This window comes from Maritimimonas sp. 2304DJ26-3 (assembly GCF_056591635.1).
The window spans coordinates 519,045-576,715 of record NZ_JBWQOK010000002.1 but is presented as its reverse complement, the minus strand read 5'-3'; the positions used below and the strand labels follow the sequence as shown (position 1 = coordinate 576,715).

General features: G+C 31.9%; 52 protein-coding genes (2 of these 52 cut by a window edge). 28 read left to right on the top strand and 24 right to left on the bottom strand.

The window, feature by feature from the left end:
• The 3 genes in view from AC1EUV_RS07620 to AC1EUV_RS07610 are tightly spaced (at most 41 nt apart) and all read left to right on the top strand, a layout consistent with a single transcriptional unit that may run on beyond the window.
• Positions 1–782: the 3' portion of an ABC transporter permease gene (locus AC1EUV_RS07620; RefSeq protein WP_480198083.1), read on the top strand. The gene continues 535 nt to the left of window position 1, outside the view; only the last 782 of its 1,317 coding nucleotides appear in the window; its start codon lies beyond the left edge, outside the window; its stop codon occupies positions 780–782.
• A gap of 41 nt (positions 783–823) precedes the next feature.
• Positions 824–1,690: a DUF6268 family outer membrane beta-barrel protein gene (locus tag AC1EUV_RS07615; RefSeq protein WP_480198082.1), complete on the top strand. Its 867-nt coding sequence runs from the start codon at positions 824–826 to the stop codon at positions 1,688–1,690.
• A gap of 13 nt (positions 1,691–1,703) precedes the next feature.
• Positions 1,704–2,867: a sigma-54-dependent transcriptional regulator gene (locus AC1EUV_RS07610; RefSeq protein WP_480198081.1), complete on the top strand. Its 1,164-nt coding sequence runs from the start codon at positions 1,704–1,706 to the stop codon at positions 2,865–2,867.
• A gap of 13 nt (positions 2,868–2,880) precedes the next feature.
• Here the strand turns inward: AC1EUV_RS07610 and AC1EUV_RS07605 are convergent, their stop codons facing one another.
• The 5 genes from AC1EUV_RS07605 to AC1EUV_RS07585 all read right to left on the bottom strand — a co-directional run bounded on the left by AC1EUV_RS07605 (position 2,881) and on the right by AC1EUV_RS07585 (position 9,722).
• Positions 2,881–3,375, bottom strand: a complete 495-nt coding sequence (locus tag AC1EUV_RS07605; protein ID WP_480198080.1) for a hypothetical protein — start codon at positions 3,373–3,375, stop codon at positions 2,881–2,883.
• A 6-nt stretch (positions 3,376–3,381) separates the two neighbouring features.
• Positions 3,382–4,548 carry an acyl-CoA dehydrogenase family protein gene (locus AC1EUV_RS07600; protein WP_480198079.1) on the bottom strand — a complete coding sequence of 389 codons (1,167 nt, stop codon included), beginning with the start codon at positions 4,546–4,548 and terminating at the stop codon, positions 3,382–3,384.
• Between the two features lie 7 nt (positions 4,549–4,555).
• A complete protein-coding gene (locus AC1EUV_RS07595; RefSeq protein WP_480198078.1) occupies positions 4,556–5,437 on the bottom strand; it encodes a ComEA family DNA-binding protein in 882 nt (293 codons plus the stop codon).
• Between the two features lie 10 nt (positions 5,438–5,447).
• Complete coding sequence (locus AC1EUV_RS07590; RefSeq protein WP_480198077.1) at positions 5,448–7,052, bottom strand: alanine/glycine:cation symporter family protein; 1,605 nt, start codon at positions 7,050–7,052, stop codon at positions 5,448–5,450.
• Between the two features lie 171 nt (positions 7,053–7,223).
• A complete protein-coding gene (locus AC1EUV_RS07585) occupies positions 7,224–9,722 on the bottom strand; it encodes a TonB-dependent receptor (RefSeq protein WP_480198076.1) in 2,499 nt (832 codons plus the stop codon).
• Between the two features lie 147 nt (positions 9,723–9,869).
• On the opposite strand from AC1EUV_RS07585, the gene AC1EUV_RS07580 reads away from it, so the two are divergent.
• A complete protein-coding gene (locus AC1EUV_RS07580) occupies positions 9,870–10,232 on the top strand; it encodes a CoA-binding protein (RefSeq protein ID WP_480198075.1) in 363 nt (120 codons plus the stop codon).
• Here AC1EUV_RS07580 and AC1EUV_RS07575 read toward each other — a convergent pair.
• From AC1EUV_RS07575 to pyrR, 5 genes are read right to left on the bottom strand one after another with little or no spacing between them, the layout of a single operon-like run.
• The gene (locus tag AC1EUV_RS07575; RefSeq protein WP_480198074.1) at positions 10,229–11,185 is read right to left on the bottom strand and encodes a ribonuclease Z; all 957 of its coding nucleotides are present in this window, start codon (positions 11,183–11,185) and stop codon (positions 10,229–10,231) included. The two genes, AC1EUV_RS07580 and AC1EUV_RS07575, sit on opposite strands and share 4 nt — an antisense overlap.
• Positions 11,182–11,535, bottom strand: coding sequence for a T9SS type A sorting domain-containing protein (locus AC1EUV_RS07570; protein ID WP_480198073.1), 354 nt, complete (start codon positions 11,533–11,535; stop codon positions 11,182–11,184). The genes AC1EUV_RS07575 and AC1EUV_RS07570 overlap by 4 nt, the downstream gene beginning before the upstream one ends.
• A gap of 12 nt (positions 11,536–11,547) precedes the next feature.
• A complete protein-coding gene (locus AC1EUV_RS07565) occupies positions 11,548–11,880 on the bottom strand; it encodes a ribonuclease Z (protein ID WP_480198072.1) in 333 nt (110 codons plus the stop codon).
• 4 nt (positions 11,881–11,884) lie between these two features.
• The gene (locus tag AC1EUV_RS07560) at positions 11,885–12,814 is read right to left on the bottom strand and encodes an aspartate carbamoyltransferase catalytic subunit (protein ID WP_480198071.1); all 930 of its coding nucleotides are present in this window, start codon (positions 12,812–12,814) and stop codon (positions 11,885–11,887) included.
• On the bottom strand, positions 12,815–13,357 hold the full coding sequence (gene pyrR, locus AC1EUV_RS07555; protein ID WP_480198291.1) for a bifunctional pyr operon transcriptional regulator/uracil phosphoribosyltransferase PyrR: 543 nt from the start codon (positions 13,355–13,357) through the stop codon (positions 12,815–12,817).
• Positions 13,358–13,572: 215 nt separating this feature from the next.
• Between pyrR and AC1EUV_RS07550 the strand changes: the two genes are divergently transcribed.
• The 5 genes from AC1EUV_RS07550 (at position 13,573) to AC1EUV_RS07530 (ending at position 19,720) form a co-directional block, all read left to right on the top strand.
• Positions 13,573–14,910 (top strand): tetratricopeptide repeat protein, encoded by a 1,338-nt coding sequence (locus tag AC1EUV_RS07550; RefSeq protein ID WP_480198070.1) that lies wholly within the window; start codon positions 13,573–13,575, stop codon positions 14,908–14,910.
• Positions 14,911–15,006: 96 nt separating this feature from the next.
• The gene (locus AC1EUV_RS07545) at positions 15,007–15,924 is read left to right on the top strand and encodes a polyprenyl-phosphate transporter (protein ID WP_480198069.1); all 918 of its coding nucleotides are present in this window, start codon (positions 15,007–15,009) and stop codon (positions 15,922–15,924) included.
• A gap of 6 nt (positions 15,925–15,930) precedes the next feature.
• Positions 15,931–16,953 carry a DUF368 domain-containing protein gene (locus AC1EUV_RS07540; protein WP_480198068.1) on the top strand — a complete coding sequence of 341 codons (1,023 nt, stop codon included), beginning with the start codon at positions 15,931–15,933 and terminating at the stop codon, positions 16,951–16,953.
• Positions 16,925–17,683, top strand: a complete 759-nt coding sequence (locus tag AC1EUV_RS07535) for a shikimate dehydrogenase family protein (protein WP_480198067.1) — start codon at positions 16,925–16,927, stop codon at positions 17,681–17,683. The genes AC1EUV_RS07540 and AC1EUV_RS07535 overlap by 29 nt, the downstream gene beginning before the upstream one ends.
• A gap of 135 nt (positions 17,684–17,818) precedes the next feature.
• Positions 17,819–19,720, top strand: a complete 1,902-nt coding sequence (locus AC1EUV_RS07530) for a DUF349 domain-containing protein (RefSeq protein WP_480198066.1) — start codon at positions 17,819–17,821, stop codon at positions 19,718–19,720.
• 49 nt (positions 19,721–19,769) lie between these two features.
• Here AC1EUV_RS07530 and AC1EUV_RS07525 read toward each other — a convergent pair whose 3' ends face one another.
• Positions 19,770–20,777, bottom strand: coding sequence for a 3-oxoacyl-ACP synthase III family protein (locus AC1EUV_RS07525; RefSeq protein WP_480198065.1), 1,008 nt, complete (start codon positions 20,775–20,777; stop codon positions 19,770–19,772).
• 163 nt (positions 20,778–20,940) lie between these two features.
• Here AC1EUV_RS07525 and AC1EUV_RS07520 point away from each other — a divergent pair, with 163 nt between their 5' ends.
• The 3 genes from AC1EUV_RS07520 (at position 20,941) to AC1EUV_RS07510 (ending at position 26,074) form a co-directional block, all read left to right on the top strand.
• Positions 20,941–23,376, top strand: a complete 2,436-nt coding sequence (locus AC1EUV_RS07520) for a S9 family peptidase (protein ID WP_480198064.1) — start codon at positions 20,941–20,943, stop codon at positions 23,374–23,376.
• Positions 23,377–23,476: 100 nt separating this feature from the next.
• On the top strand, positions 23,477–25,405 hold the full coding sequence (htpG, locus tag AC1EUV_RS07515) for a molecular chaperone HtpG (RefSeq protein WP_480198063.1): 1,929 nt from the start codon (positions 23,477–23,479) through the stop codon (positions 25,403–25,405).
• A 126-nt stretch (positions 25,406–25,531) separates the two neighbouring features.
• Complete coding sequence (locus AC1EUV_RS07510; protein WP_480198062.1) at positions 25,532–26,074, top strand: hypothetical protein; 543 nt, start codon at positions 25,532–25,534, stop codon at positions 26,072–26,074.
• Positions 26,075–26,173: 99 nt separating this feature from the next.
• Here AC1EUV_RS07510 and AC1EUV_RS07505 read toward each other — a convergent pair whose 3' ends face one another.
• Positions 26,174–26,929: a hypothetical protein gene (locus AC1EUV_RS07505; RefSeq protein WP_480198061.1), complete on the bottom strand. Its 756-nt coding sequence runs from the start codon at positions 26,927–26,929 to the stop codon at positions 26,174–26,176.
• 136 nt (positions 26,930–27,065) lie between these two features.
• Between AC1EUV_RS07505 and AC1EUV_RS07500 the strand changes: the two genes are divergently transcribed.
• A complete protein-coding gene (locus tag AC1EUV_RS07500) occupies positions 27,066–28,718 on the top strand; it encodes a serine hydrolase (protein WP_480198060.1) in 1,653 nt (550 codons plus the stop codon).
• Between the two features lie 38 nt (positions 28,719–28,756).
• Here AC1EUV_RS07500 and AC1EUV_RS07495 read toward each other — a convergent pair whose 3' ends face one another.
• A complete protein-coding gene (locus tag AC1EUV_RS07495) occupies positions 28,757–29,455 on the bottom strand; it encodes a M15 family metallopeptidase (RefSeq protein ID WP_480198059.1) in 699 nt (232 codons plus the stop codon).
• A 300-nt stretch (positions 29,456–29,755) separates the two neighbouring features.
• On the opposite strand from AC1EUV_RS07495, the gene AC1EUV_RS07490 reads away from it, so the two are divergent.
• On the top strand, positions 29,756–30,817 hold the full coding sequence (locus AC1EUV_RS07490; RefSeq protein WP_480198058.1) for a hypothetical protein: 1,062 nt from the start codon (positions 29,756–29,758) through the stop codon (positions 30,815–30,817).
• Between the two features lie 23 nt (positions 30,818–30,840).
• Complete coding sequence (locus tag AC1EUV_RS07485; RefSeq protein ID WP_480198057.1) at positions 30,841–34,293, top strand: pyruvate carboxylase; 3,453 nt, start codon at positions 30,841–30,843, stop codon at positions 34,291–34,293.
• Positions 34,294–34,297: 4 nt separating this feature from the next.
• Here the strand turns inward: AC1EUV_RS07485 and AC1EUV_RS07480 are convergent, their stop codons facing one another.
• Positions 34,298–35,080 (bottom strand): S1/P1 nuclease, encoded by a 783-nt coding sequence (locus tag AC1EUV_RS07480; RefSeq protein ID WP_480198056.1) that lies wholly within the window; start codon positions 35,078–35,080, stop codon positions 34,298–34,300.
• 114 nt (positions 35,081–35,194) lie between these two features.
• Between AC1EUV_RS07480 and AC1EUV_RS07475 the strand changes: the two genes are divergently transcribed.
• From AC1EUV_RS07475 to AC1EUV_RS07450, 6 genes are all read left to right on the top strand, one after another.
• Entirely contained in the window at positions 35,195–36,055 is an 861-nt protein-coding gene (locus tag AC1EUV_RS07475) for an SPFH domain-containing protein (RefSeq protein WP_480198055.1), read from the top strand.
• A gap of 110 nt (positions 36,056–36,165) precedes the next feature.
• Positions 36,166–36,336 (top strand): type II toxin-antitoxin system antitoxin, encoded by a 171-nt coding sequence (locus AC1EUV_RS07470; RefSeq protein WP_480198054.1) that lies wholly within the window; start codon positions 36,166–36,168, stop codon positions 36,334–36,336.
• Positions 36,337–36,387: 51 nt separating this feature from the next.
• Positions 36,388–38,610 carry a DUF5916 domain-containing protein gene (locus AC1EUV_RS07465; RefSeq protein WP_480198053.1) on the top strand — a complete coding sequence of 741 codons (2,223 nt, stop codon included), beginning with the start codon at positions 36,388–36,390 and terminating at the stop codon, positions 38,608–38,610.
• A gap of 34 nt (positions 38,611–38,644) precedes the next feature.
• Positions 38,645–41,176, top strand: a complete 2,532-nt coding sequence (locus tag AC1EUV_RS07460) for a M14 family metallopeptidase (RefSeq protein ID WP_480198052.1) — start codon at positions 38,645–38,647, stop codon at positions 41,174–41,176.
• A gap of 9 nt (positions 41,177–41,185) precedes the next feature.
• Positions 41,186–42,496 (top strand): DUF819 family protein, encoded by a 1,311-nt coding sequence (locus AC1EUV_RS07455; RefSeq protein ID WP_480198051.1) that lies wholly within the window; start codon positions 41,186–41,188, stop codon positions 42,494–42,496.
• A gap of 77 nt (positions 42,497–42,573) precedes the next feature.
• Positions 42,574–43,263 carry a DUF4369 domain-containing protein gene (locus AC1EUV_RS07450; protein WP_480198050.1) on the top strand — a complete coding sequence of 230 codons (690 nt, stop codon included), beginning with the start codon at positions 42,574–42,576 and terminating at the stop codon, positions 43,261–43,263.
• Positions 43,264–43,291: 28 nt separating this feature from the next.
• On the opposite strand, the gene AC1EUV_RS07445 is transcribed toward AC1EUV_RS07450, so the two are convergent.
• The 5 genes from AC1EUV_RS07445 to AC1EUV_RS07425 all read right to left on the bottom strand — a co-directional run bounded on the left by AC1EUV_RS07445 (position 43,292) and on the right by AC1EUV_RS07425 (position 47,601).
• Positions 43,292–44,092 (bottom strand): TIGR00266 family protein, encoded by an 801-nt coding sequence (locus AC1EUV_RS07445; protein ID WP_480198049.1) that lies wholly within the window; start codon positions 44,090–44,092, stop codon positions 43,292–43,294.
• Between the two features lie 33 nt (positions 44,093–44,125).
• Positions 44,126–44,251: a hypothetical protein gene (locus tag AC1EUV_RS07440; RefSeq protein ID WP_480198048.1), complete on the bottom strand. Its 126-nt coding sequence runs from the start codon at positions 44,249–44,251 to the stop codon at positions 44,126–44,128.
• Between the two features lie 3 nt (positions 44,252–44,254).
• Positions 44,255–44,566, bottom strand: coding sequence for a YbjQ family protein (locus tag AC1EUV_RS07435; RefSeq protein WP_480198047.1), 312 nt, complete (start codon positions 44,564–44,566; stop codon positions 44,255–44,257).
• A gap of 65 nt (positions 44,567–44,631) precedes the next feature.
• On the bottom strand, positions 44,632–45,324 hold the full coding sequence (locus AC1EUV_RS07430) for a cyclase family protein (protein WP_480198046.1): 693 nt from the start codon (positions 45,322–45,324) through the stop codon (positions 44,632–44,634).
• Positions 45,325–45,330: 6 nt separating this feature from the next.
• The gene (locus tag AC1EUV_RS07425; RefSeq protein WP_480198045.1) at positions 45,331–47,601 is read right to left on the bottom strand and encodes an aminotransferase class III-fold pyridoxal phosphate-dependent enzyme; all 2,271 of its coding nucleotides are present in this window, start codon (positions 47,599–47,601) and stop codon (positions 45,331–45,333) included.
• A gap of 248 nt (positions 47,602–47,849) precedes the next feature.
• Between AC1EUV_RS07425 and AC1EUV_RS07420 the strand changes: the two genes are divergently transcribed.
• Positions 47,850–48,164, top strand: coding sequence for a hypothetical protein (locus tag AC1EUV_RS07420; protein ID WP_480198044.1), 315 nt, complete (start codon positions 47,850–47,852; stop codon positions 48,162–48,164).
• 120 nt (positions 48,165–48,284) lie between these two features.
• Here the strand turns inward: AC1EUV_RS07420 and AC1EUV_RS07415 are convergent, their stop codons facing one another.
• Entirely contained in the window at positions 48,285–48,827 is a 543-nt protein-coding gene (locus tag AC1EUV_RS07415) for a 3'-5' exonuclease (RefSeq protein WP_480198043.1), read from the bottom strand.
• 115 nt (positions 48,828–48,942) lie between these two features.
• The gene (locus tag AC1EUV_RS07410; RefSeq protein ID WP_480198042.1) at positions 48,943–49,401 is read right to left on the bottom strand and encodes a DUF4442 domain-containing protein; all 459 of its coding nucleotides are present in this window, start codon (positions 49,399–49,401) and stop codon (positions 48,943–48,945) included.
• Positions 49,402–49,664: 263 nt separating this feature from the next.
• On the opposite strand from AC1EUV_RS07410, the gene AC1EUV_RS07405 reads away from it, so the two are divergent.
• The 5 genes from AC1EUV_RS07405 (at position 49,665) to AC1EUV_RS07385 (ending at position 54,030) form a co-directional block, all read left to right on the top strand.
• Complete coding sequence (locus tag AC1EUV_RS07405) at positions 49,665–50,105, top strand: DUF4870 domain-containing protein (protein WP_480198041.1); 441 nt, start codon at positions 49,665–49,667, stop codon at positions 50,103–50,105.
• 105 nt (positions 50,106–50,210) lie between these two features.
• Complete coding sequence (locus AC1EUV_RS07400; RefSeq protein ID WP_480198040.1) at positions 50,211–50,552, top strand: PadR family transcriptional regulator; 342 nt, start codon at positions 50,211–50,213, stop codon at positions 50,550–50,552.
• Complete coding sequence (locus tag AC1EUV_RS07395; RefSeq protein WP_480198039.1) at positions 50,549–52,342, top strand: PspC domain-containing protein; 1,794 nt, start codon at positions 50,549–50,551, stop codon at positions 52,340–52,342. The genes AC1EUV_RS07400 and AC1EUV_RS07395 overlap by 4 nt, the downstream gene beginning before the upstream one ends.
• Positions 52,343–52,495: 153 nt before the next feature.
• Positions 52,496–53,209 (top strand): head GIN domain-containing protein, encoded by a 714-nt coding sequence (locus tag AC1EUV_RS07390; protein ID WP_480198038.1) that lies wholly within the window; start codon positions 52,496–52,498, stop codon positions 53,207–53,209.
• 146 nt (positions 53,210–53,355) lie between these two features.
• The gene (locus AC1EUV_RS07385; protein ID WP_480198037.1) at positions 53,356–54,030 is read left to right on the top strand and encodes a hypothetical protein; all 675 of its coding nucleotides are present in this window, start codon (positions 53,356–53,358) and stop codon (positions 54,028–54,030) included.
• Between the two features lie 51 nt (positions 54,031–54,081).
• On the opposite strand, the gene trxB is transcribed toward AC1EUV_RS07385, so the two are convergent.
• Positions 54,082–55,032, bottom strand: a complete 951-nt coding sequence (gene trxB, locus AC1EUV_RS07380) for a thioredoxin-disulfide reductase (protein WP_480198036.1) — start codon at positions 55,030–55,032, stop codon at positions 54,082–54,084.
• Positions 55,033–55,260: 228 nt separating this feature from the next.
• Here trxB and AC1EUV_RS07375 point away from each other — a divergent pair, with 228 nt between their 5' ends.
• Positions 55,261–55,746, top strand: coding sequence for a hypothetical protein (locus AC1EUV_RS07375; protein WP_480198035.1), 486 nt, complete (start codon positions 55,261–55,263; stop codon positions 55,744–55,746).
• 344 nt (positions 55,747–56,090) lie between these two features.
• Here the strand turns inward: AC1EUV_RS07375 and AC1EUV_RS07370 are convergent, their stop codons facing one another.
• The gene (locus tag AC1EUV_RS07370; RefSeq protein ID WP_480198034.1) at positions 56,091–57,587 is read right to left on the bottom strand and encodes an aminotransferase class V-fold PLP-dependent enzyme; all 1,497 of its coding nucleotides are present in this window, start codon (positions 57,585–57,587) and stop codon (positions 56,091–56,093) included.
• Positions 57,588–57,641: 54 nt separating this feature from the next.
• On the bottom strand, positions 57,642–57,671 hold the 3' end of the coding sequence (locus AC1EUV_RS07365; protein WP_480198033.1) for a protein-disulfide reductase DsbD family protein. It continues 2,010 nt past the right edge of the window; only the last 30 of its 2,040 coding nucleotides appear in the window; the start codon falls outside the window, past its right edge; it ends in the stop codon at positions 57,642–57,644.

The window sequence follows — 57,671 nt, the reverse complement described above, 5'->3', positions numbered from 1 at the left end:
AGTTAGCTTTTGGTGGAGCTGCTGGGTACTTGCTTTTCATGTTTATCATTATTTATGGTAATATGATTATGCGCAGCGTAATCGAAGAAAAGACTAGTAGAATTATTGAAGTAATTATTTCTTCCGTAAAACCAATTCAATTGTTATTGGGTAAAATTTTTGGTACTTCTTTAGCTGGTATCGCTCAATTTTTAGTTTGGGTAATTTTAGGTGGCGTTTTAATGACAATTGTTTCTGCAGTATTTGGTATAAGTATGGGAGGGGCTCAGTTAGAACAAAATCAAGAAGTTTTAAATCAGGTTGCTAATAGTACCGAAGCTCAAAATGAGATCAAATTGGTTATGCAAGAGATATTAAACCTTCCGTTAGCCAATCTTGTTATCATGTTTATTTTCTTCTTTATAGGAGGTTATCTTTTATATAGTTCTTTATATGCTGCAATTGGAGCTGCAGTAGATAACGAAACTGATACTCAGCAATTTATGATGCCTATTTTAATGCCGTTAATATTAGGTATATATGTAGGCTTTTTTACGGTTATTGAGAATCCTCACGGCACGGTATCACAAGTATTCTCATACATACCATTTACGTCTCCTGTAGTAATGTTAATGCGTATACCATTTGGAGTACCAATTTGGCAACAATTAATATCACTTTCTTTACTCTTTGGAACTTTTCTCATTTTGGTTAAAGTGGCAGCTAAAATTTATCGAGTAGGTATTTTAATGTATGGTAAAAAGCCAACCTATAAAGAATTGGCCAAATGGTTAAAATATTAATGCTTAAATTACGTTATTACTTTTAGTCATTTTCCCCAAAATTGAAACGAGTCAACCTATTTGCATTTTTAATTTTATACTCTGTTTATTCTTTTGCGCAAATAAAGGATATTGGAGGTGTTGATTATACTTATATTTTTGGTAATAATTCAGAGCCTACTTTTAGTAGGTCTCGTGTTTGGTTAAACTTTCCAATCAAGTTAAAAAAGAAAGATCACATTTTAGTAAATGGGCTAAAATATAGCAATGTTAAGCTAGATTTTGACGATACATATAATTTTGATATACAAAAGCTTCATGAAATTCATGTACTTGAATATACGTTGGGTTATACTTTTTTAATGAAAAATAAAGAATGGAGATTTACAGCTCAAATTTCACCAACAATATCCTCTAATTTAGACAATAAAATCACGGGTGATGATTTTCAATGGAGTGGTGGTATTCTATTTATCAGAACACGTAATAAACCCAAAAAGACAAGACTTACTTTAGGTGCGGTATATAGTCAACGAGCTGGTTTACCCATTCCATTGCCTTTCGCTACTTATTTTAGAGAGGTGAACGATCATTTAACATATACTTTAGGAGTTCCAATCAGTAAGGTTAAATATTTCTTTAGTGAAAAAACGAGTTTAGAAGGCTTTATCACACTTGATGGATATTATGCCAATCTAAGTAATAATTTAGAAGTAAATAATAAAGTTGCTGAAAATGTCTCAATGTCTGCAATTATTACTGGTATAGGTTTTGATAAGTACTATGGTAAGCGATTGAATTTATATATTAAAGCAGGATATACACTGACAAATTCGTTGCGTTTGGTAGAAAATAGAAATGATGAGGTTTATAATTTTGATATGTCAAAAGCTTTTACCTTAAGAGGAGGATTAAAATTTAATTTTTAAACAGAAAATATAGATGTCTAAAATACTAATCATAGAAGATGAAGCTGCGATTCGCAGAGTCTTAAAAAAAATCATTACAGAAGAGAATGATAAATATCAAGTAGAAGAAGCAGAAGATGGCCTTTCTGGTATTGAAATGATCAAAAATAACGACTATGATCTAGTATTATGTGATATTAAAATGCCAAAGATGGATGGTGTAGAGGTGTTGGAAAAAACACAAAAAATAAAGCCTGAAATTCCAATGCTGATGATCTCTGGTCATGGAGATTTAGACACGGCAGTTCAAACTATGCGCATGGGTGCTTTCGATTATATATCTAAGCCACCAGATTTAAATCGCTTATTAAATGCTGTACGTAATGCTTTAGATAAAAAGAACCTAGTAGTAGAAAATAAGCAACTTAAAAAGAAGGTTAGCAAGAATTATGAGATGATTGGCGAAAGTAACGCCATTGCTCATATTAAAGATATTATTGAAAAGGTAGCAGCAACAGATGCAAGGGTTTTAATTACTGGTCCGAATGGAACTGGTAAAGAATTAGTGGCGCATTGGTTACACGAAAAAAGTGAACGTTCTAAAGCGCCAATGGTAGAAGTAAACTGTGCAGCAATACCTTCTGAATTGATTGAAAGTGAGTTGTTCGGTCACGTAAAAGGATCATTTACAGGAGCTAATAAAGATCGCGCGGGTAAGTTTGAAGCTGCTAATGGCGGTACCATTTTCTTAGATGAAATTGGTGATATGAGTTTGTCTGCTCAGGCGAAAGTATTACGTGCCTTGCAGGAAAATAAAGTAAGTAGAGTAGGTAGTGATAAAGACATTAAAGTAGATGTACGTGTAGTTGCAGCAACCAATAAAAACTTAAAGAAAGAAATTGAAGAAGGTCGATTTAGAGAAGATCTGTATCATAGACTAGCTGTTATTTTAATTAAAGTGCCAGCGTTAAATGATCGACGAGATGATATACCATTGTTAGTAAATCATTTTTCTAAACAAATAGCTTCTGAACAAGGTACTGCTGTTAAATCATTTTCTGATAAAGCCATTAAAAAATTACAAGAATATGACTGGACAGGGAATATTAGAGAACTTCGCAATGTAATTGAACGCCTAATTATTCTTGGTGGTTCTGAGGTTTCAGAAGACGATGTGAAATTATTTGCGAGTAAATAACCTTATTGATTTTTCACTCTTTTGTAAAATTATATTTTATATAAGATTTTATTTCAATTTGGGTACTTCCAGATTCAAATAACGATATTATAGGGATTGATTCTAAAACCATTTCTTCATGATCTATTTTCAAAATCTTATTTTTTGGAAAAAAATAAATTGTATTATAACCCGAAGCCGGGGGTAATTCAACATTTAAATCTGTAATTAATTCTCTTTGTCCTTCTATTTCTTTTAATTCCCAACTACCTTCTATTAGAGAAAAATTAGGCATGTAATATTTAACAATATTATTCTGATTAAAATCTAACTTATTAGAATCAGTTTCGTTCATAGAAATTTCTGAACGATCAAAAATGTCATTGTGAAAATAAAATCTTTCACTACTCTCTAGTTTCCATATACCATCAACCAAAAAGTCTTTGGTTGTATTTTCAGAATGATCATCAGTAGAACAGGAAATAAAGAGTATTAATATGATAACAAATAATCGAATTATTTTGGTCATTTAATTTTAAGTTGCTGGTTTATACTCTTTCTTGTCAATAATCATTTTAGCAATGATTTCTCGTAAGATTTCTGAAGTACCACCACCGATAGGTCCTAATCGGCTATCACGAAGTAAACGAGCCATTGGGTAATCTTCCATATAACCATAACCACCTAATAGTTGTAAGCAACCATGAGCAACTTCATCCGCTACTTTGGTAGAAACCAATTTAGACATCGTAGCTTCCTTTACAACATATTCGCCATCATTTAAACGTTTTGCAACTGAGTAATTAAATACTTTGCAGACTTCTACTTCACTTGCCATATCGGCTACTTTATGTCTTAGAGCTTGATATTTATCTATGGTCTTTCCAAACGTGGTACGTTCACTCATATACTGTAGAACATATTCTAAAGCATATTCAGAGCGCGCATGTGCATTAATACCCATTACGAGTCTTTCTAAAGCAAAATGCTGCATAATATACGGGAAGCCTTTTCCTTCTTCACCCATTAAATTTTCAGCAGGTACTTTTACATTGTCAAAAGCAATCTCTGCTGTATCAGAGGCACGCCAACCTAGTTTATCAAGCTTACTGGTTGAAACCCCAGGTGTATCACTATCTATAACAAACATGCTAATACCTTTATTACCGAGTTCGGGCTGTGTTTTAGCGGCAACTACCATATAATCTCCATAAACACCATTGGTAATAAAAGTTTTTGATCCGTTTAAAATATAATGATCTCCATTTTTTATAGCGGTAGAACGCATTCCAGCTACGTCAGACCCGCCAAATGGTTCAGTTACACATAGGCAACCTATTTTATCTCCTTCGACGCTAGGAGTGAGGTAAGTTTTTTTAATTCGGTCATCACCTTCTTTATTAAGATGCGTCATGGCCAAATATGCATGTGCCCACATGGCTGCGGCAAATCCACCTGAGTTTATTTTTTGTAATTCTTCTAGAAAAATTACGGTATAGAATAGGTCTAAGCCTAAACCTCCATATGCTTCAGGACTATTTAAGCCGAAGTAGCCCATTTCACCCATTTTTTTCCAAATAAATCGCTCTATTTTACCATCTTTCTCCCATTTTTCAATATGAGGAACCACCTCTCTTTGCAAAAATTCTTTTAAGCTTTGTCTAAAAAAATCGTGCTCTTCGGTAAAATATAAACTATTCATGTGCAACTTATTTGGCTTCCAAATATAGGGCTATTCTATCAAATTTTTCTACTGGAAACCCATCAATTTGTTTTAGTTCTTGTAGTGATTGTATCTCAGCAACTTCATCACGATAATTGAAAATTTTCTTAGTTAATTCATAGTCTATATAAACAATAGCAAGTACCTCTTTAAAGGATGCTTCATTTACGTTAATCTTTGTTGTCTGTGGTATATGTAAAACCTGAAAACGCTCTAAAACTTTATCTGCAACTTCTTTATCTAAATAATAAACTTCATAAAGCTGTTCATTAATTAAAAAACCACCTAATTTATCTCTGTAGTTTATGATTCGTTTTGATAGTCTGTCTCCAATACCATTTATAATTTTCAGTTCCTGCGCAGTAACTGAATTGATATCCTTAACGGGAAGATTTACAAAAGATTCGTGGTGTACTTTTGAGGCAGAATTTTTATTTTCTTGTTGCTTTTTGATTACCCAATCTGGAAATTTAAAATATGGGGAAATAGTATTTAATAAACTATCTGAAACACCTGTGATCTGTTGAAATTCTTCTTTAGAATTAATGTATTTTCCTTTTGCACGATGTTCTAATAATCGATCGATTTCTTCGGTAGACATACCTAATTGATAACCTTTAAAATCAGTTATAAAACTTGGATTAAAAGGGAAAATTTTTGATTTTCTTTTTTCTAACTCTGACTGTTTTAATGAATCTAGTTCTTTTTGAAATAGAATAATTTCTGGAGTATTCAAATCAATTGTTTCTTTTGATCTAAAATCAACAAAAAAGTAAATTAATTGAAGTATAATTATTAAAAGTGCTAAAAAAAAAACCCCATTTCTTTGGCGGCTATTATACCAGAAATGGGATTTTTTTATGTTCATTTGAATTAGACTATTCTTTAGCTTCTCTTATGGCTGTCAAATATCTATTTAATTGTTTTTTAACAACTGGGAATAAGAAATATAATCCTACCATATTTGGGAATACCATTGCAAAAATCATTGCGTCTGAGAATGCCCAAATTGAGTTCATACTTGCAGCTGCTCCAATTACTATAAACAATAAGAATAATAGTTTATAAACTAAATCTGCAGTTTTTCCTCGACCAAATAAAAATTTCCAAGATTGTAATCCATAATATGACCAAGAAATCATTGTTGAGATTGCAAATAAGAATACCGCAATAGTAAGGAATACGTTAGAATAAGGAATATATTGAGCAAATGCTTGCGACGTAATACCAGCACCTTCATAAGCAATGCCATCAATTAGTACTGCGCCTGTTCCATCACCACCGTATTCAAAATATCCTCCAAAGTTGAATATAATAATCACTAAAGCAGTCATAGTACAAATCACTACAGTATCAATAAATGGCTCTAGTAAGGCCACTAACCCTTCTGATGCTGAATATTTTGTTTTCACTGCAGAGTGTGCAATAGACGCAGAACCTGCCCCTGCTTCGTTTGAGAAAGCGGCTCGTTGAAAACCAACAAGTAGAACACCAATAACACCACCGACACCAAAAGCTCTTGGGTTAAATGCTTCGGTGAAAATCAAGCTAAGAGCATCATCAATAAAACTAAAGTTACTAAAGATTATATATAAACATGCTATTATATATAACACTGCCATAAATGGTACTACTTTTTCTGTAACCGAGGCAATTCTTTTTATTCCTCCTATAATAATTACACCTACAATAACGGCGATTATTAAACCTATAATAGCTCCTGCACTTGTGCTCTCTAAACCAAGTAGTTCTTTTAATACAATAGTAGCTTGGTTTGATTGTGCGGCATTACCGCCACCAAAAGAACCACCAATACAGAAAATTGCAAATAATACTGCTGCAATTTTACCAAACCATTCAAAGCCTCGTTCTTTTAATCCTTTGCTTATATAATACATAGGCCCTCCATAGACAGTTCCATCTTCACCTACATCACGGTATTGAACACCTAATGTACATTCAACAAATTTGGTAGACATACCTAAAAGACCACAAACAATCATCCAAAATGTAGCACCTGGTCCACCAAGAGCAATTGCTAAGGCAACACCTGCTATATTGCCGTTACCAACTGTACCAGAAACGGCAGTTGCTAAGGCTTGAAAATGAGTTACCTCACCTTCTTTACTCTCATCTCTAATGGTTTCGATAGCATCACCACCAGGTGTAGAGTCACCATATGCTGGCTCTGCTACTGCATGATCTATATCGTCATATTTACCTCTCACAACATTAATTGCTGTAAAAAAGTGCCTAACATTTGGAAAGGAAAAATAGATAGTAAAAAACGCTGCACTACCTACTAATAGTAGTAATACAAATGGAATATTCGGATCCTTCCACACAAGGAAAAAAATGACATTGCTAAAGAAATCTGATATTGGTTGAAAAGCTTCATCAATTTTTTGATCTAGACCTTTTTCTTGGGCAAATGTTAGAAGTGGAGCTACTATAAATAGTAGTGAGAGAAGTTTTTTCTTCATAATTATGTTGAGTTAGAATTTTGTTCTAATGCGCAATATCACAAAAAAAATGCCTTACCACAAATTTTAGTGGTTAAATATTGAGAATTGCAAGTGCTATAAAAAGCATAAACCCCTAAGCCAATTAGATTGAACTTAAGGGTTTAATTAACCAAAATTGAAAAAATGTTTTTAAAAGAATCCTGAACTTTGGGTTTCGTTATTATCTCTATTTCTACGCCTCTTTGCTTTATTCTTGCCTCCACCAAATCTATAGTTGAAACCTATATAAGAAGTTCTGCTTTCCCATTGAAAGCGACCATTTTGAATAAATGGGTTCACAGAATCGAATTGAAATTTCATACCTTGAAATATATCATTTACTCTAAAAGTAACAGTACCTTTTCCTTCAAGTACATTTAAGTTAGCTCCAGCATTTACCATCCACATTTCGCCTACTTGCCATTGGATATCTTCACGAGGGCTTCGGTACATAGTAAATAATTGGAATCTTAAGTTTTTTGAAGCTCTAAAACTATTACTTATGCGTGCATTAAATACCTCGTTTGTTACCTCTACTACTGGAGCGTTTTCGCTAGATAAATCAACAGTGCCTAGTTGCTTTTGAGAATAAAAATCCATGCTTGCATTAACATTCCACCATTTTGCTAACTTAAACCTTGAAGAAAATTCTATTCCATATGAATCGGTATCATCAAAATTTTGAAATGTCAAGATTTGACGTGTGTCACTAGCATCAGCAGGATCTTTATAAGTAATTCTAGAGATAGCATCATTAATCTTTCTGTAAAATGTGCCAAAAGATATAGACCCTCCTTTAATTTTTCTTGTATAGTTTAATTCTACCGAATTAGTAAATTGTGGTAAAAGATTTTCATTACCAATAGATGTTATAAGTGGAGTACTCCATTCTCTAATAGGATTTACTTGTTGTATAGATGGTCTATCAACTCTTCTACTATAACTTAATTGATATTGATTTTTCTCACTAGCATTATATGTTAAAAATGCCGAAGGATATACACTAAATATGTCATCTGTAACTTGAGCATCGTCCTGACCTTCTTGTGTAAAGTTTCCTTCGATTTCATATTGTTCAAAACGCGCACCAATTTGCATGTTTAATTTACCAAATTTGTGATTATAATTTACATATGCAGAATAGATATTCCTATCATATTCAAACGAAGAATTACCAATTTCTTCAGTTCCCGAAATAATGGGATCATTTTTTTCATCCAACTTTAAGTTGCCTTGACCGTCTAATTCAAAAGTATAGCGCTCTTGGTCAGTAATGTTCAAGTTGTCAGTATTATTTATTCTATACTCTAAACCTAATTCTAATTTACTATTCTTTGAAAGTGGGTTTGTATAATCTAGATTAACAAGTGTATTATTGCGTTCGTTTTCAATATTGTTAAAATAGTTTAGTAGTTTATAATCAAAGTCTACTCCTTGAATTAATAATGCATCGGTATTTAATGCATTTTCAGGAGCGTCTGTGTGCGAATAATTAGCTTCTATCTCGATATTGTGTCCTTCTTTTTCAAAATCACGCGTATAATTAATATTATATGTTTGCGTATGATTATCATTAAATTGAAAGTTTTCGGCATCACTTGCTAGTTCTTGAGCTACTTGATCTGTAATGAGCACATCCCCTTGTCCTGTCCTTTCAGATAAATTTTGAGTTGTGTAAAATGATAAGGTGTTTTTATCATTTAAATATACATCAGCACCAGCTTTTATTAGATGTGAATCACGTCCATTTATAAATGTAAAATCCTGATAATTAACTTCATCTCTTTGTACAAAACCAAAATTGTAATTATCACCTCCATTATAACCGTAGTTACCAAAGAAGTTGACTTTACCAGTTTTGTAATTCATGTTTGTTGACATGTTATAACGAACATAATGACCCGCTGTAGCGCCAGAATTTACCGAGCCATTAAATCCTTGGTTAGCATTCTTATGTAATACAATATTGATGATGCCAGACATACCCTCTGGGTTATATTTTGCTGACGGATTTGTAATGAGTTCTACACTTTTAATTGATGTAGATGGTATTTGTTGTAATAATTGTGCTGCATCTATGTTAGTTGGCTTACCGTCAACTAAAACACGTACATTTTCATTACCACGCAAGCTAATATTACCCGTTTGAGAATCTACACTAACAGACTGTACATTATTTAATAATTCTGAAGCAGTAGTGCCTGCTGAAGTTAGGTCCTTACCAACATTGATTACTTTTCTATCAACTTTTTGAGTAACGGTAGAGGTTTCTGCAACCACAGTAACTTCTTCAAGACTGGCAGCCTCTTCAGTTAAAGCAATAGTTCCTAAATTTTGTTTTAATTTACCAGCAACTAAGTTTATTTCTTTTCTAGTAGTTTGATAGCCAATAAACTGTACTTCGACTATGCTTTTGCCTTCGGGTATTTTCTTAATCTCAAAAACTCCTAGCTCATCTGTAATTCCACCAGTTATCGTTTTACCTTCTGTATCTTTAATAACTATGGTAGCATATGGGATAGGTTCTTGAGTATTTGCATCTAATACCTTACCTGTGACACTTCCGTTTCTTGGTAATTTGCTTTTGGCCATCTGCGCAGATAAGCTTATGCTCAAGAAAAAACAGATAGCGTAAATAATGGTCTTCATTAGTTTATGATTTTTGTATGAATAATCTTTTATGCGAGTTGTTATTTCACATTTTATAGATATTATAGAGACGCTAACAGTTGTACATTTGTAACAAGGTTTAACACATATTAACATTAATTAACAGCTTAACTTTTTTTTAACAAGATGAATAAAAAGACACTAGTTTTAGGAGCTTCATTAAAAGCAAATAGATATTCAAATATTGCTATTAATAGGCTAGTGCAAAAGAGTTATGAAGTAGTAGCTGTAGGATTAATACCTGGAAATGTTTCTGGAATTTCTATTGAAACTAGTAAGCCAAATTTTGAAAATATAGATACGATTACGTTATATCTAAACCCTAAAAGGCAATTAGGTTATTATGATTATATCTTATCACTAAAACCTAACCGGGTAATTTTTAATCCGGGTACAGAAAATATGGAACTTGTAAAATTGCTGAGAGATAATAATATAGAATCAGAAATTGCCTGTACTTTAGTATTGCTATCTACAGGTCAGTATTAATTTTGATGGGCTAGTAGTAATTCTTCGCTTACTTTATTTTCAATTTCAAATACCTTACCCTCTTCGGCCAAGGCAACATTGTTAAAAATAGTTTCTGCTTCATTTTTAAATAATGAAATGTCATTATATCTACTTGAATAGTGTCCTAAGATTAATTGTCCAACATTTGCTTTTTGAGCAATTTTAGCTGCTTGTTCAGCGGTAGAATGTTTTGTTTTTGCAGTTAATTCTTCCTTATCTTTTAAAAAGGTAGACTCATGATAAAGTAGATCAGTATTTTTAATTACTGCCGTAATTTCTGGCTTATAGACAGTGTCGCTACAATAAGCATAACTAACCTGTTGTGGAGGATTAAAAGTTAGTTCACGATTTTTAATGATGGTGCCGTTTTCTGCAATAAAATCTTTACCATTTTTTAAATTTTGGTAATCGCAAATTTCTATTTCAGAATTTTCTTTAATGGCCTCAATATTTAATTTACGCTCACCTAATTTTTCTTTAAATAAGAACCCGTTAGTATAAACTCTATGCTCTAAAGGAATAGTATGTACTTCGACCTTATCATCCTCATAAATCAATTCACTAGTGTTAGATTCTAATTCATGAAAAAGTAAATCGAAATTTAGATACGAATTAGAAAGTTTTAATTGAAGTTCTATAATCTCTTTAATTCCTTTAGGTCCATAAACGTGAAGATCATTTTGTCTACCTAATAATCCGAATGTTGAAATTAATCCTATTAGGCCGAAAAAATGATCTCCATGTAAATGAGATATAAATATATTATTAATCTTAGAAAACTTAATTTTATATTTTCTAAGTTGAGTTTGAGTTCCTTCACCACAGTCTATTAAAAACGATCGATTATTAATTTCTAAATATTGTGATGTTGGATGAGCAAAAGTTCTTGGAGTGGCCGAGTGGCATCCTAATATTGTTAACTGTAGGCTCATTTAATAACTATTCGTTTAGAAATAATTTCGTTATTTGTTTTAATAGAATAAATATAAATCCCTGAATCTAACTTGTCTCTATAGAACGGAATAGAATTCACTCCTTTTTTAGTGGTATACTTTTGGAAATGAACAGTATTTCCAATTAAGTCCTTGACCGAAAACTCGACTTTAAAAACAGCCTCGGCATGAAACTTAATTCTAGTTGTAACACTAAAAGGATTTGGTGATGCCACTATCTCTGTAATAACTTTTGTTGAATCTTTTGCTACCGATATTGGATTATCTAGCTGTGCAAAAGCTGCTGTTGAGAGTGTGACAATAAGTATAAAAAGTAGTTTTTTTACCATACGCAATTTTAATTAAAAACCTAAATCTCGCTCTATTTTTTCCATTTCTATAATGTCTTTTGCTTCAGTTATAGTTGGTACTGTAATGATCTCATCTGGTAAATTATCAAAATCAATTTCATTAACAACTAACACAAAAGATGTGCCATTATTTTTATGCTCTTCTGCAAAGTGCAAAAATAGTAAGATATTTTCTGTTTTTACCCCTTTTAAATCAGAAAAGTCTAAAATTAAATTCTCGTTTTTAAAGTTAGAATAATTTTTTTTAAATCCAACTAAAAAATCTAAAATTGATTTTTCTTTTGGTTTTATAATCGTTTGATTATTCTCTTTTTCAATTAACATAGTATTATCTTTTGATCTGTTGTGCCAATAAATAGATAACTGCCATTCTAATAGCTACACCATTTTCAACCTGAGTTAAAATAATAGATTGATCAGAATCTGCAACGTCACTTGTAATTTCTACACCCCTGTTTATTGGTCCCGGATGCATTATTACAATTTTCTTGCCAAGACTGTTTAATAATTCTTTATTAATTCCGAATAATTGCGCGTATTCGCGAACCGAAGGAAAATACTTAATATCCATACGTTCATGCTGCACTCGTAACATATTGGCAACATCACACCATTGCAATGCTTTTTTAAGATTATGTTCAACTTTTACCCCAAGACTAGAAATATATTTAGGGATCAAAGTCGTTGGTCCGGATACCATAACTTCTGCTCCTTGCAATTGTAAGGCATAAATATTAGAAAGTGCTACTCGAGAATGTAAAATATCGCCAATTATAACCACTTTTTTGCCCTTAACTGACCCTAATTCTTCTCTAATAGAGTAAGTATCTAATAGAGCCTGTGTAGGATGTTCGTGAGCTCCATCCCCAGCATTTATAATTTTAGCATTAATATGTTTAGAAAGAAAAACACCAGCACCAACATTAGGATGTCGCATTACAACAATATCAACTTTCATTGAAAGGATATTGTTTACGGTATCAATTAGCGTTTCTCCTTTTTTTACTGAAGATTGACTAGCTGAGAAGTTAATGACATCTGCCGAAAGGCGTTTTTCTGCTAATTCAAAGGATAGTTTTGTGCGTGTACTGTTTTCAAAAAATAAATTAGCAATTGTAATATCTCTTAGTGAAGGGACTTTCTTTATCGGACGATTGATGACTTCTTTAAAATGATCTGCAGTTTCAAAAATAAGATCTATATCTTTAGTAGTAAGATATTTAATGCCTAACAAATGTTCAACACTTAACTGCTTCATTTAATTTGTATTTATAATATACACTGCGTCTTTTTTTTCATGCTCTGCCCAGGTCACTTTTACTTTTTCAGAATTAATGACATCTACCTGTCTACCTTTATAATTAGGCTGTATTGGTAAATGGCGGCTAAATCGTCTATCTATAAGCACCAATAATTCGATAGATTCTGGTCTGCCGAAAGACTGAATTGCCGTTAAGGCAGAGCGTATACTTCTACCAGAATATAAAACATCGTCAATAAAAACTACTTTTTTATTCTCTATTGTAAAATCTATCTTGGTGAAATTTGCCTCTAAAGGTTCTTCGCGTCGCCTAAAGTCATCCCTAAAAAAAGTAATGTCTAATTGACCCAATTGTAGGTTTTTTATATCATAGTCTTCTTTTAAAATTTTTGCAAGTCGATTTGCTAAAAAAATGCCTCTAGGCTGCAAGCCTATTAGAACGGTCTCAGAAAAGTTTAAATGATTTTCTAGCAATTGATTGGCTAAACGATGAAGAATAATGTGAATGTCTTTAGCGTTGAGTAATGTCTTTTGAGCCATGTTGCTATCCAAACCTTGTTTGGAGTACAAAAGTACATTATTTTTTGAAAAATTATTAAAACACATGGTGTTAATTAAATTGTTAAAAACATTCATTACCTGAAAGTTGAAACAGAACTGTCTTATACTACTTTTATTTCGTAACCCGATGGCTAGACTATATGTTTCAATTTCCTGACGCTAACAATAACTTACCGCTTACCAGATTTGAATCAATGCTAAAGACTAATAGTGTGTTCTTTTTCGACTCGGCGGAGTTTGAAGAAATTATAACACATTATTTGAATAGTGGTAAAACTTCATTAGCAAAAAAAGCGATAGAATTGGGTCTAAAACAACATCCAGCAGCAATTAGTTTAAAACTAGCTCAAATAGAGGTTTTAATTTTTGAAGAAAAGTTTGATAAAGCTGCTAGTATGCTGAACATATTAGAGGAAATTGAACCATCTAATGATCAAGTTTATCTGCATAAAGCGACGTTATACTCTAAAAAGGATATGCATAAAGAAGCTATTCAGGCGTTACATAAAGCTTTATTATTTGCAGAAGATGAGGTAGATATTTTGTCTATGATCGGTATGGAATATCTTTTTTTAGATGATTACGAAACGGCTAGGTTGAACTTTGCAAAGTGTCTTGAGGTAGAATATGATGATTATTCGTCGCTTTACAATATTATTTATTGCTTCGATATGGAACAAAAGCATCATGAAGCGATAGAATATCTAGAAGATTATATTAATAATGAACCTTATTGTGAGATTGCTTGGCATCAATTAGGGCGTCAATATTATATTATTGATAAATACGAGGAAGCACTAAAAGCATTTGATTACGCCATAGTTATAGATGAAGATTTTATTGGTGCATATATTGAAAAAGCTAAAACATTAGAAGAGTTAGAGCGTTACCAAGAAGCCATTGCCAATTATATGATGGCAATACAATTAGAAGATGGTACTCCATATATTTATTTGCGATTAGGATGGTGTTATGAAAAAAGTTCAGAGAAAAAAGAAGCTTTAAAGTATTATAACCTAACTGTAAAAGAAGATCCATTATTAGATAAAGGTTGGTTAGCTTTGACTAATCTATACCTTAAAGAAGGCAATTATCAAAAGGCACTTTATTTTATTAATAAAGCTATTCAGATAGACAATGAAAATCCATCATATTGGTCGCGTTTTGCTGAAGTTAACTTAAAGCTTAATTTATTTGAAGAAGCTGCAAAAGCATTTCAAAAATGTGTTGATTTAGAAGATTATAGATTAGATGTTTTTATTGCTCTAGTTGATGTGCTTCATTTTTTAGGCGAGTATAAAGATGCGTTGCAGGTTTTAAAAAAAGCCAGGAGTTTGTATTCAGATTTTGCTGAAATTGAGTATCGCTTAAGTGGAATGAGTTTCTTAGCTCTAGATGATAAAAAAGGATTGCAATACTTAAAAAATGCGTTAAAAATTGATTTCGAGTATCATCAAGTAGTTAAAGAATTATATCCTACAATTTTTGACAAGGAGGCTGTACAAACCTTACTAGAGAAAAATAAAAAATAGAATTTTTCTTCATTACTTTTTTTCTTTCAAAATTTAATTAGATAGCCTATTGTCGATTCATTAAGTTATATTTGACGGACTAATTTTTTATTGCTAATGAATCGTACTTTTTTAGACTATTTTGTCATTTCTTTAAAGGGTATTGCTATGGGAGCTGCGGATGTAGTTCCAGGAGTTTCTGGCGGTACTATTGCTTTTATTTCTGGTATTTACGAAGAGCTTATCAGTTCCATTAACATGGTGAATTTCGGTACGTTTAAAATTTTACAGAAAGAAGGATTTAAAAGTATGTGGAAATCCATCAATGGTAATTTTTTATTGTCATTGTTCATCGGTATTTCGATTAGTGTTTTGTCATTGGCTAAACTGTTAAAATGGTTGTTAGAAAATGAACCAGTATTGCTTTGGTCTTTTTTCTTTGGTTTGGTATTAGCAAGTATAATTTATGTTGGTAAACAAATCAAAAGCTGGAATGTTACTACGGTAATAATATTGCTTATTGGAGCTGCTATAGCGTACTATATTACTACATTACCAGCATTAGCAACTAATGATTCAAATCTATATTTAGTGCTGGCTGGAAGCTTAGCTATTTGTGCTATGATCTTACCTGGCATTTCTGGGGCGTTTATTTTGTTACTGCTCGGAGCTTATAAACCTGCGGTAGATGCTATTCACGATAAAGATATAAAAACCATTTTCTTTTTGGCTGTAGGTGCTATTGTAGGGTTATTAACTTTTTCTAGTCTCTTAAAATGGTTATTTGGTAATTATAAAAATTTAACGTTAGCTGCTTTAACAGGATTTATTCTTGGTTCACTAAATAAAATTTGGCCATGGAAAGAAGTATTGACCTGGAGATTAAATTCAGAAGGAGAAAAAGTACCCTTTATAGATCGAAGTATTTCGCCAATTAATTTTCAAGGAGACAACCAATTAATCTTGGCTATAGTATTAATGATTGTTGGTTTTGTTTCAATCTTAATTTTAGAAAGAATAGCTGTTAAAAAATAATCTTAGATGCCAGAAAAAACTAGAACGCTTTTAGATCGCATTTTACTATTTGTAAAAGGAGTGACTATGGGTGCTGCAAATAAAGTGCCTGGTGTGTCTGGAGGAATGGTAGCGTTTGTTGCTGGGTTTTATGAAGAGATGATCTATTCTTTTCAAAAAATCAATGGCAAGGCGTTTAAATTGCTGTTTAACGGAAGATTTAAAAGCTTCTATCGATATATTAATGGTCGATTTATTGTAATTCTTTTTGCGGGAAGTATTTTCAGTTATTTTAGCGTTTCATTACTTTTAGACTACCTTATTAGAAATTACGAATTATTTGTATGGTCTACTTTTTTTGGTATGATCATAGGTTCAATATACTATATAGGTAAAGGATTTAAAGATTGGTCAACTAAAAATGTTATTGCAATTGCTATAGGTATTGCATGTGGTGTTGCTATTAGTTTTATGAACCCTGCAAAAGAAAATGATAATTTATGGTTTGTATTCTTTTGTGGGATAATTGGTGTTTCAGGAATGACTTTACCAGGATTGTCAGGTTCATTTATTTTAATTTTATTAGGTAATTATGTGTTACTCTTAGTAGATTCTGTTAATATGCTATATAGATCAATTACAGATGTCTTTACAGGAGATTTCTCTTTTTTAGAGGATGCTAACCGTGTACGGTACCTTAAAATAATTGGATCGTTTGGAGCAGGATCAGCTTTTGGGCTTGTTGTAACCTCTCAAATTTTAGGATATGTTTTAAAGCGCTGGCATCAAATTGTTACAGCCGTTATTATTGGGTTTATATCAGGTTCTTTAGGGATCGTTTGGCCTTGGAAAGAGAAGATATTTAAGAAAAATGACGCAGGCGAATTTTTAATAGATTCTCAAGGTAATCAGGTGTTAGAAAATTATAAACGATTTTTTCCTGATTTAACTGCCATCCAAACTTGGTACGCTATTTTTTTTATCATACTCGGAATTATTATTATTTTAGCAGTAGATCGCTATGCAACAAAGACAGGAAGAAAAGCATAAATTTGGTTTAATTGGTAAAAATATTTCGTATTCCTTTTCAAGGAAATATTTTTCTAATAAATTCGAAACATTAGAGTTAGACAATCATTCTTATGTAAATTTTGATATTGATTCAATAGAAGAATTTCCTGCCCTTATTAAAAACAATCCTGCTTTAAAAGGATTAAATGTTACCATTCCCTATAAAGAAAAAGTTATTCATTATTTAGATGAATTGAGTATAGAAGCTAAAGAGATAGGCGCTGTAAATACTATTAAAATTTTAAAGAATAAAAAGCTAAAAGGGTATAATACCGATGCTTTTGGATTTCGAGAATCTATCAAGCCTCATTTAAAAAAATATCACTCTAAAGCTTTGATTTTGGGTACTGGCGGTGCTTCTAAAGCTGTAAATTTTGCTCTGAATAAATTAGCCATTAAGACTTCGTATGTCTCTAGATCACCAGACAATGAAAATGAAATTTCGTATCAAGAGCTTTCAAAAGATGTAATTAATAATTATAAGATAATTATTAATTGTACACCTTTAGGTACTCATCCTGATGTTGAGAAACGCCCTGATATTCCTTATAAATATCTCACTAACAAGCATTTATTATTCGATTTAATTTATAATCCTTCAGAAACTACTTTCCTTAAAAAAGGATTGAAAAAAAAATCTATAACGATTAACGGATTGAAAATGCTAGAACTTCAAGCAGAAAAAGCTTGGCAAATCTGGAATGATTAATTCACTTTATTGACGCAACGTTTTTTATAATTTCGTATCTTTATAAACGTAGTTTAGTTTTGCTGTCTGCTGAGCTATTAGTATCTTTCGAGACTTTTATAAAGAATAAAAGAGGAACTTTAAACATTGGTTGATATGTTAGATGATAATACCGAAAATGCATCTGTAGAAGGTGTACAAGAAGAAACCACTTTAGAAAAAGGTAATCAATTACCTGAAAACGAATTAGAAACACCCACCGAAAAAGTTGAGCAACAAGAAGTAGAAGCTGTTGAAGAGGACGTTGTTGCCAAAATTACTCCCGAAAAACCCAAAGAAGAAGATAAAAAGGTTGATTATTCCACCTTAGATTTAGAGGCTCTTGTTAAAGAATTACAAAAGCTTTTAAAAGTAGATGCTGTGTATCAAATAAAGAACCAGGTTGAAGCAATAAAGAATAATTTTAATATAAAGTTTGGAGCTTTATTGGCTGAAAAGAAAAAGGCATTTGTAGATGACGGAGGTAATGAGATAGATTTTCAATATAAAAACCCTATTAAATCTCAATATAATGATCTGTTATTCGAATACAAAGTAAAAAGAGATCGTTACTATAAACAACAAGAAGAAACTCAAAAAGAAAATCTTAGCAAGCGCCTTGTATTAATTGATGAATTAAAAGAATTGATTGATAATGCAGAGCCTTCTACTATGTATAAAAACTTTAGAAGTTTGCAAGATAGATGGCGGATAATCGGTAAGATTCCACATTCTAAATACAATGACGTTTGGCGAACTTATCACCACCATGTTGAGCGTTTTTATGATCTATTGCACCTTAATAAAGACTTCAGAGAACTAGATTTTAAACATAATTTAGAAGAGAAACTAAAGCTGGTAGAAAAAGCTGAAGCTTTGGCTGAAGAAACAGATATAAATAAGGCATTTAAAGAATTACAAGTGCTACATCGTTTATGGAAGGAAGATATTGGCCCTGTTGATAGAGAACATCGTGAAGAAGTTTGGGGTAGATTTAGTGAAGCAACAAAAAAAATACACGATAAACGTCATGACGCGCAGAGAGAATTAGACTCTAAATATGAAGACAATCTTTCTGAAAAAACAGCTGTAATTGAAGAAATAAAAAAACTGATTTCCAAAGAAATAAATTCACATTCAGAATGGCAAAAGAAAATCAGAGAGCTAGATTCTTTACGTCAAAATTTCTTTAAAATTGGTAAAGTGCCAAGGTCAAAAAATAATCAAACTTGGCAAGCATTTAAAGACGCTACAAGAGAGTTTAATAGGGCCAAAAATATATTTTATAAAAGTGTAAAAAAGGTTCAGCAAGAAAATCTTACTAAAAAGATGGCCTTGGTTGAAAAAGCTGAGTCTTTAAAAGATAATGATGATTGGGATGCTACAACACCTTTAATGAAACAAGTACAAGTTGATTGGAAATCTATTGGTCATGTGCCTAAAAAGTATTCTGATCAAATTTGGAAACGATTTAAAGATGCATGCAATCATTACTTCGATAGATTACACGGTATTCAAGACGAAGCGAATAAAGAACAGATTGAAATATTTAATAAGAAAAAGGAGTTGCTAGAAAATTTGAAAAGCCAATCCGAAGGAGATCAAACACTCACTTTAGAAGTTATAGAATCTTATATTAATGATTGGAAAAATTTAGGGTCAGTACCTTTCAATATGCGACATATAGAATCTAAGTTTAGCAAAGTGTTGGATAAGCTTTATGGTAAATTGAATTTAGGAAAAAGTGAGGTCGCAATTTTAAAGTTTAAGAATATTGTGAGTGGTTACCTTGCTAATAAACAATTTAAAAAGATTGATGATGAACAATATTTTGTAAGAAAGAAAATAGATGAAGCGACTAGAGAAATAAAGCAGTTAGAAAATAATATCAGCTTTGTTTCGAGTGCTACAGAGAATAACCCTTTACTTATGAATGTTCAAAAGAATATTGATCGTTGTTCTGATGATTTGAAAATTTGGAAAACAAAACTTGATTATCTCAACAAGTTAGAATATTAAAAAAATCGCTCTTTCGGGCGCTTTTTTTAATATCATTATTTTTTATTCATTACCATCTAATAATCACGCTTCCCCAGGTAAACCCACTACCAAAAGCAGCTAGCACAACTAGATCATTATCTTTTATCTTTCCTTTTTCCCATGCTTCTGTTAAAGCTATAATAACTGATGCAGCGGTAGTATTACCATATTTTTGAATGTTATTATAAACTTTACTATCATCTAATTGAAACTTCTTTTGAATAAATTGAGCAATTCTTAGATTGGCTTGATGCGGAATTAACATATCAATATCTTCTTTTTGTAAATTGTTAGCCTGTAAACCTTCTATAATTGCTTCAGAAAAACGAACAACTGCATGTTTAAAAACAAATTGTCCATTCATATATGGATAATAAGAAACATCATCAGGGTTATTTTCTTTTAAAATTTCTGGCACCCACCTCCCAGTAGAAGGTCCTTCTAAAGAAAGCTCTTTGGCATGCTTGCCTTCGGAATGTAGATGAGAAGACAGAATGCCTTTACCTTTTTCTTCAGATCTACTTAATACAGCGGCTCCGGCACCATCACCAAAAATAACAGTAACACCACGACCTCGGGTAGATCGTTCTAAACCACCCGAATGATTTTCACTACCTATAACCAATATATTTTTATACATACCAGTCTTAATAAACTGATCAGCAACTGATAAGCTATAAATAAAACCTGAGCACTGGTTACGAACATCTAAAGCACCTACTGTAGGCATATCTAGCATATCTTGTACGTGAACCCCACCACCAGGAAAGTACATATCTGGGCTTAAGGTTGCAAAAACTATAAAATCTATATCGTCCTTAGTTAAACCAGCACGTTCAATTGCAATTTTAGAAGCTTTTACAGCCATAGATGAAGTTGTGTCACCCGTTTTTGGGTCAATCCATCGTCGTTCTTTAATACCAGTTCTTTCTTGAATCCATTCATCACTGGTATCCATCCATTGTTTTAGGTCATTATTGGTTACTATATTTCCAGGGACGTAGTATCCTAAGCCTGTAATTTTAGAATTATACATAAATCTTTATTAGTAGGTAATTTGAATCCAAATATAATTAAATTTATTATGCATAGAATAATAAAAAAGGTAGCATATATTTTATAATCAAATATTAATTTTATTCAATTAATCATGCAATAATTACGTAAATTAGCACTACTTCAACAAATAACATTTAGCAATGAAAAAACTAAACTTATTTCTAGTATTTTTTGTGTTCAGTTTAGCTGGATACTCACAAGAAAATTTAAATTACCAAAAGCCTTCGAGTGAAATTTTAGAATTGGTTGATGCGCCATTAGCACCTTCAGTTTTAATGAATGATGATTATACCATGATGATTTTAAGGTATAGAAATGCTTTTAAAACAATTCAAGAACTATCAGAAGATGAATTAAGATTGGCTGGTTTACGAATCAATCCTAAAACAAATATTGGTAGTAGAACGAATTATTACAATGACATTAAAGTTAGAAATCTTTTGGGAAAAGAAATTCAAAATGTTCAAGGACTGCCTGAAAATGCCAGGTTGGCAAACTTTAGTTGGTCACCAAATCAAAAGAAAATGGCATTCACTAATACTACACCAGAAGGAGTAGAAGTTTGGGTGTTACGTATAGATGAAGCTAAAGCAACAAAGTTAACAGATGCGAATGTGAATGCTAATATGAGAGACGTTATTAATTGGTTTGAAGATAATAATAGCATGTTAGTTAAAATGATTTCTAAAGAACGTAAGTCTTTAGTTAACTCCGCTGCTTCTGTACCTAATGGTCCTACAATCTCTATTAATCATGGGAAGAAAGCTCAAAACAGAACTTATCAAGATTTATTAAAAGATAAAAATGATGTACATAATTTTGAACAATTAGCCTTATCAGAACTTTATAAAGTAGACCTTAATGGAAATGCAGAACCTTGGATGAGTAGTAACATGTATGATAATATAAGCTTTTCACCAAATGGTGAGTATGTTATGATTACTACTATAAAAAAACCATTTTCGTATTTAGTAACTTATAGAAGATTTCCATCTGAAACAACAATTTATACAAAAGATGGAGAAAAAGTTCAAACAGTATCAGAAGTTCCCTTAATAGAAGATTTACCAAAAGGATTTATGGCTGTAAGAAAAGGGAAAAGAAATTTAGCTTGGCGTTCAGATAAACCCTCAACATTAGTATATGTTGAAGCTTTAGATGGAGGTGATCCTAAGGCCGAAGTAGATTATCGTGATGAAGTGTTCATGCTTGATGCTCCTTTCGATGGCACTCCAAAAGGATTATTGAAAACTAAAAATCGCTTATATCGAATAAGTTGGGGTAATGATCAGAAAGCATTAGCTCAAGATTATTGGTTTGATAATAGAAATACTAAAACATACCTTTTTAATCCTAGCGATCCTTCACAAGAAGCTACGATTATTAACGATAGGAATTATCAAAATGTATATGGTAACCCTGGTGCACCTGTTACTAAAAGAAACCAATACGGGTCTTATGTTTTAGCTATGGAAGGAGATAATATTTTTATGCTAGGAGATGGTTATTCTAAAGAAGGAAAGTTTCCCTTTTTAGATAAAGTAAACCTTAATACTCAAAAAAAGAGTAGATTATATCAATCTAAACTAACGAGTAAACTTGAAGATTTAAGAGATTATGATGTAAAAAAGAAACGGTTGTTAGTTCGCATAGAATCAAAGAATGAATATCCTAACTACTATTTTAGAAGTACTAAAAATAAAAAACTAAAGCAGATAACTAATTTTCAAAACCCATTTTCGAGTATACAAAATGTTCATAAAGAGGTGGTTAATTATAAAAGAGATGATGGTTTAGATCTTACAGGGACACTTTATTTACCGGTCGGGTATGATAAAACAAAAAAAGAGAAGTTGCCTATGATCATGTGGGCTTATCCTGTCGAATACAAAGATAAATCGAGTGCTTCTCAAACTACTCAAAACCCTAATGAATTTACGTATCCTTATTGGGGATCACCGTTGTATTGGGTTGCTAAGGGTTATGCTGTTTTAGACGATGCCGCATTTCCAATTATTGGTGAAGGAGATGATGAGCCTAATGATACTTTTAGAAAGCAACTAGTCGCAAATGCAAAAGCTGGTATAGACGCAATAGATACAATGGGTTATATAGATAGAGACAGAGTAGCTGTTGGTGGTCATAGTTATGGAGCTTTTATGGTAGCTAATTTATTATCACACTCAGACTTATTTGCAGCCGGTATAGCAAGAAGCGGAGCTTATAATAGAACTTTAACGCCTTTTGGTTTTCAACGTGAACAACGTAGTTACTGGGAAGCACCAGAAGTTTATTATACCATGTCTCCTTTTATGCATGCAGATAAAATGAAAACACCATTATTATTAATTCATGGTAAGGCCGATAATAATTCAGGTACATACCCTATGCAAAGTGAACGCTATTTTAATGCTTTAAAAGGTTTAGGCGCTACGGTACGTTTAGTTATGTTACCTAAAGAAAGTCATGGTTATAGGGCGAAAGAAAGTATTTTGCATTTATTATGGGAGCAAGATCAGTGGCTAGAGAAATATGTAAAAAATAAAAAGAAGCCTGAAAAAACAGCTTCAAATTAATAAGAACCGCCATTTGGCGGTTTTTGTGTGTCATCTTGTCACAATTAATCCTTTGGTATTTTTTTTGACTTAATGGTATTTTAAACTAAAAATATATATCATGGCAAAAGGAACTATCAATGTTTCAGTCGAAAACATATTTCCATTAATTAAAAAATTCTTGTATTCAGATCATGAGATCTTTTTACGTGAATTGATTTCAAACGCAACAGATGCAACATTAAAATTAAAGCACTTAACTTCAGTAGGTGATTCTAAAGCTGAATTTGGTGAACCTAAAATTGAAGTAAAGATTGATAAAGATGGCAAGAAATTGCATATTATTGATCAAGGTCTAGGAATGAGTGAAGAAGAAGTTCAAAAGTATATAAACGAAGTTGCTTTTTCTGGAGCTGAAGAATTTTTAGATAAGTATAAAGATGCCGCTAAAGATGCTGGTATTATCGGTCACTTTGGTTTAGGATTTTACTCTGCCTTTATGGTAGCTGATAAAGTTGAAATCATTACAAAATCACATGTAGAAAAAGAATCTGCTGTGCATTGGACATGTGATGGTTCTCCAGAATTTACGTTGAAGAAAACCAAAAAGGAAGATAGAGGTACAGAGATCATTCTTCATATCGCCGAGGATTCAACAGAGTTTTTAGAAGAGCATAGAATTAGTGAATTATTGACTAAGTATAATAAATTTATGCCGATACCAATTAAGTTTGGTACTAAAGAAGTTGATGATCCAAATCATACACCAAAAACTACAAAAGATAAAGAAGGCAAAGAAACTACTGAGCCACAAAAGAAAATAGCGGTTGATAATATTATTAATAATCCAAATCCAGCTTGGACAACAAAACCAGCTGATTTAAAAGATGAAGATTATAAATCGTTCTATAGAGAGCTGTATCCTATGCAGTTTGAGGAACCTTTATTCAATATTCATTTAAATGTAGATTATCCTTTTAACTTAACGGGAATCCTATATTTCCCTAAGATGACAACTAATCTTGATATTCAAAAGGATAGAATTCAATTGTATCAAAATCAAGTATTTGTAACCGATAATGTAGAAGGTATTGTGCCAGATTTCTTACAAATGTTACGTGGTGTGATTGATTCACCAGATATTCCGTTAAATGTATCTCGTAGTTATTTACAGGCTGATGGTGCGGTAAAGAAAATATCTAGTTACATCACTAAAAAAGTAGGTGATAAATTACAATCACTTTTCAAGAAAGACAGAGCAGAGTTTGAAAAAAAATGGAACGATATTAAGATTGTTATTGAGTATGGAATGCTTTCTGAAGAGAAATTTTATGAAAAAGCTCAAAAATTTACTTTATATCCAACAGTAGATGGCTCTTACTTTACGTTTGATGAATTAAAAGATAAACTAAAAGCTGCACAAACTGATAAGGATAAAAACTTAGTAGTGTTATATGCAAGTAATGCAGAAGAACAGCATAGTTATATTCAACAAGCTAAAGACAAAGGTTATGAAGTATTGGTATTAGATTCGCCGATTGTTCCACATTTAATTCAAAAGATTGAAGGTGAAAATACTGAATTATCTGATGAGAAGTTCCCAATCAAATTTGCACGTGTAGATTCAGATCATATTGATAATTTGATCAAAAAGGATGATGAACAAATCTCTAAATTATCAGATGAGGAAAAAAATAAATTAAAAGAGATTGTTGAAGGTATTGTACCAAAAGAAAAGTACACAGTGCAGTTAGAAGCTTTAGATTCTAATGCAAACCCGTTTATCATCACTCAGCCAGAGTTTATGCGAAGAATGAAAGAAATGCAGCAAACTGGAGGTGGTGGATTTATGGGTATGGGTGGTTTTCCTGAGATGTACAATCTAGTGGTAAATACTAATAATGACTTGATGCAGAATATTTTAAAAGCTAAAGGAAAGAAAGAAGAATATGTAAATCAAGCATTAGATTTAGCAAAATTATCTCAAAATTTATTGCAAGGTGAAGATCTAACTAACTTTATAAAGCGTAGTTTTGATTTGATGAAATAATGTCATTGGCGGGCGGAACATTCTGTCATTAATCAAGGAATTCATAAAGAAAAAAAACATTTCAAGTTTTTGAAGTGTTTTTTTTGCTTATTTGAATATTATATTTATTTTTAAATCAAAAATTATATGAGAATTATTTTATTTTTATCAATTTCTATTATTCTTGTTAGTTGCTCTTCCCAAAAAGTAAATAATAAGACCAAAATGGTTGATGGAAGAAAAGTAAGAGAGTTCAAGTTAAAAGATAGTTTGATTGTAATTACACCTCGAAATTGGCATAAAGTTTTTAACCATAATTATGAAGGGTATACACCATTAGCGGGAGAAGGCGGGTATTACCATAATGGACTTAAGGTGTTTTATTGGAATGAAGGAAACATATCAATGGAATTGGAAGAATTTGTTAAAAGAGATTTTGAAGGCACTAATAAACACAAAAACATCAATCTAACAAAACAAGAAATACTTATTGATACTACTAGATATGGTAAAACATATATATACGAATATCGGACAAAATCGAATGGAAATGTAAGAATAGTAATGAATAAATTTTTTAAATTTCAAGGGAAACTATTTCATTTTTATAGTACATCAGATTTGGAGTATTATAATGCTTATAAAGAAGATCATGATTTCATATTTAACAATTTAAAATTCATAGACTGATTTATTGATATAAATTAGGTATCAACATTCATATAACAAAAGTAAACCCTTAACAAATTTGCTAAGGGTTTTTTTATAATCAATCGGAAGGGTATGCTATTATCTAGAACCTAAAACTTCTTTTTTAGTGCTTAATATAAACTCAAATTCTTCGTCTAGTAAAATCTTTACTAACTCTCTGTTTTCGTTTACCCAATAATAAGCAGATTTCATTTTCTTACCTTGGTGAACAAACTTGTGTAATTTTTTGGTCTCACCATTAACATCTGTAGAAAATTTACCTAAGTAATTAATAGTTTGATTCTTTCTTACATATAGTTTCGTTTCATCTAAAGAATTGAACTTAAATGTGCCTTCTTTTTTACTGAAAGGTAGCTTTGGTACGATAGCCCATACATTAAAAGATGGTATAGTGTGTGACGGCATTCGAATCATAGTTTTATGATTTGGATCTAAAAATTGATTTACTTCATTATCAGTAGTAATTTCATTTTTAAAATCACCAGTAAAATTCCAATAAGAAGCACTTGTATTGTGTTTTACGCGCTCACCAGTGTATACCACAGGATCCATATTAGAGTCTATAGTACCGTTAAATTTAATTTTTGAAGCGTTTGCTAATTTTTTCGAATCTGAAATTGTAGCCAATGAAAAATCTAACTTTTCATTATCAAAAATTGCTTTAACAGTAGTCTTTAGAATTGGATTCGCAGAACTACTATTATACTTTTGAATACTTATATAACCTTTGTTATTAGTGGATTTATACCAATAGGTTTTAGAAATTTTTTCATCTGAGAATGAAAGAAAAATAAAACTACAGGTTATAAGTAAGAGTGTAAGTTTTTTAATCATATTATGTTTTTTAATATTTTATATATAGTTTCAATCAATTATATAACAACTTGATTGTAAAAATTCCCACCTAAAAATTATATATTGTAACTTACTATTTTGACTAAACATCATATATAAAAATCACAAACTAATTATGAAGCTTTTTATCAAACAAAAAACCACAATTCTTTTATTCAGTTTTGCATTTATTTTTTCTTTAAGTGCCCAAAATTTAGAACAACAAATTGATGAAATAATAAAACAAAATTTTAAAGATGATATGCCAGGTGTTGCACTCTTAGTTGCTAAAGAAGGAAAACCAATCTATAGAAAAGCCTTTGGTAAAGCTAATTTAGAATTAGATGTGGTTATGCAGCCGGAAAACGTCTTTGAATTGGCTTCCATTACTAAACAATTTACTGCAGTTGCAATTTTAATGTTAGAAGAACAGGGTAAGCTAAGTGTGGAGGATGAAATCATAAAGTTTATACCAGATTATCCTACTAACGGTAGAAAGATTACCATTCATCATTTATTAAATCATACTTCTGGTATTAAGAGCTATACTTCTATGAAGTTAGATAGTTTAGCTAGAAATGATATGAGTCCAGTTGAAATCATTTCTTACTTTAAAAACGAGCCGATGGATTTTGAGCCTGGGGAAAAGTTTTTATATAACAATTCTGGGTATATTTTATTAGGTCATATCATTGAGGTTGTTACCGAAGATACTTACGAAAATTTTATAGAAGATCATATTTTTAAAATACTAGGAATGTCAAATTCCAGGTATGGTAGTATGGTTGAGTTGGTTAAGAATCGTGCTAGTGGGTATATGCAGAATGATAAAGGTTATAGAAATGCAGATTATTTAAGTTTAACATTACCCTATGCAGCAGGATCGTTAATGTCTACCGTCGATGATCTATTGAAGTGGCAAAATGCGTTGCGAGATAATAATTTGATTAAAAAAGAAACGTTGGTTAAAGCTATTAATGGGTCTAAACTAAATAGTGGTGAAGAAATTAGTTACGGTTATGGTTGGGGAAAAGCGAATATAAAAGGCTCTAAAGGGTATACACATAGTGGAGGTATTTTTGGTTATTCTACTAATGGAATTTATTTGCAAGACGAAGATGTATATGTAATTGGGTTAACAAATTGTAGCTGTAATAATATAGGGTCTGTTACTAATTTAGTAGCTGCAGCTGCTATTGGTAAGGCTTACCCTAGTATTAAAGATGATATTAAACTTTCTGAAGAAAAGTTGAAAAAATGGACTGGTGCTTACGCTTTTGTGGATGGAGCTATGCGTTATATTACTTTTAAGGAGGGTAAATTGTATAGTCAAAGAGATGAAAACCAGAAATTTCTTATTTATCCTATATCTGAAACTCAATTTATATTTGATGATGTTACTATATCTTATAACTTTTCGATAGATGATGCTGGTAAGAGGCAAGTAACGATGATTACTAATAACGGAGAAAACATTGGTAAAGAAACTGATAAAGAAATACCTGCCGATCGTATAGAAATTGAAGTTGCTACATCAGTTTTAGAAAATTATGTTGGTATATTTGAATTGCAGCCAGGATTTAACTTAGTTATGACATTAGAAAATGAAAAATTATACACTCAAGCAACTGGTCAACCAAAAAATCAGTTATTTGCTGAGTCAAATACAAAATTCTTTTTAAAGGTAGTAAACGCACAAGTTGAATTTATAAAAGACGATATTGGAAAATACAATTCATTGATTTTGTATCAAAATGGACAACAAATACCAGCAAAACGTAAAAATTAGAAATAAAAAAACCGCTCATTTGAGCGGCTTTTTATTTTTTACTGAACTGGAAAATTAAAATATTTATCCTTATATGGTTCATCTTTTAGAGTAAAATGCCACCATTCTTTCGGATGCGATTTAAAACCATGCTTTTCCATTCTTCGTTTTAACAATAAACGAACTGCACGTTGATTTCTAGTAATATTCGGATAGTCGATCGAAGATTTATCATCAAAAAGATCATAAGTACCTCCCATATCTAAAATATGTCCTGTAGTTAAAGAAACTATTGTTAAGTCTACAGTACTACCACGGCTATGACCAGACTTTTTTGCAATATATTGCTGGTTAAATAAATCCTTTTTATCAATATTTGGATAGTACTTTTCCTTCATTTTTGTATCTGTAGAATCTTCTGCCCATTTCACAAAATGGTCTACAGCCTGTTGTGGTCTATATGCGTCATAAATCAATAAACCAAAGCCTAATTTTTCTAATTCACTTTGTACATTTTGTAATGCTTCAGTTGCTTTTTTAGTTAAAATAATTTTAGGTTGAATATAACCTTCAACTGGCTTTCCAATAAAATTATTAGAAGAATAGTAACGCATGTCAGAACGTAGATTAGGAATCACTTCCTTGGCATATACAAATCCATCTGGCATGTCATTTAATGCTTGCTGTGTATAACCAACAGTTGCAAAATTTATAATAGTAACTAGCAATAAAGCCTTTATATAGCCTAGCTTTTTCATTATGGGTTTCAGTTTGGGTTTATTCTGTAGCTAATGTAACGAAAAACTTTTAATTATATTTTAACACGGACTATAGATTATAATTTAAAAATAAACAAATTAAAATAGTACTTTTCAGCTCTATGTTATTAGTTAACCTTAACATAATTCAATACTCTGTTAATTATAAGCGTTTAAATAATTCAAAACTTTAGAGATCTATTAAGAAACAACTGTCAGTTGTAAATTCCTAACTCTTTACTCAATTAATAATTAATATTGTTTTTGTTTTTACAGCAATTCATTCTATCTTTAAGTGCTATGGATGAAAAGCTAATGTCTAAGAAAAAGCCTGCATTTCCAATTACGGAGCAGCTTTCAAATTACCTCACAGAGCATAGTAGAAATATTAAGATTCCTATTTATTATGATGATCTTTTGCGTTTTCAAGGGGCCGTAGAAATTTATGATAAAGACGGTAACGATACACTATGGATAAGCACATATTTTGCAGAACATGAGCGTGCAGAGATTGAGTTGAGTTTAAAAAGGATGTACACCATATTGCATGCTGATGGTAGTGATTCTATATTACCATTTCTGAATATTGACTCTATTGACTTTTGCACATTTGGTAACTCTAAACCTTTTCGTATCAAAGTTCGAAATATCTTGAATGACAATTACATATATCTTTATGTAAAAACAGCTGATGCTTCAAGAATTTATGGATTGGAACTAGAGCACATGCTTTCACCTAATCACATTAATTTCTTGGTACATAAAGATACTTTGATTGAAGAGCATATTTCCGGTATACCGGGCGATACTTTTATAGCTGAGCAATTAGATAGTATTTCTGAACAAGATAAAGCAGCAATCGCTAAAGAGTTTGTAAAGTTTAATGAGAGAAGCTTTGTGAGGTTATTGGGTGATATGCGCTCTTATAATTATGTTATGGTTCTTACACATGATTTTGATAGAATACAATACCGTATTAGAGCAATTGATTTTGATCAACAAAATTTTGAGGGTAATCCGAAAGTTTACAAGCCACAGTTCTTGAAGGAAAATAATAAGTTGGTAGAAATGACCTCAAATATTTTACAGGAGGAATCTATTGAGCAATACAAAAAAGAAGAACGTTCGTTATTAGCGAAAAGGGCTACAAGTGAAGATGACCGTTTAAAGAATCTATTGCATTGCATGAAAAATGATACTATTTCAACACCAGAAAAAATAAAAGAGTTAAAAAAAGGCCTATATGATTTGACTTTTGATATAAATTTTAAAAAGTCAAAAAACATGGGAGATATTTTAGAGAGTGCTCTTGATTTTATTGTAAGAAACTATAAAAATGTAAATCCATATATTATTCGTTAATCAGCCATAAAAAATTGTAGAAAATGAAAATCGAGAAAATACTTGTTGCTAATAGAGGAGAAATAGCAATCAGAATTTTAAGAGCATGTACAGAGTTAAATATTCAAACGGTGGCTATTTATACGTACGAAGATCGTTACTCTCAGCATCGTTATAAATCAGATGAAGCTTACCAGATTGGCACTAATGACCAACCCTTAAAACCTTATTTAGATATTCAAGAGATTGTTGGTTTAGCAAAGTCTAAGGGAGTTGATGCCATTCATCCTGGTTATGGATTCCTTTCAGAAAATTCAAATTTTGCCAGAGCATGTGCTGAAAACGGTATTGTTTTTATTGGTCCAAAACCAGAAGTAATGGATGCATTGGGCGATAAAATAACGGCTAAAAAAATTGCTTCTAAATGTAGAGTTCCAGTTATTGAAAGTAATAAAAAAGAATTATCTTTTCTTAAAGTAGCATTGTCTGAAGCTAAAAAGATAGGTTATCCTTTAATGTTAAAAGCTGCTTCAGGAGGTGGAGGAAGGGGTATGCGTATTGTTAGAAGTGCAAACGAACTTGAGATAAATTTTGATTCAGCAAGAAACGAGGCATTAAATGCTTTTGGAGATGACACTATGTTTTTGGAAAAATATGTAGAAGATCCTAAACATATTGAAGTTCAGATTGTTGCAGATAATCATGGGGAAATTCGTCATTTACATGAGCGTGATTGCTCAGTGCAACGGAGACATCAAAAAGTAATCGAAGTTGCACCCTCTTTTGGGTTGTCTGACGAATTAAAGCAAAATCTGTATAATTATGCAGTAGCAATTGCAGAAGAGGTAAGCTATAATAACATAGGTACTGTAGAGTTTTTAGTCGATAATCAAAACAATATTTATTTTATTGAAGTAAATCCGCGTATCCAAGTAGAGCATACTGTTACTGAAATGGTGACAGGTATTGATCTTGTAAAAACACAAATTTTCATAGCTGGTGATTATAAATTATCTGACAAGCAAATTAAAATATACGATCAAAAATCATTATCTACCTATGGATTTGCGTTGCAGTGTAGAATCACAACAGAAGATCCTGAGAATAATTTCACACCAGATTATGGCACCATAACTACCTATAGAAGTGCTGCTGGCATGGGCATTCGATTAGATGCTGGTAGCGTATATCAAGCCTCAAAGATTAGTCCATTTTTTGATTCAATGTTAGTTAAAGTATCTGCTCATGGCAGAACTTTAGACGGTGCAACTCGTAAAATGGTGAGAGCTTTAAAAGAATTTAGAATACGAGGTGTAAAGACTAATATTCGTTTTTTACAGAATGTAATTCAACATAATACCTTTAGAGAAGGAAAGGTGACGGTTAATTTTATTCAGAATACACCTTCGCTATTTAAAATTCAATTGCCTCAAGATAGAACAACAAAGCTCACTAACTTTTTAGGTGAAATAATTGTTAATGGCAATCCAGATGTAAAGTTTGTTAATTCAAATAAGGAGCTCAGAGCTGCAAAAGTCCCTGATTTCATACCTTTTGGGGAATATCCTAAAGGTACTAGAGATATGCTACTCGAATTAGGACCTGAAAAATTTTGTAAGTGGTTACAAAAAGAAAAGAAAATACATTTTACCGATACTACATTTAGAGATGCTCATCAATCTTTATTGGCAACTAGGATGCGGTCTTATGATATGTTAAAAGTAGCCGAGAGTTTTGCCAAAAATCACTCTAATACGTTTAGTATGGAAATGTGGGGAGGTGCAACATTTGATGTTTGCTTACGGTTTTTACATGAAAGCCCATGGACACGTTTAAGAACGTTGAGAAGGGTGATTCCAAATATACTGTTTCAGATGTTACTCAGAGGATCAAACGGAGTAGGGTACACGGCTTATCCTGATAATCTGATTGAAGAATTTATAGTTAAATCTTGGGAAAATGGAATTGATCTTTTTAGGATTTTTGACTCCTTAAATTGGGTAAGAGCAATGGAGCCGAGCATTAATTATGTGAGAAAACAAACTGGAGGAATTGCGCAAGCAGCCATTAGCTACACAGGAGATATTTTAGACAAAGAGAATACAAAATACAATCTAAAATATTATACTCAATTAGCTAAAGATCTAGAAAATGCGGGAGCTCATATGATAGCTATAAAAGATATGGCTGGTTTGTTAAAACCATATGCGGCTACAGAATTGGTTAAAGCACTAAAAGATACTGTCAATCTACCAATCCATTTGCATACACACGATACATCTTCATTACAATCTGCTACCTATTTAAAAGCGATTGAGGCAGGTGTAGATGTTGTTGATGTTGCTTTAGGCGGATTATCTGGCCTAACTTCTCAACCTAATTTTAATTCTGTAGTTGAAATGATGAAGTATCATAAACGAGAGCATGATTATGATATTGAAAAGTTGAATGAATTTTCTAATTATTGGGAAGATATTCGAGAATATTATTATCCTTTTGAGTCTGGATTAAAATCTGGAACAGCAGAAGTGTTCAAACATGAAATCCCTGGAGGTCAGTACTCAAATCTTCGCCCACAAGCCGAAGCTTTAGGCTTAGGAGATCGATTTGACGAGGTAAAGAAAATGTATGGCGAAGTCAACGATCTTTTCGGAGATTTAATTAAAGTGACACCAAGTTCTAAAGTTGTAGGTGATATGGCAATTTTTATGGTTACCAATGACTTAACTCCTCAAGATGTATTAGAACGTGGGGAAGAAATTTCATTTCCAGAATCAGTTATTAATTTCTTTAAAGGTGACTTGGGGCAACCGGTTGGAGGTTTTCCGAAAAAATTGCAGAAAGTAATCTTAAAGAATAAAAAATCTTACAAGAATAGACCAAATTCACATTTAAAACCGATAGATTTTGATAAGGAATATAAAGTCTTTGAAAAGAAATTCCAGAAAGGATTTTCACGTCCAATAGAATTTGAAGATTTTTTATCATATAGTTTGTATCCCAAAGTGTTTGAACAAGCACATGAATTTTATAAGAATTATGCAAATGTTGCCACTATACCAACTAAGAATTTCTTTTATGGTATGGAGCCGAGAGAAGAAATTATGGTTGAATTGCAACCTGGTAAAACCGTTTTAGTGCAATTGCTTTCAGTAGGTGAACCAAATGATGAAGGTATTCGCATAGTATTCTTTAAAGTAAATGGTGAAAATAGATATGTAGAAATTAAGGATAAATCGTTAGATATTCAAAAGATAGAAAACAAAAAAGCAGTTGTTGATATCGATAATGAAATTGGAGCGCCACTACAAGGACTGCTTTATAAAACGTTAGTTAAACAAGGTCAAAAAGTAAAAGAAAATGACCCGCTATTCGTTATTGAAGCTATGAAAATGGAAACGACAGTTACCGCAACTAAAAGTGGTAAAGTAAAATCAATAACGTTAACCCAAGGTTCTATGGTAATGCAAGATGACTTGGTGATGACGTTAGAATAATAATTTAGCTAAAAATATCATTTAAAAGTTTAGCTAAACGGACGCCACCTTTTTGTAACTGTTGTCTTACAGTTTTAAAATGATCGTAAGAATAACGATAGCGTAAATTTTCACCAACTTTTACAGATTCATAAACTGGAATGGTCAGTTTTCTAGTGTCGTGTACCCAGTCAATTACATTTCCTTTTTGCATGCTCTTTACTTGTTCTTTAGTTAAGTCATCTGTATTATCAGCAAGTTCTTTATAACTCATTTCCCACTCATCTATCATATTTTCATCCCAAACTCTATGTAAATTAGTTCCTCTGCCAAACCATTGTACTTGAATTGTATTACCACCTTTGTCTTCAGCCCTACCGATATGCATAGGTTGATGTAAATCACCAACCAAATGCACTAACATTTTTAAATAAAATGCCTTTTCCTCTTTTGAACTGTTCTTATCTTTTAATACTGAAATACACTTATTGATACCGGTTACTAAATCTCCATTAGTGTTTTTTTTAGATTCTGGATATGTTTTATCAAATGGCATATTTACGTAATGCCAAGTGTAAAAATCATTGTATTTTCTGTCAGATTTGATTTGGTCGGCGTAGGTAGATACAAAAGCAAGACTTTGACCATTTAATAGCTTTTCTATTTTCTTTTTCGCACTTCTTTTGAGATGTTTTTCTGCTATTTCACCTGTAGCTCTATGTCCAGTAGGACCCCAAATATCATTAGCGAATGAAGTGTTAGGGTTTATAAATAGATAAATGAAAAACAATATAATAGATAACCTCATGAATTCTAAATTTTCGCTAAAATATAAAATAAGTATGTTAAAAAATTTGTAAATGTTATTTTTTTTATTATATCTTTGTGATATCATAATAATATCATATTAAAATCAATAAACATGAAACAGGAAAAAACAATTATCCCTTCAAATGGTTACTTAATGTTATTTATTTTTTTAATTCTATTTTTTGGAGGAGTTTTGGCTCTGATTGCATTTAAGAATCCAAGATTCATCTTACTAATATTGCTGGCAATTTTTTTAGTTCCTGGCTTTATTATGGTTCAGCCTAACAATTCAAGAGTTTTATTATTATTTGGAAAATATGTAGGTTCTGTTAAAAAGAATGGGTTTTATTGGGTAAATCCTTTTTACACAAAAAAGAAGGTATCGCTTAGAGCTAGTAATTTTGATAGTGAACGTTTAAAGGTAAATGATAAATTAGGTAACCCAATCATGATTAGTACCATATTGGTGTGGCGTGTATTAGATACTTACAAAGCCGCTTTTGATGTAGACAATTATGAAAATTTTGTAAGAGTTCAAACTGATGCTGCTGTACGTAAATTAGCGAGTATGTACCCATACGATAATTTTGCTGATGAAGGTCATGACGAAGATATTACGCTTCGTTCTAGTGTGAATGAAGTAAGTGAAACTCTTGAAAAGGAATTGGAAGAACGTTTATCTATAGCTGGTATTGAAGTTCTGGAAGCTCGTATAGGTTATTTGGCGTATGCACAAGAAATAGCAAATGCAATGCTTAAGCGTCAACAGGCTACTGCAATTGTATCTGCAAGACATAAAATTGTAGAAGGTGCGGTTAGTATGGTGGAAATGGCTTTAGAAGAATTGGGGAAAAAAGAAATTGTTGATTTAGATGAAGAGCGTAAAGCTGCAATGGTAAGTAATCTAATGGTTATTCTATGCGGAGATAAAGACGCATCGCCAGTATTAAATACAGGAACTTTAAATCAATAGAAGAATATAATTAATGTTTAAAAGTGAAAAAACTCTGTTAGAAACAATAATAGCAAGTGTAATAAAAGATTTTAAGCTACTTATAAATAAATTAGTAACTTCATTTTAACATGGCAAAGAAAAAGGCATTCGCACTTAGAATTAATGAAGAAATGCTTAAGGCAATTGAAAAATGGGCTTCAGACGAATTCCGCAGTACTAATGGACAAATAGAATGGATGCTGAATCAAAGTTTAAAACAGGTCAAACGAGACCCCAAGAAAAAAGATCAAGATAATTAAGAATTCTTTAACACTTAATTATTCTATATTTGACGCAAGTCAATTAGTGGAATGAAACAAACCTACAAGCTATGTCTAAACATAGCTTTATTACTTATTATTTTTGGCGTTAATGCGCAAAAACAATTTACTGTTAAGTACATAAATTCATCGATAAATGTTGATGCTTCTTTAGATGAAGAAGTATGGCAATCAGCTGATATTGCTACTAATTTTTGGCAGCAATTCCCTACTGATTCTTTACAAGCTAAAGCACAGACAGAAATTAAAATGTTATTTGATGATGAAAATTTATATGTTGGCATAAAAGTATATGCAGCGGGTGACAATTATGTTGTTCCTTCCTTGCGTAGAGATTTTAGAGCGGGTGGAAATGATAATATAACATTACTATTTGACACATTTAATGACGCTACTAATTCTTTTATTTTTGGTTCAAATCCTTATGGTGTGCTTAGAGAGATGTTATTATCTGGAGGAGGAACCAGTCCAAGGGATTTTGATGGAGCATGGGATGTAAAGTGGGAAGGAGAATCAGAAATGTATGATGGCTATTATATTTGTGAGTGGAAGATTCCATTGTATGCATTTAAGTATAGAGAAGGTGAAACTAAATGGCGTTTTAATAGTTATCATTTTGACACTCAGGATAATGAAATAAATACATGGATCCAAATTCCCCGAAATCAATTTATTTTCAACTTGGCTTATATGGGTGATATGCATTTTGAAAGACCACTAGGTAAGTCTAAATCACCAGTGTCAATAGTTCCATATATAAATACTAGTGTATTACAAGATTTAGAAGAGAATACAGATGATACAGATTTTAAAGTAGGTGGTGACGCGAAATTTACTATTGGCAATAGCCTAAATCTTGACTTAACGATTAACCCGGATTTTTCACAGGTAGAAGTAGATCGTCAAATAACCAATTTAACGAGGTTTAGCATAGCTTTACCAGAAAGACGTCAATTTTTTATAGAAAATAGTGATCTTTTCGGAAGCTTTGGAGATTTTAGAGAGTCGCGAACTTTTTTTTCGCGACGAATTGGAATCGCAGAAGATATAGATGGCGAAACAATAGAAAATGGAATTCTGGCGGGCGCTCGCTTAAGCGGTAAGCTTAATAATAATTTTAGGGTAGGCTTCTTAAATATGCAAACCGAAGAAGATGAATCCAATGAAATTGCAGCTACAAATAATACAGTTGTTGCATTACAACATAAGATGTTTAGCCGTTCAAACCTAAGCTTTTTATTTATTAATAAACAAGCAACTAAGGATTATGATTTTTTAAATGATAATGATGATGAAACAAATAATAATACATATAACAGAGTTATAGGCTTAGATTATAATTTAGCATCGAAAGATAATACATGGACAGGAAAATATTACTTACATAAGTCTTTTACACCAAATTCTGAAGATAAAGATTATTCTGCTGGAGCTTCTACAGAATATAACAGCAGGTATTTTAATTTACGTTTAAGCGGGGTTTACATAGGTGATGATTTTAGATCAGAATTAGGTTTTGTTAGGCGGACAGATATGTTTAAGGCAATCCTAGATGTTGGAGTGAATATTTGGCCTAAGAAGGGCGTTTTTAATAGACATAGTTTTTCTGTTCTTCCTATTATATTTTTTAGACCAGATGCCTTGAATTTTGGAGTGTCAGATAGGTTTAATAGAATTCAATGGGAAGGTAGTTTTAAAGACCAGTCTCAATTATCTGCTTCAATAAGCCATAGATACACTAAATTAATAGATGGTAGCTTTGATCCTACAGGTTCTGATGATGCTATTGAATTACCAGAAAATTCTGAATATGATTATACTGAATATAGAATTGAATATAGATCTGATCAAAGAAAGAGGTTTTCATATAATATAGAACCGTCTTATGGTACATTTTATAACGGAACTAAGTTTTCTTTTCAAGGAAACCTCAATTTGAGAATTCAGCCTTATTTTGTTGCTTCAGCACAAATAAATTACGATGAGATTAATTTGCCAGAGCCTTATCCTGATGCTTCAATTTGGCTGGTTGGTCCAAGATTTGATGTTACTTTTAATAAAAAATTATTCTGGACAACTTTAGTTCAGTATAGTAACCAGAGAGATAATTTAGGAATCAATAGTCGATTACAATGGCGTTTTAAATCACTGTCTGACTTATTTATTGTTTATAATGATAATTACTTTGTAAACTCCTTTGCCCCGAAGGTAAGGTCAATCACTTTAAAATTTACCTATTGGCTAAATATATAATTCAATATATTTGAACACTTAACTCAAATTTATAATGAAAAAAATAACTAGTTTATTTGTCATATTTCTTTCAATTTCAGTTTTCTCTCAAACCAAATCACCTAAAGAATTTTTAGGTTATGAATTAGGTGATCGTTTTTCAAGACACCATCAAGTGGTTGATTATTTTAAATATGTTGCTGAAAATAATAGCAATGTGAAATTAGAGAAATATGGAGAGACGTACGAAAAGAGACCTTTATATTTAGCTTTTATAACCGCTCCTGAGAATTTTGAAAAGCTTGAAGAACTTAGACAAAATCATCTTAGAACTACAGGTATTTTAGAAGGTGCAGCTATCGAAGATATTGCTATAGTTTGGTTAAGTTATAATGTGCATGGTAATGAAGCATCGAGTACTGAAGCTTCTATGAAAACTTTATATTCTCTTGTTGATCCTAAGAATGAAGAAACTAAAAAATGGTTAGAGAATACAATAGTTATTATAGATCCATGTATTAATCCAGATGGTCGAGATCGTTATGCGAATTGGTTTAACCAATATGGTAACTTTCCATATAATAAAAATCCAGACTCTAAAGAACACCATGAGGCTTGGTTAAGTGGTAGACCAAATCATTATATGTTTGATTTAAATAGAGATTGGGCTTGGGGTTCTCAAATAGAATCTCAAGAACGTATTAAACAATATAATAAGTGGATGCCTCATATTCATGTAGATTTCCATGAACAAGGAGTAGATAATCCTTATTATTTTGCGCCAGCAGCAGAACCTTATCATGAAGTGATTACAGATTATCAACGAGATTTTCAGAAAACAATTGGTAAAAATCACGCTAAATATTTTGATAAAAATGGATGGCTTTATTTTACCAAAGAATGGTTTGATCTCTTATATCCTAGTTATGGCGATACATATCCCACATTTAATGGTGCTATTGGTATGACGTATGAACAAGCAGGTCATGGTAGAGCTGGTTTGGGGATTACAACTTCAGAAGGAGGCGAACTAACTTTAAAGGATAGAATTCTGCATCATTATACAACTGGGCTTTCAACTATAGAAACCGCATCGAAAAATTCAGACAAACTGAAAAGTGAGTTTAAAGATTATTTTAATGAGGCTAAACATAACCCTAAAGGGAAGTACAAAAGCTTCGTAATAAGTGATTCAAACGATATTGATAAAATCAATAGTTTACGAAAATTATTAGATAGACATGAGATTAAGTATGGAATTTCTAGTTCAACGTCTTCTGTAAAAGGATTTGACTATCAGTCTAATAAGAATAAATCAATTAAACTTTCAAATACTGATTTGGTAATTAATATGAATCAACCAAAATCAAATTTGGTAAAATCTTTATTTGAACCACAAGCTAAATTAAGAGATTCTCTAACGTATGATATCACAGCTTGGTCTTTACCTTATGCTAGAGGTCTAAAAGCTTATGCCTTATCTAATATTATTGCTACTAATGAAGTTGATGCTATTACTTTAGCTGGAAAAGTTGACGGAGTAGAAAAACCATATGCTTACCTTTCGAAATGGAATAGTGTAGAAGATGCCACCTTTTTAGGATATTTATTAAAGAACAAAGTAAAAGCACGCGTTTCAAGTCTTCCTTTTTCTATAAATAACAAAGATTATAAAGCTGGATCATTAATTATAACTAGAACAGGTAATGAAAAGTTAGGTGATCAATTTGATGTAATTGTTAGAGAGGCTGCTAACAAATATGGCAGAAATCTAAATGCTGTATCATCTGGGATGGTTTCAAAAGGAAAAGACTTTGGTTCTGCCACAGTTCGTTATATCAAACCTCCTAGGGTAGCTCTGCTTTCTGGAAGTGGAGTTTCTACGTTGAGTTTTGGTGAAATCTGGCATTTCTTTGAGCAGCAACTTAATTATCCTGTTACAGTTTTAGATGTCGATTATTTTAGTTCAATCAATTTAGATAAGTATAATGTCTTGATATTGCCAAATGGCGCATATGGTAGTTTTCTAAATGAAAAAAAATTAAAATCATTAAAAGCTTGGGTGCAAAAAGGAGGGCGTTTAATTGCTATAGATAGAGCTCTTAACAAATTTGCAGATAGTAAGGAATTCAAGTTGTCTAAGTTTAAAGATGATGAAGAAAAGAAAGCTGTAGAGAAAAAAGAAAAAGAACGAAAAGAAAAACTAGAATTAGAAGCTTTTGATAATCTTGAGCGACAATCAATTTCTAACCTAATTACAGGAAGTATTTTTAAAGCAACTATGGATAATACAAACCCGCTTGGGTTTGGCTATGATAAAAGTTATCATACGCTACGTTTAAATAATAATCATTATGCATATTTAAAAGATGGTCAAAATGTAAGTGTTATAAAAGATAAAGCTGATCAGGTAAGTGGTTTTGCTGGTGCCAATGCTTTAAAAAATGTTGATAAATCATTAGTATTTGGCATAGAATCTATAGGTGGTGGAGAAGTGATATACCTTGCAGATAATCCATTGTTCAGAAGTTTTTGGGAAAATGGAAAGTTAGCTTTTAGTAACGCCGTATTTTTAGTAGGGCAATAAAATAATTTTATGGATACCACACCTTTATTTACAAAAGATACCATTGTTTTTGGACTCTTAATGATCGCTTTAGGCTTTATTTTTTATACATCATCAAAGACAGAGGGTTTTTGGAAAAAATTCTATAGCATTATACCCGCTCTGTTTATGGCGTATATGTTACCCGCAATTTTTACAGCAGTTGGTTTAATAGCACCCGATTGGGAAGCTATAAATGAAGTTGGTGAGGTTACTAAACACAAATCTAATTTATATTTTATGGCAAGTAGGTATTTATTACCTGCAGCTTTGGTGTTGATGACCTTAAGTATTGATTTAAAGGCTGTTTTTAATTTGGGTTGGAAAGCATTAGCAATGTTTTTTACTGGTACCATAGGTATTATAATTGGGGGACCGATTGCAATATTAGTTATTTCTTTTTTTTCACCAGAAACAGTTGGTGGAGCAGGACCAGATGCGGTATGGAGAGGCTTGTCTACTTTAGCTGGAAGCTGGATTGGTGGAGGGGCTAATCAAGCTGCCATGTTAGAAATTTATGGATACAATCAAGATAAATTTGGAGCTATGGTATTGGTAGATATTGTAGTAGCTAATATCTGGATGGCATTGTTACTAATAGGTATTGGTAAATCTGCTAGAATAGATAAATGGCTTAAATCGGATACTTCGGCAATTGAAAAATTAAAAGAAAAGGTTTCAACTTATGCTAAGAAAGTAGAACGAAAACCTAGCTTAAGTGATTTTATGATTATTGCAGCAGTCGCATTCGGTTCAGTTAGTGTGGCTCACTTTGGAGCTGATTATTTGAGTAAATTTTTTAGTAATGTAGTTGGAGGTATTGAATCTGAAACAACTAAGAATATATTCACGTTTTTAGGCTCGCAATTTTTTTGGATGATAAGTATCGCTACAACAATAGCAATATTATTATCGTATACAAAAGTTAAAATGTATGAAGGAGCTGGCGCAAGTAAACTTGGAAGTGTATTTATATACATCTTAGTTGCTACAATTGGAATGAAAATGGACTTAAAAGGAGTTTTTGATAATTTAGGTTTGATAGCAGTTGGTGTAATTTGGATGGCGATTCATGCCATACTTTTAATAATAGTTGCCAAACTTATAAAGGCACCATATTTCTTTTTAGCAGTAGGTAGTCAAGCTAACGTTGGCGCAGCGGCGTCAGCACCAGTTGTTGCAGCAGCTTTTCACCCTTCTCTAGCTACAGTTGGTGTTTTATTGGCTGTATTTGGTTATGCAATTGGTACGGTAGCTGCTATCGGTTGTACAATTTTAATGCAAATTGCTTCTGGAGGGTAATTAGAAATCACTTTTGTCATTCCGCTGTAGGTAGAAATCCATAAAATATATATATTCGCATCCATTAAAAAGAGAATATGAAGGATCTAATATTCAGGTGTGGTATTGTATTATTTTTCATTGCTTGTTCTAGCGATAAGAAGAGTAATATGTTTGTGAGCGGTGAGGTAAAAGGATTAAAAAAAGGAACATTGTATTTACACAAGCAAGTAGACACAACTTTCGTTGCTGTTGATTCTGTTACGTTGGACGGTGTTAGTACTTTTTCTCTTTCAGATAAATTAGAAAGCCCGGAAATCTATTTCTTATCACTAGGAGATAATAAGGAAAAGAGTATATTGTTTTTTGGTGACAAGGGAGATATCACAATCAATACCAAATTAGATAAGTTTATTTTCTCTGCAGATATCTCTGGTCAAAAAAACCAACAACTTTTGGAGGATTATAAGGAAATGATTGACAAGTTTAAGAATAAAAACTTAGACTTAATCAAGGCAGATTTTGAATCAAAAAATGACTCTATCAAACGAGATTCAATTTTAAAATTATCAAATAGTTTGTTGAAGCGTAGATATTATTATACCGCAAATTTTGCTGTCAAGAACGCTGATGCTGAAATTGCACCATATTTGGCTTTAACTGAATTATATAATGCCAATATCAAACTATTGGATACGGTTAATAATTCATTATCGGAAAAAGTAAAAGAGTCTAAATATGGTAAAGAGTTAGATAAGTATATAAAAGAGATAAAAAATAAAGAATAAAAAATCCCGCTTAAGTGGGATTTTTTAGTTAAAATCTATTGTCACCATCTAGAATATCTCCAAGACCACCGAGTATACTTCCTTCACCTCTATCTTTTCCACCTGTTCTAGGAGCCGAGGCAATCACTCTACCAGCTAACCTACTAAATGGTAATGATTGTACATATACTGTTCCAGGTCCTTGTAATGTAGCAAAGAATAACCCTTCACCACCAAATACGGTATTTTTAATACCACCTACAAATTCGATGTCATAATTAACGGTATTGTCAAAACCAACAATACAACCAGTATCTACTTTTAAAACTTCACCAGCTTGTAATTCTTTTTTGGCTACCGTACCACCTACATGCATAAAAGCCATACCATCACCTTCTAATTTTTGCATGATAAATCCTTCACCACCAAACAAACCTCTACCTAATTTTTTAGAAAACTCTATACCAATTGATACACCTTTTGCAGAACACAAAAAAGCATCTTTTTGACAGATGAATTTATTGCCAAACTTAGTTAGGTCTAAAGGAATAATTTTCCCTGGATAAGGTGATGCAAATGATATTTTCTTTTTGCCTTGACCAATATTTAAAAAGGAAGTCATAAACAAACTCTCACCAGTTAAAACTCGTTTTCCTGCCGAAAATAATTTACCTAAGATGCCTTGCGTTTGACCCGAACCATCTCCGAAAATGGTATCCATTTTAATACCATCTTCCATCATCATAAAGCCTCCAGATTCTGCTATTACAGCTTCTTGTGGATCTAATTCTATTTCGACATACTGCATTTCTTCGCCGTATATTTCGTAATCTATTTCGTGTGCTGTCATGTTGTTGATTTATATAAGGTTATTTTTTGTTAATTAATTATCTCTTTCTTCAAAATCTTCAGTTTCTTTGATTTGTATACGTCTAACAATTAGGTAAATAAGCGTAATACCTATAGCTACCCAAATGAGACCGTATAATAATCCTGCGATTGTTTCCATAAATTAAAATTTAACTGCCGTTCCGTAGGCTAATATTTCTGCTGCGCCTTGCATAACCATTGCAGTAGTAATGCGAACGTTAACAATGGCATCAGCGCCCATACGTTTAGCATCTTGTGTCATACGTTGCATAGCTTGTTCTCTTGCATGAGCCTGCAGTTTTGTGTATTCTTCAATTTCACCGCCAACAATATTCTTTAAGCCTGCGAAAAAGTCACGACCAATATTTCGGGCTCTAACTGTACTACCGCGTGCAATGCCTAAAATTTCAGTAATTTCTTTATTGGGAATGGTTTCGGTTGTTGAAATGATCATAGTTAGTTGTTTTTTGATTAATATAATTATTAGTTGTCAATTTTGAGATTTTGTTACAATAACAGTTATTCAAAAACTGCCACAGCTCTTACCGGAGAACCAGTACCACCTCTAATTTTTAAGGGTAAGCCAATAAATTGAAATTCACCACGCCCTATTAATTGATGTAGGTTGATTAGGTTTTCATAATGTGTAAACCCGCAATCACCACAAATATGATGTACTTTTTTATTTGAGATTCCTGGTACGCCAGGAGACATGGTTTCAACGCCAAAAGCTGCAATTTTCTTTTCAGCCAAGTATTCTGCAGAAGCTATTGATAAACCTGGGCCTTTGCTCCAATTTTTAGTATTAAAATGTTTTCTATAATGATCAGTATAGAATAATAAGGTAGATCCTTCTTTAATTTTTAGATTGTTTTTTTTGAGTAAATCTTCAATTTCGTTTGGTTCGATCAGTTCTTGTAAACCTTTGTAAGAAAAATCTAAACAAATACCTTTGGTGTAAAACATAGATAGAGGCATAGTATCTATTGATTTGCCAATGTGTTTATCTTCCATATGATTAATGGCGTCTACATGCGACCCAGTATGTTCTCCTAATTCTAATTTATAAACAGCTGGTGTTTTTGTTATAGGGTTCTGAATACCGTCCCATTCTTCGTGTGTATTGTGGATAGTCATTTTTACTTGAGGCAAGTCCTTATAAATGGGCATGCCTTCATAAATTTCTTGACTTAGATCAATGATTTCTACCATAATCGGTTAACCTTTTAAAGTAATTTTTAAAATACTGTTTATATTTTCAACAACCGTGTTTGCATTTTCTTTTGTAAAACACAATGGAGGTTTGGTTTTTAATACATTATTATAAGGTCCATCGGTACTAATAAGAATGTTTCTGTTTCTTAATTCATTCTTTATATGTTGAGCTAGTTTAGTGTTGTGTTGTAATTTATCATTTTTGATAATCTCAATGCCTATGAATAACCCTGAACCTCTTACATCACCAATACAAGTATATTTTTTCTTCAAATCTTTAAAAAGATTCATATAATAGTCACCTACAACTTTAGCATTTTGTTGTAATTTTTCTTTTTCGATTACATCAAGAACGGCTAAACCGATAGCGCATGAAACAGGATTACCGCCAAAAGAGCTAAAAAACTCAACACCTTGAGCAAAAGATTCTGCTATTTTATTTGTACAAATTACAGCACCCATAGGATGACCATTACCCATAGGTTTCCCAACTATTACAATATCTGGCACTACATCTTGTGCTTCGAATCCCCAAAAATGATCTCCTAAACGACCAAAACCTGTCTGTACTTCATCACTGATACAGATTCCGCCTTGAGCCCTAATTACTGGATAAATTTCTTTTAAATAACCTTTAGCCAATGGTACTTGTCCGCCACATCCTACTATCGGTTCGCTAATAAATGCAGCTATTTTGTTTTCAGATTGTTCTATACTTTTAATAGCTTCGATTGCATATAGTTTACCAGCATCAATATCATTTTTAGAGTATTTTCCTCTATATCTATCTGGAATGGCTGTTTTTAAAATATAATTTTTTTGACCTTGGCCTTTTTTATTACTGAATTTATAGTCACTAATGTCCATTGCCAATTGGGTGTTGCCGTGATAACCATGCTCCATAACCATAATTTTCTTTTTTCTCGTATGAGTTTGAGCTAAACGTAAAGCTAGATCGCTAGCAGCACTGCCAGAATTTACAAAAAAGACCTTATTTAATGAGTCAGGAAACTTAGACAATAATTTTTCTGCATACTTTGGTAGTAAATCATATAAATACCGTGTATTGGTGTTTAATTTCGCCATTTGTTGTTGCCCAGCTGCTACTACCTTAGGGTGTGAATGTCCTACATGAGGAATATTATTATATGCATCTAAAAAGGTTGTTCCGTATGAATCATACATATATTGGAATGCTGACCGCTCTATTGAAATTGGCTGTTCATAACTAACCGATAAAATTGGGCTTATATATTTGTGGCGTTTTTTCAGTTTTTCTTCTATTGATACTACTCTTGGTATAGATAGACCAATAGCTCTTCTAAAACTATATTCGGTAGCAATAGGACCAATTGCAAGCCACTTGTGTAGCATAGACCAAGCATTCTTTTCACTTACTGTTGCATACTCATTTTCTGGGTTTTCTTTTTTCGAATGTGCAGAATTACAAACACTTATACATAATCTAGCTGCGATCAAATAATACAATACTTGTATTTCTTTTTCTTGCAAAGGCAATACATTATGGTATGATTTAAGAAGTCTAGAGGCCCATTGTAAGGGCTCTTCTTTATCGTAGCATATATAAGTAATAGCAATTGCTACTTCATTAATAAGAAATGAATGAGCTATGTCACCAAAATCTATTATACCACATATACTATTATCTTTTACTAGTAAGTTCCATTCGTTGGCATCATTATAAATGATTTGCTTACGTAATTTGGATGCAACTGGTAGCACATTTTCTTGAAATTGTTGCATAAAGTATCTAACCACATTTCTGTTATCAGTATTAGGGATATAATTAATATATTTTTCGTTTAGTTGCAGATACTGTAAATCCCATTCCCATTGTCTTGCTTTGTAAGTGTAATTTGTGAACTTTTGTAAATGAATATCCATTTGAGCTAGCAAAGTACCTAGTGAAGCGATCAGTTCTTCTCTTGCTTCTGAATCGCCTAAAAAATCTCCCTCTAAGTAGGAAAGCATTCTGCAAATAGTTGCTTTTCCATCTACCTCTAGGACTTTTATAAATTTACCATCATTAAAAAGTATTGGCTTAGGAAAGGTGTCTTGTGATAAATCTTGAAGGTGTAGTAACGCTTCATTTTCGGCATATACTATGTCGAGTAATTTTTTATTGAAAGGATAGGTTTTAAATATATATTTTACTTCATTTTCTTCAACCAAATAGTTAATATTATTGTAACCATTAAGTTTTTTTATTTTAGGAGTATGAAGTTTAAAATGTTCTTGTAAAAGTTTTTGCATGCTACAAGACTGTTGTGTAATTATTTATTATAAATCAAAGGTAAGTAAAGGATGTGGATTTTAATTAGGAGAAATCTGAAGTAATGAACTTCATTCATTTTTATTTGTAGTTACTATTTTATGAACTTATAAGTTTAACTAAAAGGACCCAACTTTTAAGTTTTTAAGGCTGAAATATGTAAATAGTATAAAATTTATATATTTAGTTATTCTAAAATGTTTAAAAGTTTTAGTAATATTTTTACCGAATGGCAGATAATCAAGATATTATAAAAGGTATTGTACAGCTTATTATTATTATATCAGTAACTATCTTTTTCTTTTCCTACTTTTCAAAAAAAACCTCTGAATTTAAAAAGCTATTTGGGCTAGTAATATTGTTTGTATGGCTTAGTGTTTCAATTATGCTGGGGTTCGAATATTTCATTTTTAGAGATCCTTCTACCTTGTTTTCAATTAATGGATTCATTGGTCTTATGAAAGAGTCATTACCAATGTCTCTAATTTTTGGAAGCTTGGTCTTTTTTGTTAAATATAGAAAACTTCGAGAAAAAACTAGTTAAAAAGTACATACTTAAGTCTAATAATGTTTTGCTCATTTATATTATTTTTTTGTGTAAATTTTCAGGGATGAAATTCTGCCAAAATAAGCTATACATTTTGTTAGGCATAGTTTTTTAATTTTATTTCGGAATCCATCTATTCAAATATTTAATAAATATTTTGGTGATATTCCGTGCGTCATCAATTCCACAATGATGAGTTCCATCCAGAATTAACTTTTCCTTTTTTAGTGCTCCACCCATACCTAGGGGTCTTCTTAAATTATTAATTGTGGTGTACTGATGTTTCAAGCTAATATGTTTATTGGTCCAGTCAGTATTTAGCCCGTATAAATTACAATCGTTTTGAAATTGATTTTTATCGTAATACCCCCAACTACATAGGAGATAGTCATTACCAGTATTTATCCAATCAATAAATTCCGATATCACAACTGGATACGTTTCAGCATTGTCAATTTGGGATTGTGTTATAGATGTTAGTTCTTTACAGAATTCCGATAGAGTTGAGTTTAATTTTGGTTTAATAAACTTGTTAAATTCACCTAATGTATTTCCGGATGCATCGACTTTCACTGCTCCAATTTCAATAATCTCATTTTGTTTTTCATTTGACCTGTTTTTCCAGCAAGTTGCCTCAAGGTCAAGTATTATATAATTCATAATAATCTGGTTAGGTTATCGCGATAAGATGGAGATTAATGAAAAAGGTTGCTTTAAGTGCGAAAATAATTATGCCTAACTGTTATATATAATTCAGTGAAATATATATTCTTTTCTATTTTTTTACTTTAATTCCCCAAGTATATTCAAACCTAGAAACCGAATCACCATGTTCATCGATGCCTTCTGATGTCATAATTACAGTCTGACCTTCGCCCGTTTTTATAGATTGTTGAATTGCGTCATCAATTAAGTGCCCATCTTTACATGTAAAATTAATTCTACCCGTAGCTTTCTTTGTAAACTCTCCTTTTTGAGCTCTTACTAACATCGATATATTCTTATCACTTTCACGAATTTTTTGCATAACTAATATACCAGTAGCTAATTCAGATGCCATGCCCTGTGTTGCCCAATACAATGATTTAAAAGGATTCTGATTTATCCAACGATGTTTAACTGTAGCAACTGCTTCGTTTTCAGACATTGATTTTACACGTACACCTGAAAAATAGGCAGATGGTAGTTTTAAGAGTAAGAATTTATTAAGATTACTAACCGAAAATTTTGTCATTTAAAAAAGATTTATTTGGCAATTTACTTAAAATAAGTGAGATAATCGACTGCGTATTTTCCCTAAAAATGATTAAAATTAAAAATTTGATATTTTTTAACTAAAAATCAGTAATTATTTAATCCACTGAAAAACAAATATTTAAATAATTAGATTAGTTAATTAAATGTTAAATTTTAAATTATTTTAGTACTTTGTATTGCATAGTATTGTTTTTTGTATATATATTTGCAATGTCAAGTATTATAAAAAAATAATATACAATGTTAACTCAAAGAGAAAAGAATACGGCATTTTTAACGCACTTATCATCATTTTTCAGTTTTGTATTTCCGTTAGGGAGTATTTTAGGCCCATTAATTATGTGGTCTGTAAATAAAGATAGAAGTGAATATGTTGACCAAAATGGGGTAGAAGCAGTAAACTTTAATATTAGTTATGTGCTATATATTGCAATACTAAGTATGATTATGTTTCCGTTCGCATTTGGTTCTTTATTTAGAAACCTAAGACATGTAGATGATTTTGACTATTTCGATTTTCATTTCGATTGGAGTTTTGATAATCTATTTGGAATACTAAGTATAGGTTCAATAATAGCTGTGATCGGATTTATAAAATTTATCCTAGTAATAGTAGCAGCAATAAAAGCAAGTAGAGGAGAAGTATATAAGTACCCTCTAACTATAAAATTTGTAAAATAACATTTAAAACCAATCAACCATGATATCAATATTAACCGCCATAATCTTATATGTAGTAGACGTGTTCGTCGCCATATTTTTATAAGCATTAATCAATAGAATAGTATGAAGATAGAGAATACAAAGGCGCAAATGCGAAAAGGAGTATTGGAGTTTTGCATCCTATCCATTTTAAGAGGTGGAGATGCATATACTTCAGAGATTCTATCGCATTTAAAAGATGCAAAACTGCTCGTGGTAGAGGGTACTATATATCCTTTATTAACACGATTAAAAAATGCAGGGTTGTTGAGTTATAGATGGGAAGAATCAACATCTGGACCGCCGCGCAAATATTATGCATTAACCGAAACAGGTAAATTGTTTTTAAAAGAATTAAATACCACTTGGGACGAGCTCGTTGGAGCTGTAAAAATCGTAACTAGCAAAAAACCAACAAAAAAATGAACAAGACAATAAATATAAATTTAGGAGGCATCTTTTTTCATATAGATGAAGTTGCATATCAAAAATTAAAAAGATATATCGATTCCATTCGTAGGTCATTGAGTGATGATCCTAAGGGTAGAGATGAGATCATAGCGGATATAGAATTACGTATTGGTGAATTACTTTCAGAACGTGTTAAAGACCCTAGACAAGTAGTTAATGAAGGTGATATTGACGAGATTGTTGAAGTTATGGGGCAGCCAGAAGATTATTTGGTAGATGAAGAATTATTCACCGAAGAAACTGATAGATCATATAATAGAGATAGAGGTTCAAGAAAACGTCTATTTAGAGATGGAGATGATAAGTTTATAGGTGGTGTATCATCTGGTATTGCGTACTATTTTGATGTAGATGTAATCTGGATTCGTATTGCTTGGTTAGTAGCAACATTTGGTTTAGGTTTTGGTCCATTATTATATATCATCTTATGGATTCTATTGCCTGAAGCAAGAACTACGGCAGAAAAATTACAAATGGAAGGTGAAGCAGTTACTATTAATAATATAGAAAAACGTGTTCGTGCTGAGTTTGAAGATGCTTCTACTCGAGTTAAAGGTGCTGTAGACGAAGTTACCGGAGCCGTAAAAGAAGGCTATGAAAACGTATCAGATTCTTTAAAAAAAAAGAGAGACCGAAGAAGAGATAGTAAAGCAAGATCTGGCATTCAAGAGTTCATTGACGTAATAGGTAAAATAATAGTTGCATTCTTTACGATCATTGGTAAATTTATAGGTGTAATACTGATTATTGTTTCTGTGGCTACTGTAATTGGTTTAGTCATCGGATTATTTACTGCAGGCACAGCAGATTTTATGGGGGCTGACTGGATCTTTGATGACGACTTTGTATTTAGAAATGTAACAACGGTACCTATTTGGATATTATCATTAATAATGTTGGTATTAATTGGTGTTCCATTCTTAATGCTCTTCTTCTTAGGTTTATTTATCATCTCAGGTAAAACAAAAATCTTGAGCAGAACAGCTAAACTAGTATTGTTGGGCGTTTGGTTAATAGCATTGTTATCGGCAATATTTATAGGAGTTAAGCATGGTGCTGAGTTTGCTAGAGATGCGCATGTAATTGAAACTAAAGAGTATATATCTGTTCCTCTAGATACACTATCAATAAAAATGACCGATAATGAAAACTTATCTAATTATTATGAATTTAGACATCGTTCTGGTTTCACAAGAGTTATAGATGAAGACAATAGCGATAAGTTATATTCAAACGATGTGACGCTATATTTTAAGGAAACCGATAGCACTGAATCTTATGTGAAAATAAAGAAGGAAGCTAGCGGCAGAAGCAGATTGGTTGCTAAGGGTAATGCAGAAAAGATTCAATATAATTTCAGTCAAGTTGAAAATGATCTTTCATTCGATGGGTACTTTTTATTAGATAACAAAGAACCATATAGAAATCAAGATGTGAGAGTAACTATGTATGTTCCAGTTGGCCAGGTTTTTTATTTAGATGAATCTACAAGAAGTTTCTTAGGATGGATAGATACCACTAATGATATGTATAGAAGAGACATGCCAGAGCATTATTTTAAAATGACTGATGATGGTTTAGAATGTCTAGATTGTAAAGATGATGATTGGAGTACAGAAGAAGACAAAGAAGAAAAGGATGGTGTAAAGGTTAATCTAGATGAAAACGGTCTGGAGATCAAAGTTAGTGATGATGGCGAAAAGGCAGAGATTAAAGTTGACGAAAACGGAGTAAGAATTAACTAGTTTTTTTGAAACCAAATCAATTTACATTTCGTCATACTTATTATACAGTTCAGTACTAAAGATTATAAGTTACTAGTTGATAAAATTAAATTTGATTAAAAATTAACCAAAACCAAGAATCAACCAAAATTAACAACCTTAAACAAAAACAAAATGAAAACAATAACTAAAATTTCAGCAGTATTAATCCTTTTTTTGACCAGTTCTTGCATGTTCAATGGTATAAAGGGTAATAGAGATGTGCAAACCCAAAAGCGTAATATATCTTCAGACTTCGAATCTATTCGTGTAAGCAATGGCATCGATGTTATTTTGACAATGGGTAATAGAAGTTCAATTACGCTTGAGGCAGACGAAAATTTGCATGATGTTATTCTTACTGAAGTCGAAGACGGTGTATTAAGAATTTATACTGAAGACAATATCAATATTTGGAGTGCAAAAAGTAAAAAAGTAAATCTAACTACAAAAGATGTAAACGAAATTAAAGTTACCAGTGGTGCAGAATTAATTTCTGAAAATACTATTGAAGGAGAAGATTTAAAAGTAAGTACTACCAGCGGTGCAGATGTAAGGCTAACGGTAGATGTTACTAACTTATCTTGCTCTACAACTAGCGGATCCGATGCTCGATTAAAAGGTAGAGCAGATCATTTTGTGGCAAGATCAACAAGTGGTAGCGGACTTAAAGCATCTGGATTAGAGGCTAAAACCTGTGAGGCTCGTGTTACTAGTGGAGCAGATATTTCTGTAAATGTAACCGAAGAGTTAGATGCAAGTGCTACTAGTGGAGGTGATATAAGATATAAAGGTAACCCTAAAAAAATAAGAAAGAATAGTTCTTCTGGCGGAGACGTTAGAGGTTAAAAATATTTAAAACTGAGTTGTTTTTTCCATTTTTTTGTTAAATGGCGGCTGTCTTGAAAAAGGCAGCCTTTTTTGTATATTAAAATTATCGAATTGTATACTAAATACTAGTAAAACGTAGTTATAATATGATAATTTAATAAAGTATGTTCAAAAAAATTACACTTTTATTTTTAATTGCTACCCTTTCTGGGAAGGCTTTTGCACAAGATTTCAAAGTAAATATCAATAAATTGACTGAAGAGACGCAACAGCTATCTGAATCACCAGACAAAATGCGATTGATATGGTGGATACCTACAGATTTCTGGGAAGCTGTATTTGCACAAGATGCTACCATACCTAAAGAGGAAGCAAGTGCAATGTTAGAAAATTTTGAAAAATATACTATGATCGCTACTATAGATGGTGATATAGAACCAAATGGAAATATTGCATATGTCAGTGAAGAGACTATTTTTGATAAGTTGAGTGTTATTGATGACAAACAACAGGAATTTAATCCTTTAACAGAAGATCAGATTGATATAGATACAAAACGATTAATCACTATAATGAAACCTTTATTGGCAAACATGCTGGGAAAGTTAGGGGAGAATATGCACTTCTTTTTATTTCAGAAAGTTGATAATCCAATGGATAGAATTGTAAACCCTAAGAATAAAGAAAAATTTATTGTTAAGTTAAACAAAGAGCAGTTTGAATGGCAATTACCATTGGGTTCGTTGTTAAAACCTAAAAAATGCCCTGTAGACCAAAAAATACTCGATGGTTCTTGGAAGTTCTGTCCATATCATGGTAAACAATTATTAAAGAGTTAAAATAAAAAAGCCGCTATCAAGCGGCTTCTTATTTTATATAGTAGCTGTGTTTTATCCTTCTAAAGCTGCTAAATAACGTTCTGCATCTAAAGCAGCCATACAGCCAGTACCTGCAGCAGTAATAGCTTGTCTATATTCTTTATCTTGAACATCACCAGATGCAAACACACCAGGTAAATTAGTTTTAGTAGACTTTCCTTTAGTAATTAAATAACCAACATCATCCATATCTAAAACTCCTTTAAATAGATCTGTATTTGGTTTATGTCCAATTGCAATAAATACACCAGTTACAGTTATGTCTTGCTTTTCTTTTGTTTGATTATTCACTACACGAACTCCTTCCACAACAGTGTCGCCTAAGACTTCATCAAGCTCTGTGTTATATAGCACTTCTAAGTTTGGTGTGGCATTCACTCTGTGCTGCATAGCTTTTGAAGCACGCATTTCATCTCTACGAACAAGCATTGTTACTTTAGTACATAGCTTAGATAAAAAAGTAGCTTCTTCAGCAGCTGTATCACCACCTCCAACAACTACTACATCTTGACCTTTGTAGAAAAAGCCATCACAAGTGGCACATGCAGATACACCACCTCCTTTTAAACGTTCTTCACTTTCTAATCCTAAATATTTTGCTGTTGCACCTGTAGAAATAATCACTGTCTCAGCTTCTAGCTCTTTATTACCATCCACAACCACTTTATGAATTCCACCTACTTTATCGCTTAATTCAACTTTAGTTACTAAACCAAAACGAATGTCAGTATTAAAGCGTAAAGCCTGCTTTTTAAAATCTTCGGTCATTGCCGTTCCGTCAACACCATCAGGATAACCAAGATAGTTATCAACTTCAGTTGTAGTTGTTAGTTGACCTCCAGGCTCTAAACCTGTATACATAACTGGACTTAGATCAGCTCTAGCTGCATATACAGCTGCACTATAACCTGCAGGACCAGAACCTATTATCAAACATTTTATTCTTTCTATTGCTTCAGACATTTTTAAAAATTTTGAGTGGCTAATTTATAGTATTTTTTACTTTTTAAAACTTTACACAATAACTTTTTATAATCTAATTATAAGTTTGAATTATTAGTTAAAACTATCGTTAAAAGTTATTGGTATGCTTAGTCGCAATAATTTAATTTGTTTACAATTAATCTAAGAAAGGCATAATAATTGTAAGCTGTTATTGTTTTAAATAAATATCTAATTAAAATGTTACTTATGAAAAAACTAATTTCTACAGCCGTATTACTTTTTGGTTTTTTAGCCAATACTTTTGCTCAAGAAATATCTTCGCATGCACTAGGCATTAGAACTGGTGATAACGATGGTTTTGGTGTAGAAGTGTCATATCAGAAAAGTATTAAGGATAATAATCGGCTTGAACTGGATTTAGGTTTTAGAGATAATAAAAATTATGATGCATGGAAACTATCGGCTATTTACCAATGGGTTTGGAATATAGATGGTAATTTTAACTGGTATGCAGGTTTTGGTGCCGGTATTGGTAGTTGGGATAACAAAACTAATGCAAATGTAGATGATGGATTGTTTGTAAATGCAGATGGAAATGTGGGTATAGAATATAATTTTGATATCCCTTTATTAATTTCTTTAGACTTTAGACCAGAGTTTGGACTAGTAAATGATTTTGGTGATAATGATCTCGATTTAGATATCGCTTTAGGATTACGATATCAGTTTTAAATAAAAAGCCTGCGCAAGCAGGCTTTCTTTATAATATAGTTATAACTTTTACCAATAAGGTATTTCATGTCCTTGCTTGCATTTTAAAGCAAATGATTTTAATGAATTCCATAAGTTTGTATAACTTATAGATATTTGATCTATTACATTCTTAATTTTATTGACTACTTGCATACCCCTGATTTTTAAACAAATATATAAATATATTTACAATTAATTTACATTAAATTAACGTAAAATTTACATTAAATATTGTTACTGATTAAACTTTAACCACTTAAAAATAAAAATGCCTCTAAAAAATTGGAGGCATTTTGTATACATTATAGTGATGAATTTAGTATTTAGATGTCGAACCAACCTTGTACTTGCTCAATAATTTTTTCATCATTTCCATGGATGAATTCAAATTCATTATTAGTAGGATTATATCTATAATCTACTTTCCATTTTTCAATTTTTTCAACAATTTGTTTTATTGAATCACAGATGTAATGCACTTCAGCGTTGGTGGTTATAGGATGCAGAGATAATCGAACCCAACCTGGTTTAATAGTCAAATCCTTTTTGGCTATACCGTCAGTTATTTCCTTAGAAGAATTTTCATAAATATCAAAGAGGTGATGGCTATAAGTACTGGCACAAGACCAACCGCCTCTTACCTGAATACCAAAACGATCATTTAATAAGCGGACTATTAAATTATAATGAATATTCTCTATACCAAATGATACTGAACCAATTCGTTTTTCATCATTATAACCTAAAAGATACAATCCAGGAATTCTCTTGAGTTCAAGAAAACAAAGATCTAATAACTCTTCCTCGCGTTCAGACATTTTGTCTTCACCCATTTTTTCCTTTAGTTGTATGGCTAAAGCTGTACGCATTACTTGTAAGAATCCTGGAGTACCACCATCTTCCTTCGTTTCTATATCGTCATAATAACCATATTCTCCCCAAGGATTTGTCCATTTTACATTGCCACCTCCTGGTACATCTGGACAACTAGTTTTATATAATTCTTTATTAAAAACCAATACACCACAAGTTCCAGGACCACCTAAAAACTTATGAGGTGAAAAATAAATAGCATCCAAGCGTTCTTCAGGATCTTTAGGATGCATGTTTATTTTTACATAAGGAGCTGAAGCTGCTAAATCTATAAAACAATAACCTCCATGCTGATGCATGATCTTGGCAAGCTGATAATAAGGAGTAATAATTCCAGTGACATTAGAACAACCAGTAAAAGCACCTATTTTAAGAGGTCTATCCTTATATTTTTCTAAAGCTTCTTTAAGCTTATGAGGACAAACTAGTTTATGTTCATTACATTGTAAAATAACTACATCTGCAATGGTTTCCATCCAAGGAACATGATTAGAATGGTGTTCCATATGTGTAATAAAAACTACTGGTCTTTCATTTTCTGGGATAGATATTTTATCCAATACAACATCGGGCCAACGTAAACCCATTACACGTTGTAGACGAGACAACACTCCTGTCATGCCGCTTCCAGCTGTAACTAATACATCATTTTCATTAGCATTTACATGCTTCTTTATGATTTCTCTGGCATGTTTATAGGCATAGGTAGAAGCTTTACCTGTTTCACTAGAAAAAGAATGCGTATTGGCGACCATTGGGCCAATTACTTTTTGCATAGTTTCTTCTATAGGAGCGTACAATCTACCACTAGCTATCCAATCGGCATATAATAAATTCTGCTTTCCATTGATAGATTCAAACGAAGAATTATTTCCAATAATGTGTTCTCTAAATTGCTGAAAGTGAGATTCTAAATCTTTTTTTTGAGCTACAAATTTGGATTCCATTATTTCGGTTAATTTTTAACAAAAATAAAGAATCGTTATTAATTTTAGCTAAATTTAGTTACTGAATATAGCTTGAGTATTGTT

What these genes read in the sequence shown, in the direction of transcription:
- AC1EUV_RS07530 (WP_480198066.1), top strand. Translation starts at nt 17,819, where the DNA reads ATGTTAGATGATAATACCGAAAATGCATCTGTAGAAGGTGTACAAGAA.
- AC1EUV_RS07545 (WP_480198069.1), top strand. Translation starts at nt 15,007, where the DNA reads ATGAATCGTACTTTTTTAGACTATTTTGTCATTTCTTTAAAGGGTATT.
- AC1EUV_RS07405 (WP_480198041.1), top strand. Translation starts at nt 49,665, where the DNA reads ATGTTAACTCAAAGAGAAAAGAATACGGCATTTTTAACGCACTTATCA.
- AC1EUV_RS07445 (WP_480198049.1), bottom strand. Translation starts at nt 44,092, where the DNA reads ATGACAGCACACGAAATAGATTACGAAATATACGGCGAAGAAATGCAG.
- AC1EUV_RS07560 (WP_480198071.1), bottom strand. Translation starts at nt 12,814, where the DNA reads ATGAAGCAGTTAAGTGTTGAACATTTGTTAGGCATTAAATATCTTACT.
- AC1EUV_RS07500 (WP_480198060.1), top strand. Translation starts at nt 27,066, where the DNA reads ATGAAGCTTTTTATCAAACAAAAAACCACAATTCTTTTATTCAGTTTT.
- AC1EUV_RS07595 (WP_480198078.1), bottom strand. Translation starts at nt 5,437, where the DNA reads ATGAACATAAAAAAATCCCATTTCTGGTATAATAGCCGCCAAAGAAAT.
- AC1EUV_RS07440 (WP_480198048.1), bottom strand. Translation starts at nt 44,251, where the DNA reads ATGGAAACAATCGCAGGATTATTATACGGTCTCATTTGGGTAGCTATA.
- trxB (WP_480198036.1), bottom strand. Translation starts at nt 55,032, where the DNA reads ATGTCTGAAGCAATAGAAAGAATAAAATGTTTGATAATAGGTTCTGGT.
- AC1EUV_RS07410 (WP_480198042.1), bottom strand. Translation starts at nt 49,401, where the DNA reads ATGACAAAATTTTCGGTTAGTAATCTTAATAAATTCTTACTCTTAAAA.
- AC1EUV_RS07565 (WP_480198072.1), bottom strand. Translation starts at nt 11,880, where the DNA reads ATGTTAATTGAAAAAGAGAATAATCAAACGATTATAAAACCAAAAGAA.
- htpG (WP_480198063.1), top strand. Translation starts at nt 23,477, where the DNA reads ATGGCAAAAGGAACTATCAATGTTTCAGTCGAAAACATATTTCCATTA.
- AC1EUV_RS07485 (WP_480198057.1), top strand. Translation starts at nt 30,841, where the DNA reads ATGAAAATCGAGAAAATACTTGTTGCTAATAGAGGAGAAATAGCAATC.
- AC1EUV_RS07385 (WP_480198037.1), top strand. Translation starts at nt 53,356, where the DNA reads ATGTTCAAAAAAATTACACTTTTATTTTTAATTGCTACCCTTTCTGGG.
- AC1EUV_RS07470 (WP_480198054.1), top strand. Translation starts at nt 36,166, where the DNA reads ATGGCAAAGAAAAAGGCATTCGCACTTAGAATTAATGAAGAAATGCTT.
- AC1EUV_RS07435 (WP_480198047.1), bottom strand. Translation starts at nt 44,566, where the DNA reads ATGATCATTTCAACAACCGAAACCATTCCCAATAAAGAAATTACTGAA.
- AC1EUV_RS07525 (WP_480198065.1), bottom strand. Translation starts at nt 20,777, where the DNA reads ATGTATAATTCTAAAATTACAGGCTTAGGATACTACGTCCCTGGAAAT.
- AC1EUV_RS07390 (WP_480198038.1), top strand. Translation starts at nt 52,496, where the DNA reads ATGAAAACAATAACTAAAATTTCAGCAGTATTAATCCTTTTTTTGACC.
- AC1EUV_RS07535 (WP_480198067.1), top strand. Translation starts at nt 16,925, where the DNA reads ATGCAACAAAGACAGGAAGAAAAGCATAAATTTGGTTTAATTGGTAAA.
- AC1EUV_RS07505 (WP_480198061.1), bottom strand. Translation starts at nt 26,929, where the DNA reads ATGATTAAAAAACTTACACTCTTACTTATAACCTGTAGTTTTATTTTT.
- AC1EUV_RS07605 (WP_480198080.1), bottom strand. Translation starts at nt 3,375, where the DNA reads ATGACCAAAATAATTCGATTATTTGTTATCATATTAATACTCTTTATT.
- AC1EUV_RS07580 (WP_480198075.1), top strand. Translation starts at nt 9,870, where the DNA reads ATGAATAAAAAGACACTAGTTTTAGGAGCTTCATTAAAAGCAAATAGA.
- AC1EUV_RS07600 (WP_480198079.1), bottom strand. Translation starts at nt 4,548, where the DNA reads ATGAATAGTTTATATTTTACCGAAGAGCACGATTTTTTTAGACAAAGC.
- AC1EUV_RS07575 (WP_480198074.1), bottom strand. Translation starts at nt 11,185, where the DNA reads ATGAGCCTACAGTTAACAATATTAGGATGCCACTCGGCCACTCCAAGA.
- AC1EUV_RS07430 (WP_480198046.1), bottom strand. Translation starts at nt 45,324, where the DNA reads ATGGTAGAAATCATTGATCTAAGTCAAGAAATTTATGAAGGCATGCCC.
- AC1EUV_RS07540 (WP_480198068.1), top strand. Translation starts at nt 15,931, where the DNA reads ATGCCAGAAAAAACTAGAACGCTTTTAGATCGCATTTTACTATTTGTA.
- AC1EUV_RS07490 (WP_480198058.1), top strand. Translation starts at nt 29,756, where the DNA reads ATGGATGAAAAGCTAATGTCTAAGAAAAAGCCTGCATTTCCAATTACG.
- AC1EUV_RS07480 (WP_480198056.1), bottom strand. Translation starts at nt 35,080, where the DNA reads ATGAGGTTATCTATTATATTGTTTTTCATTTATCTATTTATAAACCCT.
- AC1EUV_RS07450 (WP_480198050.1), top strand. Translation starts at nt 42,574, where the DNA reads ATGAAGGATCTAATATTCAGGTGTGGTATTGTATTATTTTTCATTGCT.
- AC1EUV_RS07455 (WP_480198051.1), top strand. Translation starts at nt 41,186, where the DNA reads ATGGATACCACACCTTTATTTACAAAAGATACCATTGTTTTTGGACTC.
- AC1EUV_RS07610 (WP_480198081.1), top strand. Translation starts at nt 1,704, where the DNA reads ATGTCTAAAATACTAATCATAGAAGATGAAGCTGCGATTCGCAGAGTC.
- AC1EUV_RS07495 (WP_480198059.1), bottom strand. Translation starts at nt 29,455, where the DNA reads ATGAAAAAGCTAGGCTATATAAAGGCTTTATTGCTAGTTACTATTATA.
- AC1EUV_RS07550 (WP_480198070.1), top strand. Translation starts at nt 13,573, where the DNA reads ATGCTAAAGACTAATAGTGTGTTCTTTTTCGACTCGGCGGAGTTTGAA.
- AC1EUV_RS07425 (WP_480198045.1), bottom strand. Translation starts at nt 47,601, where the DNA reads ATGCAAAAACTTTTACAAGAACATTTTAAACTTCATACTCCTAAAATA.
- pyrR (WP_480198291.1), bottom strand. Translation starts at nt 13,357, where the DNA reads ATGGCTCAAAAGACATTACTCAACGCTAAAGACATTCACATTATTCTT.
- AC1EUV_RS07370 (WP_480198034.1), bottom strand. Translation starts at nt 57,587, where the DNA reads ATGGAATCCAAATTTGTAGCTCAAAAAAAAGATTTAGAATCTCACTTT.
- AC1EUV_RS07475 (WP_480198055.1), top strand. Translation starts at nt 35,195, where the DNA reads ATGAAACAGGAAAAAACAATTATCCCTTCAAATGGTTACTTAATGTTA.
- AC1EUV_RS07520 (WP_480198064.1), top strand. Translation starts at nt 20,941, where the DNA reads ATGAAAAAACTAAACTTATTTCTAGTATTTTTTGTGTTCAGTTTAGCT.
- AC1EUV_RS07420 (WP_480198044.1), top strand. Translation starts at nt 47,850, where the DNA reads ATGGCAGATAATCAAGATATTATAAAAGGTATTGTACAGCTTATTATT.
- AC1EUV_RS07585 (WP_480198076.1), bottom strand. Translation starts at nt 9,722, where the DNA reads ATGAAGACCATTATTTACGCTATCTGTTTTTTCTTGAGCATAAGCTTA.
- AC1EUV_RS07375 (WP_480198035.1), top strand. Translation starts at nt 55,261, where the DNA reads ATGAAAAAACTAATTTCTACAGCCGTATTACTTTTTGGTTTTTTAGCC.
- AC1EUV_RS07465 (WP_480198053.1), top strand. Translation starts at nt 36,388, where the DNA reads ATGAAACAAACCTACAAGCTATGTCTAAACATAGCTTTATTACTTATT.
- AC1EUV_RS07590 (WP_480198077.1), bottom strand. Translation starts at nt 7,052, where the DNA reads ATGAAGAAAAAACTTCTCTCACTACTATTTATAGTAGCTCCACTTCTA.
- AC1EUV_RS07510 (WP_480198062.1), top strand. Translation starts at nt 25,532, where the DNA reads ATGAGAATTATTTTATTTTTATCAATTTCTATTATTCTTGTTAGTTGC.
- AC1EUV_RS07415 (WP_480198043.1), bottom strand. Translation starts at nt 48,827, where the DNA reads ATGAATTATATAATACTTGACCTTGAGGCAACTTGCTGGAAAAACAGG.
- AC1EUV_RS07395 (WP_480198039.1), top strand. Translation starts at nt 50,549, where the DNA reads ATGAACAAGACAATAAATATAAATTTAGGAGGCATCTTTTTTCATATA.
- AC1EUV_RS07570 (WP_480198073.1), bottom strand. Translation starts at nt 11,535, where the DNA reads ATGGTAAAAAAACTACTTTTTATACTTATTGTCACACTCTCAACAGCA.
- AC1EUV_RS07400 (WP_480198040.1), top strand. Translation starts at nt 50,211, where the DNA reads ATGAAGATAGAGAATACAAAGGCGCAAATGCGAAAAGGAGTATTGGAG.
- AC1EUV_RS07460 (WP_480198052.1), top strand. Translation starts at nt 38,645, where the DNA reads ATGAAAAAAATAACTAGTTTATTTGTCATATTTCTTTCAATTTCAGTT.